The sequence below is a fragment of the Acinetobacter sp. Ver3 genome (genome assembly GCF_000632455.1).
Classification (GTDB): domain Bacteria; phylum Pseudomonadota; class Gammaproteobacteria; order Pseudomonadales; family Moraxellaceae; genus Acinetobacter.
Genome location: NZ_JFYL01000009.1, coordinates 1 through 57,671, shown reverse-complemented (window position 1 = coordinate 57,671; position 57,671 = coordinate 1). Strand labels below are relative to the sequence as shown.

Below are 57,671 nucleotides of genomic sequence, written 5' to 3'. Positions count from 1 at the left end.
CAAATGTGAAGTTTGGGCTTTTTTTATCATGCGAATAAATTAAGATAAATGGAATCACTGAGAGCGTTATTATGACCCGTCATATTCAAATTGATATTTCAAAAATTTCTTCTTTTTTTCAAGTTCCTGAAAATCTCACACGCACAGAAGAAATTAGTCTTAGAAAAAACATGATTTACCAATATCGCAACAGCTTACTAGGAAGTAAATTAAACAGAACAATAAAAAATGAGGATATTGACCAAACGAAAGATGGAAAACCTTTTTTGAAAAAAATCTCAAACTTTGAGTTTAACCATAGTCATAGTCAACATTATTATGCTTTAGTTACATCACATCATATTCGAGATTTGGGTGTGGATATTGAGGAGCTGAATCGATCAATTCGATTCGAAGCTTTAGCCAAACATGCATTTCATCCACTGGAATATGCGATATGGGCAGAATTGGATTTTGATTCTCGCTATTGGTTTAAAGTCTGGACCATTAAGGAAGCAATTTTGAAGGCACATGGGATGGGAATCCGTATGAGCTTAAATGAGTTGAATACCAATGCCCATACCACACACATGGGTGGGGTTTGTGAGCATCCAGTCTTAGGGGTATTTGCTTATCAGAATTTTGAAATCATGGATTGTATGCTGACAGTCGCATGGCGAAGTGAATACTCTTGCCGTGGTTTTGCAATTCCTCAAATTCAAATCACTCAACATTAAAAAAGCCCATCATTTGATGGGCTTTTTGTATTGAATGTTTATTGAGGAATTTCTTCTTCCTCTTCAAATTCAGGTTTTACTTGAACAATAAAGTCTTGGCGGTTCAGACCACGCCACAATGCAAATGCAGTACCGATATAAATCGAAGAATATGTTCCGACAAAAACACCGACAAACATTGCAATCGAGAACCATTTCAAACCATCGCCGCCCATGATCATCATAGCAACGACCACAAGCAATAGCGTCATCGAAGTGTGGATGGTACGACGTAAGGTTTCAGTCAATGCAATATTGATGATCTCAAGAGGTTCTGCCCCACGAATTTTACGGAAGTTCTCACGAATACGATCCGAGACAACAATATTATCGTTTAATGAGAAACCAATAATCGCTAGAAGAGCAGCTAAAACGGTTAGGTCAAATGGCCACTGCATCAATGCAAAAATACCAAGAGTCACGATAATATCGTGAAATAGCGATAGAACTGCACCCATTGCCAACTTGAATTCGAAGCGAATCGTCACATAAATCAGCATGATAATCAGAGCCAAAGCCACAGCACCTGCTGATTTAATGTAAAGTTCGTTTCCGACTTGACCACCAACAACATCTACCTTAGGTACAGTCACGGTATTATTGTCTAATTGAACTGCGGTGGTAATTGATTTGGTTAGATCTTCCGCTTCAATATCTTCTTGTACGGGCATACGAACCATTAAATCTCGTTCAGAACCTAAGGTTTGAACAACCGCATCATTAAAACCCGCATCACTTAATGCTTGCGTCACTTCAGAGGGTTTTACAGGATTGGCATAATTCAGTTCAGCTGCAACACCGCCAGTAAAGTCTAATCCTAAATTCAGACCTTTAGTCGCGATAAAGAAGATACTTGCAATAGTCAGGATGATTGAAAGCCAAGCTGCTGGCTTTGCAATCTTCATGAAAGGAATTACGCGTTCGTTGTCTGAACGGCCGTATTGTTTTGATTCGAGTTGAGTATTTTCAGTCATGATAGATCTCCTAAATGCTCAACTTTTTCAAGTTACGTTTTTTACCGTAAATGATCTGTACAATTGCACGGGTTACTGTAATCGCAGTAAACATCGAGCAAACAATACCAATCATGAGTGTCACGGCAAATCCTTTGATCGGACCAGTACCAATGGCAAAGAGGATAAATGCAACAAGGAATGTAGTTAAGTTCGAGTCAAAGATGGTGTTATAAGCTCGATCATAACCTGCAACAATCGCCTGTTTAGGCGATGCTCCCCATTTGATTTCCTCGCGTATTCGCTCGCAAATTAGAACGTTTGCATCCACCGCCATACCGATGGTAATAACGATACCTGCAATACCTGGCAGCGTTAATGAAGCACCGATCCAAGACATAACCGTCAAGATCATTGCTAAGTTGAATACTAGAGCGAAGTTCGCAATGACACCGAATAAGCGGAAGAATACCACCATCCAAATTGCGACCAAGATGAATCCAATTTGAGTGGATAGTACACCCTTATCGATGTTTTCTTGACCTAAGCTTGGACCGATAACACGCTCTTCAACAAAGTACATTGGCGCAGCGAGCGCACCTGCACGAAGCATTAAAGCTAGCTCAGCTGCTTCTTGGGGTGAATCTAAACCAGTAATACGGAACTGTGAACCCAGTACTGCTTGAATATTTGCTGCATTAATGACGACAGATTCAGTATATGGTGTGCGTACTTCAGTTTGTGCACCTGTTTCAGGATCTTCAACGTAACTGATACGTTGTTTATTCTCAATGAACAGTACCGCCATACGCTTACCAACAGCGCTACGAGTCGCATCTGACATTAACTTACCACCTGCATTATCAAGGGTAATGTTAACTTCTGCTGTACCACTATCTTGTCCAAAGCCTGAAGAAGCATTTTGTACACGCTCACCCGTCAGAATACGATTACGGTTAAGTAAAAGTTCACGACCACTGTCTAAAGATTCATAGGCGAATACTTCTGTCCCTGGAGGTAAGGGTTGACCATTATATTTCCCTGAATAAGGATCAATATATTGATCATTTAGATCAGACACCAAACGGAATTCTAAGTTTGCTGTACGACCTAAGATACGTTTTGCTTCAGCTGTGTCTTGGACACCTGGTAATTCAACCACAATACGGTTGCTACCTTGGGTTTGAACCAATGCTTCTGCAACACCAAGTTCATTAATACGATTACGAAGTGTTGTTAAGTTTTGATCTAACGCATACGACTGAATTTCTTGCTTTGTGGTATCTGTATAGGTTAAACGAAGACTGGCACCATTTTCAGTTGCAAGTGCTTGTTGAGTATATTTATTGCCGTTACGACGAAGTTGATCCATCGCTGCTGCACGATCTTCATTGTTAGCAAATTGAACAGTGATCGCATTGTTATTCAATGAAAGACTATTGAATTTGATCTTGTTCTCACGGAATTCGCGTCGCAAATCAGCAGCCGATGTTTCCATGCGCTGCGCAATCGCTTTGTCCATATCCACCTCAAGGAGGAAGTGGACACCACCACGCAAATCAAGACCAAGTTTCATTGGTCGTGCACCGATTTTCTGTAACCATTCAGGTGTTGTTGGCGCGAGGTTTAATGCAACAACATAGTTTTCACCCAGACCTTCACGTAGGATATCTTTTGCTTTTAATTGGGCTTCAGAACTGTCTAAACGTAGAAGGGCAGCATTTTGAGTAAAGCTGTTATTGTGGGATTGGATATTGTTGCTTTTTAATAGTTGCTCTGCTTTTTGAATCACTGTGTCATCAATGACAGAACCAGCTTTTGCACCAGAAATTTGGACAGCTGGTTCATCAGGATACAAACTTGGCAGGGCATATAATGTACTCACGACTAGTACAACTAGAATGAGTAAATATTTCCATGCTGGGTAACGCATTCGCTTTCTTCTTAAAATGAAAAAAGTCGTGCAGCTGCACGACTATTTTATAATTAAAGGTTATTTAGAGTGCCTTCAGGTAATACTGAAATCACACTTGCACGCTGAATTTTAACTTCGTTGCCACGGTTTAATTCAACCACAGCGAAATCACCTTCGAGTTTAGTAATACGGCCCATTAAACCGCCTGCAAAAACGATTTCGCTGCCAACGCCTAAGCTCTCAACCAAAGTGCGATGTTCTTTCGCACGTTTTGCTTGAGGGCGCCAAATTAAGAAGTAGAAAATTGCAATGAATACTGCAATCATCAATAAGTTAGCAACTAAGCTTGGTTGTTGTGCAGCTTCACCAGCTGCGTGTGCAGTCGAAATAAAAAGGCTCATTTCATTTTCCTAAACTAAAAATATCAAAAAAGATGATAAAAAATCGGCTTGTTCAGCAATTTACATTGTCTTTTTGCTCAGCGCAAATACTGATGTATTAATCTTGCGGACAAGGAGGTACTTCAAGCCCACGGCGTGCATAAAAATCGTGAACAAAATCATCAAATGTTCCGTTATCTAATGCATCACGCATCATTTCTGCTAAACGCAAGTAATAACGAAGGTTATGGATTGTGCCAAGCATTGATGCAAGCATCTCACCACATTTTTCTAAATGGTATAGATACGAACGGGTAAAGTTGGTACAGGTGTAACAATCGCAATGCGGATCAAGTGGGCTTTGATCATGGCGGTATTTCGCATTTCGTATACGCACTAAACCGTCCGTAACAAAATAATGTCCATTACGTGCGTTACGAGTTGGCATTACACAATCAAACATGTCTACACCACGACGAACAGCTTCAACGATGTCTTCTGGTTTGCCAACACCCATTAAATAACGTGGTTTATCCGCAGGCATTTGCTCTGGAAGATAATCAAGGACCTTGATCATCTCTTCTTTTGGCTCGCCTACAGAAAGACCGCCAATCGCATAACCATCAAAACCGATTTCTTTTAATCCATTTAGTGATTCTTGGCGGAGGTCTTCATACATGCCGCCTTGAATAATACCAAACAGAGCATTGCGGTTTTTTAACACATCATGATGTTGAGTCTTACAACGCTTTGCCCAACGCAATGAAAGTTGTAGAGATTTCTGAGCTTCTTCGTGAGTCGCTGGATAGGGTGTACATTCATCAAAAATCATCACGATATCTGAATTCAATGTATGTTGAATATCCATCGAAATTTCAGGAGAAAGAAAGACTTTAGAGCCATCAATTGGAGAGCGGAATGTTACGCCGTCTTCTTTGATACTACGCATTGCGCCTAAGCTAAATACTTGGAAGCCACCAGAGTCAGTCAAAATTGGTTTATTCCATTTCATAAAACCATGTAGACCACCGTGCTCACGAATGACATCTAGGCCAGGGCGTAGATATAAATGAAAGGTATTCCCTAAAATGACCTGTGATTTAATTTCTTCAATATCACGTGGGAGCATGCCTTTAACAGTGCCGTAAGTTCCGACAGGCATAAACATCGGTGTTTCAACGACACCATGTTCCAAGGTTAAGCGTCCGCGTCGAGCGCGACCAGACTGACCTAATTTTTCAAACTTCATAAATTGTCCAAATCGAGGCGAAAAAACAGTTCGCTGATTGATAGCGATAAAGCGCTCTATTTTCCTAGATTCGCGCAGTTTATGCTAGAAAAATTACATTATTCTTAACGACTTGGATTTTTGTATATGAAAAATTACAAGAGATTCATGATCTTGCTAAACAATGAAGAAACCTGCTTATTCTTTGCTCAGATGTACAGTTTTTAGCGTATCTTAATATGAATAAATCGTAATGGATAAACAACGTGATTCTCTAAGCTATTGCCACTTTTTAAGGTGGAATCCTTATTTGAAATTAGGGCGATAATCAAAATTTTGTTGAGCTTGATGATCGGTAAATGGGCGAATAGGTTTCTTTGCGAGGCTGATACTGTTGATTAAGTTATTCGGAAAAACTTGAATCAAGTTATTAAACTCTTCGACATTTCGATTGAATATTGAAATTGCAGCACTGACATTTTCATTTTGCTCTTGAATGTCATGCATCATTTGGTTGTAAAGCTGATCAGCTTTGAGATCTGGATAATTTTCAACAACCACATTTAAACTTTTCATTAACGATTGACTTAGCGCTTCAATATGCTGAAGCTGAGCTATATCAGATGATTGTGTATTGAGATTTAGGATTTGTTGCCGTAAGGCTGTGATATTTTCTAATGTTGATTTTTCAAACTCAGTGTATTGAGATAAATTTTGTTCAAGATGATCTAATGTTTTAATTTTCTGACGTTCAAAATTTGTGACATCTGACCAAGCACGCTGAGAAGCATTCAAATATCGAATGATATTATTTCGAACCCATATTCCCCAGACAATAATCAAAACAAAGATGGAAAGAAAAATGAATAAGCCCACGCGCATTACCTAATATGATCGTTATTATGCGACTAAGTTTAGCATGCTCTGTTTGAGTTGTTGATAATTTGGCATGGTTAATGTTCTTAAGTAACCGCGCAAAGCGGATATATTTTTGATCTCTTTGATTTCAAGTTTGTGTGTGACGTCAAATAAATCGCGATCTCCCAAATAACACATGATTTGGTCATGAGGGTGGAAAATTAAGTCGCCCTGGTGAATTCGATAAAATTTAATCAGTTTGAGTGTGGTTGATGGCGTCATGATCTTTGCGAGTTGTAAACGATCTGTACCGTAAATCTGAACTTTTTTACGTAGCTCTAAATCACTGCTCTCCCAGCGCTCTGTATATGGTGTGGTGAACCCTTTCTTTCTACTGGTCGTCGCTAATCCTAGTGGTGATATATCAAATACAAATACGCCCCAACGATGACGTTCAATTTTTTTTAATTTTTGTGGTGTTTTGTTTTGCTCAGGCAGATTGACTTCATCAATAAATCGGTAATGAAAAAGCATAACAGGGAAATCTTGGTTTTGAGCGTTTTTCCACGTGGTAGAGGCAAATTTTAAAATGTCATTGGCATGGTTGCCTTGATTAAACAAAGGAAATTTTTGCCTTAGCTGACTTATGATCAAGGTGTTATGTCTATTTGTTCCAAGGTGTGATGGCGTTGAATAAGCTTCTATACCGAATTTAAAACCAATCATTCGCTCTTCAAGAAATGCAATCACTTCATGAATAGGTTTATTTGGTTCATAAATTATATATGCAATCAGGATAAGTATCGCCGCTGAGCTATATGCCATCCATTTTAATGTGTCAAAAATAGGAAAGAGCGAAAAAACAATGAATATGATGGCAAGCGTAACTAAAAATTTAGGTATGCCATTGTGAAAAAAGAGTTGGGTATTCGAACCCCATGGATGTAATCCTTGCAGGATGTCATCAGAATGTTGAGCAGAACGTCCAAGAGCCCAAAGCCGATCAACACTGGCCATAATTTGCTTGTTCTTTCGGGTGCGAAGGTGAAGCAGTTGCTGAACAGAATCAATCGGCATAGATCAGATCCTAATCTTTTGCTTGGTCAATCAACATTGCGTCACCATAACTAAAGAAACGATAGCGTTCTTTTACAGCATGTTGATACGCATTCAAAATATAATCACGATTGGACAGGGCTGAAACAAGCATTAATAATGTTGATTCTGGAAGGTGGAAGTTAGTAATCAAACGATCTACTACTTTAAATTCATAACCAGGATAAATAAAAATCTGAGTATCACCAGTCCAGCCCTTCAGTTCGCCACCATTGGCTTGAGCCGCGCTTTCTGTTGCGCGTGTTGCAGTCGTTCCGACGGCAATCACTTTATTACCTCGATCTTTAGTGGCTTTAATCAACGCCATAGCTTCATCGCTGACTTGGCACCATTCACTGTGCATGATGTGATTTTCGATATCGGTTGTACGTACTGGTAAAAATGTACCTGCACCTACATGTAAAGTGACAAATGTCTTGTTTACACCTTTATCTTCTAAGTTTTTTTAATAGTTGTTCATCGAAATGCAGAGATGCCGTTGGAGCAGCAACGCTGGCAATTTTTGTAGGATCATTAAATACGGTTTGATAACGTACAGTATCAATATCTTCTGCTTCTCGGTTGAAGTAAGGTGGAATAGGCAATGCACCATACTGATCCAATACATCTAAGATTGGTTTGGAAAATTCCACCACATAGAGATTTTCATGGCGCCCTTGAACCGTAACTTTAACCTCATCTGATCCGACAAAAAGCTCAGCACCTGGTTTTGGTGAGTTACTTGCTTTGATATGGCAATGAGCAATAAATTGATCAAGCATTCTTTCAACCAGAACCTCAATCGCACCACCCGAAGCACGCTTACCTTTCAAGCGAGCTTTCATTACCTTGGTATCATTGAGAACTAATAAATCACCTTCATTAAACAGGTCTAAAATATCGGTAAATTGGTGATCATCATACTGACCATCCGCCTTAAGATGAAGCAGGCGAGAAGCACTTCGTTCTTCAAGAGGGTAACGGGCAATAAGTTCGTCTGGGAGTTCAAAGCTAAAATCAGATAGTTGCATAAGAATATAAAAATGGAATCAGCAAAAATTTTGGCATTAGTATATGCTTTTTTTGCCCAGTTCGAGCTGAGTTTGGTGGTTAAAAAAGCATAATGCATACTATTGATTTAAAAATAGGCGCTTGAGTCAGGTTATGCATTGACAAAGAAAAGAAAAACGATATTATACCGAACACAACCTTTCCCGAGGTGGTGAAATTGGTAGACGCGGCGGACTCAAAATCCGCTGTCAGAGATGACGTGTCGGTTCGAGTCCGACCCTCGGGACCAAATACTTAAAGGCCTTCAAGCATATTCAGACTTGAGGGCCTTTTTATTTGTTTTAAATAAATAAAGGAATTTTAAAATTTCAAATGAAGATTTGATGAATAATATAAGATAAGGATTGAGTAAATTTTATTTTAATAATAAATAGTTATGGTTTATTCAATCGATCTTCACTAGACGCTTACGTTTTATAAAGTACGACTCATGCTTTAGCTAGATATTCAGCCCTCAAAAATGCACTTTCTTAATATTTGAGAATGTATTAGTCTTGATGAAATAAGGTTTCATTTCTTTACTGTGAAATGAAAAAATAAAATGTAATCGATCATTATTCCCCTTTACTCCATGGCAGGATGTAGACATGAAAATAGAATTTATAGATGTCGATCAAGCTGATCAGCTCAGTGCCTGCAAAATGTCTCTTTTACTCGGAGTATCAACGCCAAAAAATCAACTTGAGAGTTTTTTAAGATTTGCGCGTGGCATTTTAAATGCGGAGTCAGCAATCTTAGCTTTTCATGATGAACCATATGTGTGGCATTCTTCTCCAAATGGATTTAAAGCTTTTAATGCCAATAAAAAAGCAAAATTATTACCATATTTCGCGGGTCAAACTTCGATCAGTCGTGATCATCCTAATTATTCATCTTTTTCAGCACATATTCATCAACTCGGAGTTGATCACGAGCGAATTATAGCCATTGATTTAAAAGTGAATGATGATTTTTCAATTGGTCAAGTGATTTTATTTGATAATCAGCACCAACCTTTTGATGATCAAAATTTAGAACTGGTTTATGATTTCTCAATGAGCTTAATTCGTATATTAGAGCTTCATTCGGATTATGCGGAACTCAAAGAATTATATGAACAACAATCGGCGCTTAATTTCAGTAAAACAAAATTCTTTCAAATCATTGCACACGATTTACGCGCACCATTTCATGGCTTATTAGGTTTTTCTGATGTATTGGCCAATGAGCGTGAAAGTTTGGATGAGGACAGTGTACAGAATATCGCTGAGTATCTACATGATACCGCTCAATCGACTTATAACTTATTGGAAAGCCTATTAAATTGGGCAATGGCTGAAGGTGGGAGATTTGTCTATCACCCTATTCAGTTTGAGCTTAAACAGGTGACAAAAATCGTTTTTGATGTTTTAAACACGTTGGCTGTGAAAAAAAATATTCAATTAATTGAAAGTGTGCCGCAAGAGTTAAAAGTCTTTGCCGACATTAATATGATCACATCAGTGATTCAAAACTTGGTATCCAATGCTTTGAAGTTTACTCATGTGGATGGAACTGGAAAAGTTTATATCGAAGCATCAAAATGCGATCAAGGTGTCGAAATTGCCATTCGAGATACAGGTTTAGGTATGACACCACAGCAAATTGAGAAGCTTTTTCAACCGGATTTGAAGGTATCTATTCGTGGTACATCTGGTGAAAAAGGTGCTGGTTTAGGTTTGGTGTTATGTAAAAGATTTGTTGATTTGAATCATGGTGAAATTTGTGTCAGTTCTCAACAAGGTCAAGGTACGACTTTTAAAGTCATATTACCTGAAGCAGACACTCATGCAGCGTTACCTGCCACCCCAAATACGAGTAATCAAACATCTTTGGAAAAAGTGAACTAAATAGTCCACAAATTGCGTAAGGACTGATATAAAAGAGTTTTAGATTTATTCAGGCTTTTTTTCAAATGAATGCTGATCAGTTGCAAAAAACTCTTAGAGCCAGTCAATACGCGGAACAAGTTTATAATTTACATCAAACATTATTAGAACAAGATTATTCATCTGATCAATTTAATAAATTTTTAAGTACTGAACAAATCTATCAAATTGTACAAAAAGAACTTGATGACATTCAGGATGAAAAAGAATGGATGCAAAAAATTCGAATTTTGCGAGCACGTTTAATGTTTCGGTGGATTTGGCAGGATGCGAACCGCCTCATTTCAGTTATTACATTGACTCGTGAGCTTTCAGACTTTGCCGATGCCAGTATTGATGCAGCCAAAAGCTTCGCTTATCGTCCATTGCAAGCCAAACATGGAGAGCCGATCGGCTATAACGGTAAGCTTCAAGACCTTATCGTGATTGCAATGGGTAAATTGGGGGCTCAGGAACTTAATTTATCCAGTGATATTGATCTTATATTTGCCTTCGATGAGCAAGGTGAAACCAATGGTCGTAAATGTATTGATGTTCAGCAATTTTGCATCCTTTGGGGGCAAAAAATTATTTATTTGTTGGAACATATCACCTCAGATGGATTTGTATTCCGAGTGGATATGCGATTGCGACCATGGGGTGATGGTTCAGCACTAGCAATCAGTCATGCGGCACTTGAAAAGTATCTCAGTCAACATGGGCGTGAGTGGGAGCGTTATGCATGGATAAAGGCGCGTATTGTTACAGGAGGAAAGGAAGGGGATGAGCTTCTGGAAATGACTCGACCTTTTGTATTCCGCCGTTATGTGGACTACACTGCTTTTGCAGCGATGCGTGAAATGAAAGCGATGATTGAGCGTGAAGTTCAACGTAGAAATATTGAAGATGATATTAAACTTGGTGCAGGTGGTATTCGTGAAGTCGAGTTTATCGTTCAAGTTTTCCAGTTGATTTATGGTGGTTCAAAACTTGAGCTACAAGACCGTCAATGTTTAGTGAGTCTACATCATTTGGGGGTTGTTGGATTACTTGAACCTGAAGTGGTGGATGAGCTTGAAAATGCTTATTTATTCTTGCGTCGTGTGGAACATGCCATTCAAGCGTTGAACGACCAACAAACTCAATCACTGCCTACAGAACCTGACCAAAGAAATCGCATCGTAGAGACACTTGGATTTGAGAGTTGGGATGCTTTCTTAAATGTTCTCAATGATAAGCGCGCTATAGTAACTTATCAGTTTGAGCATTTAATTAAAGAAAAAGAAGTAGATCCATTGGCTGAAAGCTTTAGCCAAATAGAGCAGCAATTGAATGAAGTTTTAGATGAGTCTGCTAAAAATTTGGTTCGTGAGTTTTGGTATGGACATGCCATCAAAAAATTACCCGCTAAAGCAGTTAATCGTTTAAAAGAGTTTTGGCCTCATCTGATTCAAGCTGTTCTCGAATCGGATAATCCACAAGTCGCTTTGGTAAGACTCATGCCACTGGTTGAATCTGTGATGCGGCGAACAGTCTATCTAGTGATGTTGATTGAAAGCAAAGGAGCATTACAGCGACTCGTTAAAATGGCGACTGTAAGCCCATGGATTTGTGAAGAGCTAACCCATTATCCAGTTTTACTCGATGAGTTTTTATCAATGGATTTTGAGCTACCTAAACGCCAAGATTTGGAGGATTCACTCAGACAGCAGCTGCTGCGTATTGAAATTGATCAAGTGGAAGATCAAATGCGCGTATTGCGCTTATTCAAAAAATCGAATGTTTTGACTGTAGCAGCAAGTGATGTATTGGCTGAAAGTCCACTGATGCGTGTGTCTGATGCGCTCACCGATATTGCTGAGGTTTCAGTTCAAGCAACTTTGAATTTAGCATATCAAATTACAGCAAAAAAACATGGTTACCCAGTAGATGCAGATGGTCAACGTTGTTCAAAAAATCATATGGCATTCAGTGTCATTGGGTATGGGAAATTAGGCGGTATTGAACTTGGGTATGGTTCAGACCTTGATTTAGTCTTTATCCACTATATGGATGAGCAGGCAGATACAGATGGCTTGAAACCAATTAGTGGTTTTGAATTTGCGATGCGTGTTGGGCAAAAGCTCATGTCGCTGATGACAACCCAAACTTTAGATGGTCGTGTGTATGAGATTGATACACGATTGCGTCCTTCAGGAGAAGCTGGGCTTCTCGTCACAAGCCTTAAGGCTTTTGAGCAATACCAACTTAAAAATGCATGGCTTTGGGAGCATCAAGCGATTGTTCGTGCGCGTAGTATAGCGGGTGAGCAAAGCTTAAGAGAAAAGTTTGAGGAATTACGCTGTCGTATTTTAACTTTGCCTCGAAATGAAGAAACGGTGAGAGCAGAAGTGCTAAAAATGCGTCAAAAAATGAAAGACCATTTAGGCTCATCAAATGAGCAAAAAAAAGATGGAATTTTTCATTTAAAACAGGATGCAGGTGGTATCGTTGATATCGAATTTATGGCACAGTATGCAGTATTAGCATGGAGTGGGACGAATCCTGATCTCGCCCATTACTCCGACAATGTACGAATCCTTGAGGATGCCGCAAAAACTGGCTGCTTATCCAGCGCCGATGCGACAGCATTGATTCAAGCTTATCTCCGTGAACGTGCCGAGAGTCATCGTTTAGCCCTTGCAAATCAATCCATGCAAGTGAGTGCTGCGAATTGGCTCGATACCCGTAAGGTCGTTTGCAAGCTATGGCAAAGATTAATAGATCCAACTGCATCAGTAGTTGGATAGAAATGACTGTGTATAAAAATTTGGAGTTTAGGTCATGAATTTGGCTGATCGTGATGGTTTTATTTGGCAAGATGGACAATTAGTTGATTGGCGTGAAGCAAAAACTCACGTCTTAACACACACTTTACACTACAGTATGGGTGTATTTGAGGGTGTCCGTGCCTACGAAACTCCGAATGGAACGGCAATTTTCCGTTTAAAAGAACACACTAAACGTCTTTTAAACTCTGCCAAAATTTATCAAATGAAAGTTCCGTTTGATCAGGCGGCATTAGAACAAGCTCAAATTGATGTGGTGCGTGAAAATAAATTAGCTTCTTGCTATTTACGTCCAATTATCTTTATTGGTTCGGAAAAGCTAGGTATTGCAGCGACGGATAATACAATTCATGCAGTGGTTGCTGCGTGGAGCTGGGGCGCTTACCTTGGTGAAGAAGCAATGGCGAAGGGTATTCGTGTAAAAACTTCTTCTTTTACACACCATCACCCTAACGTGACGATGTGTAAGGCGAAAGCATCAGGAAACTATACGCTGTCTATTTTGGCACACCAAGAAGTTGCGCACTCAGGTTATGACGAAGCAATGTTACTTGATCCACAAGGTTATGTGTGTCAAGGTTCAGGTGAAAACGTATTCTTAGTGCGTGATGGCGTGATTCATACCCCTGATATCGCTGGTGGTGCTCTTGATGGTATTACTCGTCAAACCATTATTACGATTGCGAAAGACCTTGGATATGACGTTGTAGAGCGCCGTATCACACGTGATGAATTCTATATCGCTGATGAGGCATTTTTTACAGGTACAGCGGCAGAAGTAACGCCAATCCGTGAATATGATGATCGTCAAATCGGTGAAGGTGTTCGTGGTCCAATCACAACACAAATCCAAAAAGCATACTTCGATGCCGTACAAGGTAAAGACCCTAAATATGCTCACTGGTTAACATATGTGAAGTAATTAATGCTTTGAAAAAAGGACTCAATTGAGTCCTTTTTTAATCATCTTTACCAAAAATATCTCTGGTATACACTTTATCTGCAACATCATTTAGTTTATCGCAATGACGATTACTAATAATTAAATCTGCTCTTTTTTTAAATTCTTCCAGTGTTTTGATGATTTTTGAGTTTTGAAATTTTTTCTCTGAAAGTGTGGGTTCGTAAATAATGATCTTGATTCCTTGTGCTTTGAGACGACGCATAACACCTTGTATTGCTGACGATCGAAAATTGTCTGAACCACTTTTCATGACCAAACGATATATCCCAACAACGCTAGGGCATCTCTCCAAAATAGACTGTGCAATAAAATCTTTGCGAGTAATATTCGCGTCTACAATGGCTTGAATTAAATTGCTTGGAACTTGGTCGTAGTTGGCGAGTAATTGTTTAGTATCTTTAGGAAGACAATATCCGCCGTATCCGAATGATGGATTGTTATAAAATTTACCAATTCGAGGATCTAAACAAACACCCTCGATCATTTGGCGAGTGTCCAATCGGTATATTTGAGCGTAAGTATCTAGTTCATTGAAGAATGCAACGCGCATAGCTAAATAGGTGTTTGCAAAAAGTTTGATTGCTTCTGCCTCGGTGGAGTCAGTGAACAAGACTGGACAATCTTTTTTATAAGCACCCTCTATGAGCATGTTTGCAAATTGATGTGCTCGTTCAGAATTTTCACCCATTATAATTCTTGAAGGATATAAGTTATCCAGCAATGCTTTTCCTTCTCTGAGAAACTCAGGTGAAAATATAATATTCTGTGTTTCAAATTTACTTTTTAGTTGTTGGGTGTAACCTACAGGAACTGTCGATTTGATAATGATCGTCGCTAATGGATTGATACTTAAAATCTCAGTGATCACGGATTCAACACTTGAAGTGTCAAAATAATTGGTTGTAGGGTCATAATCAGTTGGTGTCGCAATAAGAATATAGTCTGCCTGAAAATATGCATCCACAGCATTAGTTGTTGCTTTAAAGTTTAATGGTTTATTACTTAGAAAATCAGAGATTTCTGTGTCTTGTATAGGTGAGATTTTCTTGTTCAATAAATTTACTTTATTTTGATCAATGTCTAAGGCGGTGACTTCATGATGTTGCGCTAAAATCATCGCATTTGAGAGACCGACGTACCCAGTGCCGACAATAGTAATTTTCATTATTTTAGTTCAAGCCAGATTAAATTTAATTTGACAAAATAGGGTTTCTAAGACGTGACAATTTAATGAAGATTTGATTTCAATTTTGACGAGTTTGAATTCTTATCGTTCAAGAATATTTTAACTCTGTGGTATGATGCAGCTATTGATTAGGTGGAATAAAACGGCATGTCAATACATGAAAACAATGTCTTATTAGAAGAAGAGATTGCACAAGAACAGAACATTGTTTTGTGTATGAAGTGGGGAACCAAATATGGTTCTGAGTATGTGAATCGTCTTTACAATATGGTGAAACGACACACGACTGTTGATTTCCAGATGGTTTGTCTCACTGACCGTACAGAAGGAATTGATCCAAATGTTAAATGCTTTCCTATTCCACCGTTAGCATTGCCTGAAGGCGCGCCTGAGCGTGGTTGGAACAAACTTTCAACTTTTGAGCCTGACTTATATGGCTTAAAGGGAAACGCGCTATTTTTAGATTTGGATGTTGTTATCGTTGATAACATGGATGATTTTTTCACTTATCCAGGTGATTTTTTAATTATTCACGACTGGAAACGACCATGGCGAATCACAGGTAATAGCTCAGTATATCGTTTTAAATTGGGCGCTTTCCCTGGATTATTACCATATTTTCGTGAGAACTTTGATGAGATCCGAAAAAAATTCCGTAATGAACAAGCCTATTTGTCATGGTATGTAGATAAACATGCGAAGCAAACCTATTGGCCAGATAGCTGGTGTAAAAGTTATAAATATCACTGTTTACAAAAAATCCCAATGGCGTTTTTTAAGCCACCAGTAAAACCTGAAGGTGCTAAAATTATTATTTTCCATGGTGAGATTAATCCACCTGATGCTGTGAATGGTGGCGGTGGTAAATGGTACCGCTATGTGTTGCCAAGTCAATGGATTAAGGATGCTTGGCAGTAACATTGTTGATGAGTACTGATTTAAATATGCAGCAAAGCTTAGATATTGTCATTGCATGGGTTGATGGTCAGGATGTTGAGCTTCAGCAAAAACGTCAATCTTATCTTCGGGATACCGATGTTAAAATTGAGAATACTCGCTATGCTAGTAATAATGAAATTTATTATAATATTGCCTCGATTTTAAAGTATGTACCTTATGCTAGGCATATTTACATTGTTACAGATCAGCAGAAACCTCAGTGGATAGATGAGTTTGAGCAACAAGGTTTAGTTATAAAAGATCAGATTAGAATCATTGATCATCAAGTTTTGTTTGCAGGTTATCAGAATTATTTACCAACATTTAACTCCCTATCCATTGAAATGATGCTATGGAATATTCCTGATATTTCACCGTATTTTTTGTATTTGAATGATGATTTTTTCTTTAACTCACCTTCTGCTTTAGAAGATTTCATTGTAAATGATCAAATAAAAATATATGGTCATTGGAGTTCAAGCACAGCTTTAAAAATAAAGTTTAAATGGCGCGATTGGCTCAATAAGACGTTAAATAAAACACCTAAAGCTAAATATACAATGGCACAAATGCTGAGTGCTGATGTAGTAGGTCTCAATCGTTATTTTGAGATTCACCATCGCCCACATGTATTAGTACAATCACGACTTGCTGCATTTTTTAAAGCACATCCACAACTTTTAATTGAACAGATTTCGCCAAGATTCCGAAGTTTTTATCAGTTACTGCCAGTAGGACTCAGTAATCATCTATGTATTCAAAATCATAAAGCAATTTTATTACCAGATGTTGATATTGCGTATCTGAAAAATGCAGATGGTATTGATAATTTTAATCAAGCACTACAGCAAACAGATATTCCTTATGGGTGCGTTCAGAGTTTAGATCAATTTACAGCTGATCAAAGACAGCAAGTAATTGATGCCCTAAATGCCAAATTTAAGAACTACTTACCACAGTCTCTTCTAGACCAAGAGTAAATTATGAAAGTTGTAACTTATTTAATTAATCTAGATGGTAGTGATCAACGTCTAGAACAGGCATCAAAACAGTTAAATTCAGTGAATTGGCCATTTGAAAAATTTTCTGCATTTGATGGACGTGGTAAAGCGTTGACAGAATTCAGTCAATATGATGACCTTGGTGCACAAGATCTTTTAGGGCGTCGCTTGATGAGTTCAGAGTTAGGGTGCTATTTAAGTCATTATGGCTGTGCACAAAAATTCTTAACAACCGATGCTGACTACTTGGTTGTACTCGAAGATGATATGAAAATAAATGCTAATTTTCATCAGCAATTACAAGCTATATTGCATTATTTAGATACGCACGAAAATTTAGATTGGTATTTAGTAAATATTGCTGCAAAAAAGAAAAAGTTCGCAAAAGATATTATCAGTTTGAACTCAGTGAGTTTATGGCATGCCTATTATTTTCCAATTCGTGGTTTGGGTTTAATTTGGTCACGTGAAGGAGCAAAAGCATTTTTGCAAGCAGGTCAAATTATTAATATGCCTGTGGATATTTTCTTTCAGACATGGTTGAGTAAAAATGGAAAGGGATTAGGTGTTTGGCCACCCCTAGTTAAACCAGCTGGCATCGATAGTGATATTCTAGGAACTGTCCAGAGCCAAGGAATTTTACGTAAAGAAAAAGAAAATAGATCTGCATCATATGGGTTTAAAAAACAAAAACGCATGTGGCGTGATCGTTATTATGCCTTAAAACACAAATACTTAAACTAAAAATAGATTTAACGGAAATTTTTGCTGGAATTGATATGAAAATATTCAAAAAACTATTTTATAAATATTTGTTTTTATTAAAATTTCATCAAAAAAAACAAAATTATCAATCTGACATTGAAAATTATGCAGATCTTATAGTTTTAAACCCTAATCTTCAGCTAATTAATAAAACAATACCTAAGATTATTTGGTTGTATTGGGAAGGTGTAACACCACCTTTAGTAGAGAAGTGTATTGCACAAATACAAAAATTGCACTTAGATTATGAAGTAAATATTCTAGGTCCTGATAATATCGGAGAATATTGTTCATTCGATTTAAATAATGATGTTGTAAAAAAGGCAACTGCTCAACAACGTGCAGATTTAATTCGCTTTAACTTAATTTATCAGTACGGCGGTATTTGGTTGGATGCAAGTATTATTACATACGAAAAATTAGATTGGATTAATGATTTAGTTCAACAACAGAGAGTCGAAGGATTTTCTTATTATCGTGCTAAAAATACTATACAAATTGAATTTCCAGTACTTGAAAATTGGTTATTAGCTAGTACTGCTAAAAATAAATTTTTTCAACACTGGTTTAATGAATTGTATTTTGCTATTGAAATTGGGCCAAAAAATTATATCCAGCAAATTCGTAAAATGGAAAATAGTCGGGATATTTTTCAAGAAATTGGGCGTTTAGAATATCTCGTAGCATATGTGGCATGCCAAAGAATAATGAGATTATATCCTGTAAGTATGGTACTGATTAATTGTGATAAAAATGCTCTTATATACCAAGTAACAAATCAATGGATTAAAGAAAAAGTTTTAATTGACCTAGCAATTAATTTTGCACCTAATGAGAAGCCTAAAGTGATAAAACTGGCAGGTAAAGAGCGTGTTATTTTAAATGATTATCTGATTAGAAAAAAATATTTAAAAAATACACTAATTGATTTCTAAAAGTTTTTTTTATTACGGGATTGAGAGGATTATAAATGAGTAAAGTTAGACCAATTATTATGGCTGGAGGGAGTGGAACTAGATTGTGGCCACTTTCAAGAAATCAATTTCCTAAGCAGTTTTTAAAACTTGGTCAGAATAAATTTTCATTATTGCAAAGTACAATACTAAGATTAGAGGGGCTCAATTTCGAAGAACCAATCATCGTTTGTAATGAAGAGCACCGTTTTTTAGTCGCTGAACAAATGAGAGAAATTGGGATTAAGCCCATTATAATATTGGAGCCTGCAGCTAGAAATACTGCACCAGCAATTACACTTGCAGCAATGTATCTAAATAAAATAAAAGAAAAAAGTGTTATGTTGGTTTTGGCGGCAGATCATATCATTGAAAAAGTGGCTGAGTTCCACATCAAAATTAACAATGCTATTGATTTAGCAGTACAAAATAAACTAGTAACCTTTGGTGTTGTGCCAACACATCCAGAAACAGGTTATGGATATATAGAAATAGGTCATAAATACCTAAGTGGATACAACGTAGATAATTTTATTGAAAAACCAACATTAGAAGTTGCTAAAGGTTTCTTTAAAAATAAGAAACACCTATGGAATAGTGGCATGTTTGTTTTTTCAAATGATCAATTTTTAAAGGAATTGCACGAATTTTCGTCTGACATATATAATGTTTGTTTAGAATCTATTAAAGCTATTAAATTTGGTGACGATTTTATTCGGATTGACAAAAAAATATTTGAAAAGTGCCGATCTGAATCTATTGATTATGCAGTTATGGAAAATACGAACAATGCTGTTGTTGTCTCTTTAGATGTAGGCTGGAGTGATGTGGGATCTTGGTCAGCATTATGGGAAATATCTCCGAAAGATAAAAATAATAATGTATGTGTTGGAGATATTTTAATAGACAGTAGTAATAATAATTATTGTTATAGTGAAACTCAATTAGTTTCACTATTAGGCGTAGATAATTTAATTGTCGTAAATACTAAGGATGCTTTATTGATAGCAAATAAAAATAATGTTCAAGAAATAAAGAAAATTGTAGGTTACTTAAAGGAAAATAATAGAAATGAGGTTGAAAATCATAGAGTGGTGCATAGACCTTGGGGAGTATATGACTGTATAGATCAATCAGATAGATATAAAGTAAAGCGTATTACTGTAGAGCCAGGCCACAAACTATCTATGCAGTTACACTATCATCGTTCAGAGCACTGGATTGTCGTGAAAGGTACAGCTAAAGTATATAAAAATGGTGAAACATTCCTGCTAAGTGAAAATCAATCTATATATGTTCCATTAGGTGAAAAGCATTCTTTAGAAAATCCAGGTAAAGTACCATTGGAATTGATAGAAGTACAATCAGGAAGTTATTTGGGGGAAGATGATATTGTGCGTTTTGATGATCTATATGGACGAAATTAGATAGTGGCTATTCCTAAAATTATTCATCAAACTTATCGTACAAAAGTACTACCTTCTGATATTGAAAAGATCATTTCAGATTTAAAACAATTGAATCCAGACTGGGAGTATCGCTTTTATACAGATGATGATATTTTAAATTATATTAAGTTGAATTATGAACCAAGAATACTAAATTCTTACTTGGCAATTAATCCTATATATGGTGCGGCTAAAGCAGATTTTTTTAGATATCTACTCCTATATAGGGAAGGTGGAGTGTATCTAGATATTAAGAGCACTTGCATATATCCTTTAAATACAGTTATTCATGATGATGATAAATTCATTATTACTCAATGGCAAAATGAAAAAGGTCAGATTAATGAAGGTGCTGGTTTATTTGATTATTTAATAAATGACTTAGGTGTGGATAATGGTGAATATCAGCAGTGGTTTATTATTTCTGAGCCTAAGTCTCCTTTTTTGAAACAAGTAATAAGTCATGTTGTAAATAATATTGATAATTATAAACCTTGGAAATATAAGTTAAATAGTTATGGTAAAAAAGGAGTTTTGTTTGTAACAGGTCCTGTAGCGTACACTAAAGCTATTCAAGAGGTAATTGAAGATTTTCCACATAGATTTGAACGATATGATAAAAATTTAGGTTTTATTTACAATGCTCTAAATAATAAATCTCATACAAAAGTTCTATCTAAACATTACGCTAATTTTAAAGAACCAATTGTTAGGAAAGGTGTTATATTGAACTTTATATTTTCTTTTTATATATCAGTGTTGAGAATTCTCAAAAATTTCAAAATATAAATTATATTTTAAATTTTGGTATACAGTTGTTGAGTGAGCATTAAATGATTTGGATTAACTTGTCGAATATTTTAAAGGTTTCTAAATTTAGTGGAATTGCACGTACTGAGTATGAACTAACAGTCTATGCATATAAATTAAAAAAATTAGGATTGGAAATTAGATTTAGTACATACGATCCAACAATTGGATTTGTTGAAGTAAATGATATTGTTATCGAAAAAATTATATATGATTTGAAAAATAATCACGTTAATTTAAATTCAAAACTTTCTTTCTATCCTAAGCTAAAAAGAAGTTTTTTAAAAAGATTAATTCAATGTAAACTTTTTTTTAAATCGGTCACTTATCCATATAGTAACAATGATATTGTAATTATTGTCGGTCAGGATATGATTTCTGGTGAAATGCTAGCTTTTTCTCATATAAAATCAAAAATAAAATTAGAATTAAAGTTGCTTTGCCATGACCTGATTCCCATTAATTTCCCTCAATTTTTTCCAGATCAAAACGTAAAATTATTTACTAAATATATGAAGCAAGTTACAGATTCGGTTGATAAATTTTATTGTAATTCAGAATATACGAAGAATGAACTTATTAGTTTTTATAAAAAAAATAATTATGATATTAGACCAATGAAAACTGTAACACTGGGTTGTGATTTATTTAGTAAAGAAAATTTTCTTGAACCTGGCTCATTAGTTAATAATATTTTTAGTGAAAAATATTTATTATTTGTTTCAACAATTGAAGTAAGAAAAAATCATGAACTAATTTATAATATGTATTTAGAATTGATTAATAATGGTGTTAAAAATCTACCAAAAGTCTACTTCGTAGGTCGTCGGGGGTGGAAAGTTGAAAGCTTTTTAAATAAATTTGATCTAGACTCGAGAGTGAAAGATAAAATAATAATTCTTGAAGGTATTTCTGATAGTGATTTAATAAATTTATATAAAAACTGTTGGTTTACACTATATCCTTCATTCATAGAAGGTTATGGTTTACCTGTAGCGGAAAGCCTTTCATTTGGAAAATATTGTCTTTGTTCAAGCGCAGGTTCGTTGCCAGAAGCTGGAGGAGATTATATTGATTATTTGAGTCCCTATGAATTAAATGAGTGGGTCAGCAAATTTAAATTTTTAATTGAAACGCCAGAGTACATAATGCAAAAAGAAGAACTAATAAAACAAAATTATAAACCAACATCTTGGCAAACATTCGCTCAGCAAATTTTGGAATTAGATGATTTCAAAAACATAGATAGGTGAGTATGCTGTGATTTAAGTTTGTCGATTAACTAGCCAGAAAGTTTAATTACTTATCTGCATTTCCTTTAATCACCATATAAATAAGTGCGGCGATTGAACCAAATGCGGCAATAAAACTACTCGTACTAAAGAACACGATACGCTGATAAGTGGTGAGGTTAAATAATTGTTCATTCAAGATATAACGCATAAATGCCCATTGCACGATGCAAAATACAATAATAATGATTGTATGACGACGAACATCAGGACGCATAGCCATATGAATGAACTCTTAAATATTTTCTGAGATTATGCCATTTTTGAGCGTTTATCTCAATGAAATAAAAACCCTGCAGTTGCAGGGTTTTTATTTAGATCAACAAACGTTATTCTTGTGATTCAGCTTTTGGTTTTTCACGTAAGCGAATACCAAGATCACGAAGTTGAGTTGATTCAACTGGTGCAGGAGCTTGTGTTAAAGGACATTCCGCAGTTTTCGTTTTCGGGAATGCAATCACATCACGAATAGAAGAACCACCTGTCATTAACATCACAAGACGATCTAAACCGAATGCTAAACCACCGTGTGGAGGTGCACCATAACGTAAAGCGTTCAATAAGAAGCTGAATTTCTCTTCTGCCTCTTCTTCACCAATACCTAATGCTTCAAAAATTGCTTTTTGCATTTCTAAGTTATGAATACGAAGCGAACCACCACCGATTTCAGTACCGTTAAGTACCATATCGTAAGCAACAGACAATGCAGCACCTGGGTTATTCTTCACTTCTTCAACGCTAGATTTTGGTAATGTGAATGGGTGGTGAACAGAGGTCCATTTACCATCATCAGTTTCTTCAAACATTGGGAAATCAACAACCCAAAGTGGTGCCCACTCGCAAGTTGCCATCTTCATGTCATGACCGACTTTGATACGTAAAGCACCCATTGCATCGTTTACAACTTTCGCTTTATCTGCACCGAAGAATACGATATCGCCATTTTCAGCACCCACACGTTTTAATAGATCAAGCACGATTGGCTCGATGAATTTCACGATAGGAGATTGTAAGCCTTCGATACCTTTTTCAAGTTCGTTAACTTTGATATACGCCAAACCTTTTGCACCGTAGATACCTACAAACTTAGTGTACTCGTCGATTTGGCTACGTGGAAGAGAGCCTGCACCCGGTACGCGAAGCGCAACAATACGACCTTTAGGGTCTTTAGCAGGACCTGCGAATACTTTGAACTCTACGTCTTGCATTAAATCTGCAACGTCAACGAGTTTAAGTGGAATACGTAAGTCAGGCTTGTCAGACGCATAGTCGCGCATTGCATCTGCATAGGTCATACGTGGGAACTTATCAAATTGAACATTAAGAAGTTCTTTAAACATCTTAACTGTTAAACGTTCCATTAAATCCATGATGTCATCGTCGCTCATGAACGATGTTTCAACGTCGATTTGTGTGAATTCAGGCTGACGATCAGCACGTAAGTCTTCGTCACGGAAACATTTAGCAATTTGGTAATAACGATCAATACCACCCACCATTAACAATTGTTTAAACAACTGTGGTGATTGCGGAAGAGCGTAGAAACTACCATTTGATACACGGCTTGGAACTAAATAGTCACGCGCACCCTCAGGAGTCGCACGTGTCAAAATAGGTGTTTCAACGTCTAAAAATCCATTTTCTTCGAAATAGTTACGAATAAGGTTTGTTAATTTAGAGCGGAAACGTAAACGCTCTAACATTTCTGGACGACGAATGTCCAAGAAACGATACTTCAAACGAATTTCTTCTGAAATATTAGTATTATCATCATTTAATGGAAATGGTGGAGTTTCAGACGCTGCTAGAACTTCAATTTCTTTACCTAATACTTCGATTTGACCACTCACCATGTTGGCATTTTCAGTACCAGCATAACGACGGCGAACACGACCAGTAATTTTTAATACAAATTCAGAACGAGCTTTATCAGCTGTTTCGAAAGCTTCTGGTGTATCAGGATCAATAACCACTTGAACTAGACCATCACGGTCACGCATATCAAGGAAAATTACACCACCATGGTCACGGCGACGGTGTACCCATCCGCAAAGTGTAACGGTTTGATCAATTTGAGCTTCGGTTAATGAACCGCAGTAATGAGTTCGCATCATAGCGTTAAAAATCCAACTATATGGGTTAATGAAAGCGTATACGTAAACAGCGTAACGCCTTTATACAAAGGGTGAATTATGCCTCTTTGAGACTACAGTCACAAGGAGAAGATTATGAAAGCACTATTATTTAATGCAAATTTAAAATTAAGACGATCCTTCGAATAATTCCAATTGATCTAGGATTTGAAAAACAAGCGCACAAATCGCAAACGTCAATAGAAAGCCTCTAAAGAAATAATTAATTGAGAAGCCAATGTAACCATATAGGTCATTTAAAATGGCTGTATTGTAATTAGAGTTGAAATGAATAAATCCAAATAATCCACCTAATATTGCAATTAGCACGGATACCACAGCAAAAATAGTGATAGAACGAGTTACTCTGAATGGTTGACGGTAAGTACAAAAATACTGTTTTGCAAACCATAAAATAAAGGGTAAAACGATAATAGAGGTACCGACCTGTAAAATTCGATGGAGGGAGTAGTGTTGTCCGAAAAGATTGATTTGCTTAGCTAATAGATCATGAAAAGCAAAGGTTCTGTAATCAACATGAGTTAAACCATCCCAAAGGATATGACTGCTGATACCCAAGATTAATGAAATATTGATCAGCACCAAGAATTGAAAGACAGATCTAAAGTTCGAGAGTTTTAAGGGATTGTAAATACCAATCCATCTAAAAAAAGTAGGTCGTAATAGTGCATACCACAATAGACAGAATGCCATTCCCACCAATAAATTGGGATATAGCAATGCGCTCCATTGATGTGAGATTTGGATATGTTCGTCTGTAAAAAGACGAAATAAGTCAGGGACCATGCAACCAATTGCTAGAGCAGAAATAGGAAGTGTTCCTTTCGATGCTTTATGCAAAATTGGTGCGAGTACAGCATGTGAAATTGTAAAGGGCATTGCAGAAATATATCAAAAAAATGCTATCCGAATTTTATAGATTAACATTGATATGTAACCCATTGGTTTAATTATATGAAGGTAATTAATTTGGAGTAAATGAATGAAATATGATTGAAGTTTGGTTGAAATGTTATATTATAACAACAATTGTAAATTCTCGAATTTTGAGCTTGTCGTATGAACTTTCATAAAAATATCATTACTGCCTCCGTCTTGGCAGTGATAGCATCCGCAGCACATGCTGATCAAAAACAAAAAAATGTTCAATTAGATACAATTTCTTCTACCGCACATCCATTGGTTCAAACAGCTGCTGACTTCGCTGTAGCAGATCATGTGATTGATCAAAAAAAATTATCTGAAAGACCAACAACCATAGGTGATGCGTTAGCCGATGAGTTGGGTGTTTATTCTAATCAGTATGGAACAGGTGCAAGTCGTCCTGTGATTCGTGGCCAAGATGGACCGCGTGTAAAAGTTTTACAGCATGCTTCTGAAACTGCTGATGTATCAACACTTTCTCCTGACCATGCCGTAACGGTTGATCCTATTTTGGCGAAGCAAGTGGAAGTTATCCGAGGACCTTCAACATTACTGTACGCAGCTGGAACTGTGGGTGGTTTAGTCAACGTGACTGATCAAAAAATACCGACACAAATGCCAGCTAATGGTCTAGAGGGGCAAGTGGGCGTCCGCTACAACTCTGGGAGTGATGAAAAACTTGCGAGTGCAGGTGTAACAGCAGCTATAGGTGAAAATTTTGCACTTCGTGTTGAAGGCACGAAGCATAAAGCCAATGATTATATCCCTTTCAAAGGTTACTTCACTGAACATCATCATGAGGGTGAGACAGAGTCTCATCGTGAAAGTGCAAAACGTGTAGAAAATACCTTCTCAGAAGGTCAAACAGTTAATGTCGGCGGCTCATGGATCCATGATCGAGGTTTTGTGGGGCTGTCATATAGTAATCGACAAGATAAATATGGATTACCAGGTCATAGTCATGAATATCATGGATGTGAATTGCATGGAGATCATTTCCATTGTCCACCACCTAATTCAGCGCACGACCATGAACACGAAAATGCTGCAGGTCCATGGGTTGACTTAAAATCTGAGCGTTATGATCTACGAACTGAATTAAATGATCCATTAAAAGGGTTTGAAAAGCTGCGAGCTCATTTAAGTTTTACAGATTATGAGCATGATGAACTAGAAGAAAATGAAGTTATTAGTAACTTTAAAAGTAAGGGCTATGATGGTCGTTTAGAGTTGGTTCATATCCCGTTGTTAGGTTGGGAGGGTGTTGTAGGTGTACAAGCATCTCAGCAAAAAATAAAACTTAATGCGCCTGAGGGACATGACCATGATGAAGTTGATCATGGTGACCATGATCATAGTGATCACGATCATGAACATCATGGTCATAGTCATGATGTTCTGATGGCGGATACAAAAACCAATAAGTACAGTTTATTTGCACTAGAACATAAACAGCTTGGTCCTGTGCATGTCGAATTGGGCGCTCGTGTAGACCATCAAAAAATTGATGTCGATTCCAATCAAAAGAACTACTCAGGGACTGCTGTTTCAGGATCAGCTGCAGCTAATTGGGAGTTCGCGCCAAATTATAAGTTGTCTCTAGTGGGGTCTCATCAACAACGTTTACCGCTAGCTCAAGAGTTATATGCAGATGGTCTTCATTTTGCAACAAACACATATGAGCTAGGTAATCCAGATATTGATAAGGAAACATCAAATAATCTAGAGTTAGGTCTCCATTATGAAGGTGATCAGCTCGATTATCATGTTCATGTTTATCACAATTGGTTTGATGACTATATTTATGGTGCAACTTTAGCTCAACAAGGCAATTTACGTGGTCTTAAATATACGCAGGATAAGGCACGTTTTTATGGAACTGAGGCTCAGCTAGGCTATCAAATTAATGATACTTACAAGGTGAGTGTGTTTGGTGATTATGTAAGAGGCAAGATAGAGGGGGAAAATGCTCCACGTGTTCCTGCTGGACGACTTGGTACAAAGGTGGAAACCAATTTTGCTGATGGTTGGTCTGGTTTAGCTGAGTATTATCATGTATTCAAGCAAGATAAATTTGCTGACTTTGAAAAAGAAACCCAAGGTTATAACATGGTCAATGTTGGTGTGTCTTATGCTGGGCAGTTAAACAATCGCAACGATTATCGGGTTTATTTAAAAGCAAATAACTTGTTGGATGATCAGGTTTATTCGCACAATTCATTTTTATCGAATATTCCACAAATTGGACGTAATTTCACCGTTGGTGTTGAATACGGATTCTAATTTACTCCAAAGTGTTAAAAACAGTTTAATGCTTGAAAAAAGGTAAATTAAAACCTAGTCTGAAAGTATCGGACTAGGTTTTTTGTTATGCGTCTATTTAAACGAATTCACCAAAAATTAAATTGGTCAAACCGACGTTATGTTGGTCTGATTCTTGGTATGCTGACCATTGGCTATTTAGCTTCAGCGCTTTATCATATTTATAAACCATTACCAGAAGGGCTTAATTACTCCGGTAAATTACGGCATGCAAATGTGAAATTCCTAGCAGACCAAACTTATATAGACACGGCTGGTCAGCGACAGCAGCATCAGATTTTTGATGAAATTCTCAATCTTATTGAGCAAGCGCAAACCACAATTGTGTTAGATATGTTTCTGTTCAATCCTGAAACTGGTCAGTCTCAAAATCAACATCGCGCATTAACACGAGAACTGACTCAAGCACTTATTAAAAAAAAGCGTCTAACACCGAATATTGAAATTAAATTAATCACTGATCCTATAAATTCAGTTTATGGTGGAATAATCCCAGAGCACTATCGACAACTCAGACAAGCAGGAATTGATGTCATAGAAACTGATTTATCACCATTACGCGCATCGAATCCACTGTGGTCGGGCATTTGGTATTTTTGTTGTCAGAGTTTAGGAAATAATGCTGAGAAAGGTTGGTTAAGTAATCCTTTCGGGGAAGAAAAAATTACCATTCGAAGTTATTTAAATCTTTTTAATTTTAAAGCGAACCATCGTAAAACCATCATAGTGGATACATCCGAGGGATGGAAAACACTAGTGACTTCGATGAATCCGCATGATGGAAGCTCACGTCATTCTAATGTAGCACTTGTGGTCGAAGGGCATACAGCTGTCGATATTTTAAAAACTGAACAATCAGTGGCTTTATTTTCTAAAGCAAATATTCCAATGGTTATTGTGGGAGATGTACCAGAAGATAAACAGTTGCAGCAAGTTCAAGTACTGACAGAAAAGGCAATATATGATGAACTGCTGAAACTGATTGAATCTGCTCAAGGTGCTGATGCAAAAATAGATTTGGCAATGTTCTATTTATCAGAGCGAAAAATTATTGAAGCCTTAATTGAAGCTCACCAACGCGGTGTTGAAGTTCGTGTATTACTAGACCCGAACAAAGATGCATTTGGACGTACTAAAAATGGTATTCCAAATCGTCCTGTCGCGACAGAGCTCTATAAAGCTGGAATAGACGTACGCTGGTGTAATACACAAGGTGAGCAGTGCCATTCAAAAATGATTATTAAGCGTAGTTCAGATCAGGTTGAACTGATTTTGGGGTCGGCTAATTTTACTGCTCGTAATTTGAAAAATTATAATTTAGAAACTGATTTACGTGTTATTGGCTCTTCAAATCAGCAAGTTTTTAAAGATGCAGTACAGTATTTTGATACTGCTTGGATGAATTTAGAGGGTAAGCAAATGAGTGTTGATTACTCAGAATATGCAGAAGATTCAAAAATGAAATATGCCATTTATCGATTCATGGAATGGAGTGGTCTCTCAACCTTCTAAAAAAAATCCCTCTAAAGAGGGATTTTTTCATTTATGGATTCGGTGGAACTAATTTATCGAGTTCCTTATCATCAATCTGATCGAGCTCTTTAATGTCAGTTTTAATTTTCCACTTAGACTCATCCTCAACAGGTTGAGGTAAACGTGCTTCTAACCAATCACAAACCACATCTGGCGTAAAATCAGGATGATTACACTGAATCACCCAAGATAAGAATTGTTTCGCCTCACCATTCATATAGGGTGGAGGAGACACAGGTAAAAACTGAGTGGGTAGGCGTTCATTTTTAGAAATGTAATTCAATACATGACCAAGTTCTTGAACCGTTTGCCAAGCTAAGGCATGGTCGATATTGATTTGAAATTTAAACCACCATGCATGTTCACCATCAGTGCCATAAGAATCGATAAAGTTTTCTTGGACACTCGGAACTTTACAAAAAAATTGGTGCAGGCGATCAAAACTCATTTCAGGCACGGTGGATAATCTCGCAAAGTTAAAAATGGTTAGTCTAGCAGATTTACAAACAGACTCATGCAGATAAATAAAAGGTCTAAAGTATTAAATTTAAAATTTTAAATAATGTTCAAGATTTCTACATGATTGATCTATATTTAAGCTTTAGAATGAATTTTTAAAATAAAAGTAATCTTAAATTTGGAATGAGGTAATAGAGATGAACAATACATTATTGGTTAAGACTCTATTGGGTTCAGTGGTTCTTTTAATAACGAGTCATACTTTTGCAGATAGTTGGGCTAATTACCAAGGTTCTAAGGTTAGACCTGTAAAACCAACACAGATTCCAATATATACTGGTAATGCAGATCGTCTAAGTAAGCCAGTCCCATTGCAACAACCACGTTTTGCTCAGAATAGACCTCAATTACAGCGACCATATCCTCCTTATCCAGCGTATCCGCAACAGAATGGGATTACAGTGATCTACCAACAGTCTTTACCGACCACGGCGACATATTCTAGCAAGCAGTCAAGCTTCGTAAATGGGCAGGGTGGTACTATTGAAATGAGTCAGTATATGCCGATTTCAGATTGGCGTCGTTATGGTCTTCCTGCACCACAAGTTGGAATGCATTGGATATACCAAAATGGTCGATATATCCAGATGCCAAATGATCGTTAGATGCTTGATCCAATTTGTCTAAGCCATTTTTATCTAAGCCAACTCATCATCTTCAGGGCGTGGTGTTTTTCCAAGTGGTAAAGGTTTATCTTGGTGTTTATCTCGGATCACTGATGGAAAATTCCAAGAAGCAAAACGCACGACCAATATAGCGAATGCTAGGATTAAAATTGATCCTGTAATAATGACTAAATCAATATCAGCTTTATGGTCATGTTGAATATCAGAAATTAACAGACGTGTCAGGGCAGTGATGGCGATATAGATCAGAAATCTGACGGGCATATGATTGGTCTTAAAATAAATACCTACCATCGCACCTAGTTCTAAATAGATAAATAACAACAGAATGTCATCAATCGTTGCATATTGTTTTACCGTAAGAATATCAATCACGGTATGTCCTGCAGACCAAATTACCATGCAGCCAATAATAAAGAGCGCAATATAGTGGAAGCTCTCAACTGCTAGATTTCCAAAACGATCTAATAAGGATTCGATTTTTTCTACGCTAATATCTTTTTTACTCATGACATCTCCTCCTTTGAAAAAACCTGATGGTTTCATTGGAGTGATGCAAAATTCATGCTCATCTTATGCCTAAGCAGGGAAGACTATTATGAGTTGCTTTGAAAATAAGCAAATTCAGGTAAAAAAAGCCTGAAGAATCAGGCTTTTTTAAGATAAAACTTATGATTGATTTGTGAAGTAATCCTCGCTAAATCCCATCACGATTTCAGAGCTAGCTTTGATGCGAGCTAAACGTGTATTTAATTCAGGTAAAACGCGTTGGATGTAGTAGTTCACCAAAGATAATTTGTTCTCATAGAACTCACCTGATTTTTCACTCGCAGCTTTAGCAATTTTAGCAAACATATAGGTAAAGCTGAGTAAGCCTACCGCATGTAAATAATCAACCGCAGCAGCATTCGCATAATCAGGATTTTCCGCAGCACGTTCAAGAACAACTTGAGTAATCAATTCAAGTTCAGTTGCAGCATCAAGAGTGGCATCTTTGATGTAATTTAAGTCCGCATCTAATGCATTTGCAAAGTCACGAATTTCTTCGATATATTCTGCGATGAATTGACCATTACATTTAATCGTTTTACGACCAATCAAATCTTGTGATTGAACGCCGTTCGTGCCTTCGTAAATTTGTGAGATACGAAGATCACGGATACATTGTTCCATGCCCCATTCACGAATATAGCCGTGACCACCAAAGACCATTTGGGCATCTAGAGTCGCATTGAAAGCAGTGTCTGTTAAATATGCTTTTGCGATTGGTGTGAGCAAAGCAACACGATTATTTGCTTTTGCAACTGCTTCTGGATCTGTCGAGAACTTTGTAATGTCAAGTTGTTGACCTACGTATACTGCAAATGCACGTGAAGCTTCATTGTTCGCACGAGCATTTAAGAGCATACGACGTACATCACCGTGTACAAGAATACTATCAGCAGGTTTATTCGGAGATTTCACACCTGTTGCACTACGACCTTGTAAACGATCAGTTGCGTATTGCGCAGCATTTTGATAAGCAAATTCAGAAGCGCCTAAACCTTGGATACCCATGGACAAACGTTCATAGTTCATCATCACGAACATTGCAGCAAGACCTTCGTTTTCTTTACCGACTAAATAGCCTTTTGCACCGTCAAAGTTCATCACACATGTTGCAGAGGCTTTGATCCCCATTTTGTGTTCAATAGAACCAGGGCCTACAGGGTTACGATCACCCAAGGTACCATCTTCATTCACTAAGAATTTAGGTACAATGAACAGAGAAATACCGCGTGAACCAGCAGGAGCATCAGGCGTTTTTGCTAATACAAGGTGAATAATATTTTCAGCTAAGTCATGGTCACCACCAGTAATAAAGATTTTCGTACCCGTGATGTTGTAAGTACCATCTTCATTACGTTCAGCCTTAGTTTTAATAATGCCTAAATCAGTACCTGCGTGAGGCTCTGTGAGACACATCGTACCTGACCATTCACCTGAATAGATTTTAGGAAGATAGGTTTCTTTTTGTTCTTGAGAAGCATAACTATTTAATGCCATACCCGCACCCACAGAAAGAAGTGGGTAAAGCATAAATGATGGGTTGGTTGCAAAAAGCATTTCATCTGCAAGCACAGTCAGCATTTTTGGCATGCCTTGACCGCCCCATTCTTCGTCAGCACCTAAGCCAATCCAACCACCTTCTGCATATTGTTGGAACGCTTCTTTAAAGCCCGCTGGTGTGGTAACAGATCCATTATTATAAGTTGCGCCTTCTTCATCACCTGTGCGATTTAGGGGAAGGGTTACGTTTTGAGCGAATTTAGCCATCTCTTCTAAAATAGCTTCAGCTGTCGCAGCATCAATATGAGCTAAATTCTCATTTGATTGCCAAAATTGTTCAGCTTGAAATACATCATTCAAAATGAACTTCATATCTGTAAGAGGCGCATTATAGATTGGCATTTTCGTTCACCTTTTTTTGTTTAAATATCTTTAGTTCTTAGCAGTCTATCGAAGCATATTAGGACTTGTTAGACGACTAAAGGTTAATATCTCGAATTATTTATAAAGAAAAAGGACGGCCAAATCTATGACTGTCCATTTTTCTTTTTACACATATTTAATGTGGATCATTAGAATGCAAAATGTTCAGCATCTAAAGTCATTAATGGCTCTAATCCACCTGCAATTACGTCAACATGTGAGCGAACGCGTGGAAGGATCTTCTTGAAGTAGAAGCGAGCTGTCGTGATTTTCGCATTGTAGAAGTCAACTTCAGTTGAACCTGCTGCAAGTTGTTGTTGAGCAACTTGAGCCATGCGAGCCCATAAGAATGCTAGCGTTACATAACCAGAGAAGTATAGGTAATCTACTGCAGCAGCACCGACTTCATCAGGGTTTTGCATCGCGCGCATACCGATCTGCATAGTTAAATCGCCCCATTCTTTGTTGAGTGCAGCCAAAGGTTCAACAAACTCTTTCAAGTCTGCATTATCTTTGTTTGCTTCAGCGAATTTGTGAATGATTTTGGTGAAATCTTTCAACATCGCACCTTGAGTTTGCAGTACTTTACGACCTAACAAATCAAGTGCTTGAATTTCAGTGGTACCTTCATATAAGCAAGCAATACGTGTATCACGAACAATTTGCTCCATACCATGCTCTGAAATGAAGCCGTGACCACCAAATACTTGTACGCCTTTGTTTGCAGCTTCATAACCAACTTCAGTTAAGAATGCTTTAGCAATTGGCGTTAATAATGACAGAATATTATCTGCAAATTTACGTTCTTCTTCAGTCGCGCCTTTCTCAACGATATCAGCATAGTGAGCAAGGTAGTACACTAGAGCTCGACCACCTTCAGCAAATGCTTTTTGCGTTAAGATTAAGTTGCGAACTGCTGGATGCACAATAATTGGATCTGCTTCTTTTTCAGGTGCTTTAGGACCAGAAAGTGAACGCATTGCTAAACGATCTTTCGCATATGCCAAAGCACCTTGGAAAGATGATTCAGCAGCAGACAAACCTTGTACAGCTGTACCAATACGTGCAGTGTTCATGAAGGTGAACATTGCATTCAGACCGCGGTTTTCAGGGCCAATCAAGTAACCTGTTGCACGATCAAAATTGATCACACATGTGGCGTTACCATGGATACCCATTTTATGTTCAATCGAACCACAACGAACAGCGTTGCGCTCGCCAACTTCACCATCAGCAGTTAATTTAAACTTAGGTACGATGAATAATGAGATCCCTTTTGTTCCCTTAGGAGCACCTGGTAAACGCGCAAGAACGATGTGAACAATGTTGTCCGCCATGTCATGCTCACCAGCGGAAATAAAGATTTTCTCACCTGAAATTGCAAAACTACCATCTGCATTAGGTTCAGCTTTTGTGCGGATAATACCAAGGTCAGAACCCGCATGAGATTCTGTTAAACACATGGTACCTGTCCACTCACCTGAAATCAGTTTTGGTAAGTAAGTATTTTTTTGCTCTTCCGTACCATGGTGCTCAATTGTACGAACTGCACCATGAGATAGACCTGGGTACATACCCCATGCCCAGTTCGAAGAGCCGATCATTTCAGAAATGATAATGCCTAAAGAGTTTGGTAAACCTTGACCACCATATTGTTCTTCAGCAGCTAAAGATGGGAATCCTAATTCTACATATTTTTTATATGCTTCTTTGAAGCCTGTTGGAGTAGTAACTACACCATCATTCCAAGTACAACCTTCGCGGTCACCTACTTGGTTGAGTGGAGATAATTCGTTTTCACAGAAATCTGCAGCAGCTTCTAAATATTGATCAACCAACTCACGGCTTACGTTTTCTTGGAATGCAGGGAGTTTTGAAAAGTGTTCTTCAGCATTTAATAATTCATGCAAAACGAATTGCATATCACGTAAGGGCGCTTTGTATTGTGGCATATCGGGTTCCTCAATACTGGTTAAACCAGATTTATAATCCTAATAAAAAATGTCGTGTCATCTACGACACCTATTTTGTTCTATTACATCGTGCAATAAGTTATTGCTTGGTACAAGTTTTATAGCCATATTCTGTGTGACTGTAAAGTCAAAGAAAAAATATTAATTTTGGCTAAGTGTTTAGAGTATAAAGTTTTTTCGTGAATTATATGTGAACAGAATAGTCAAAAACGTAATAAGTTATGACATAAAAAAAGGCGCAACATGCGCCTTTTTAATATTCAATCACTTAGTAGTGAGTTGAATTGAATTATGCGGATTTTTTTAAGTCTGGTTTAACGAGTGGTTGATTTGGTTTGAAATAAACTTTACATACACCGTTGATAGTCTGTTCACCCACTTTGATTTGAACTTTTTTACCGTCAGTTTGTCCATTGCATGCTTGAAGTTTTGCATTTTGACTAACTTGCTGTTGCATCAAACGTTGATCAAATTTTTGAACAAGCTCAGCACGTTTGGCATCTGTGAGCGGTTCACCTTTTTGTGAATGGTTAGCTTGGGCCGAAGTTGGCTTTTCAGCTTTAAATTGGGCACGTGCTTGCTCATGCATTTTTTTCATATCAGCACGATCCGCTATGAAACGGATATGACAAGTACCATCAATATTTTGTTTATCAGTTTTGATTTGAACAGTTTGACCTACAGCTTTGCCGTCGCATGCTTGACGAATTTGCTGCATCATCGCTTTACGGTCAGCACGCGCTTGTTTGAATAGCTCGCGTTGTTCAGGTGTTAAACGTTCTTTATGATGATGTTTTTTATCATAGTGACCCTTTTTAACTTCTTGAGGTGCTTGAGTTGTTGTTTGACATGCTGTAAGTGCGCCCATACTGATTAAGCCAGTGGTCACCAATACAATTTTGTTCATCGCTTTCATTATGTTTATCCCCAAAGTTGTTTGGACTCGGTATAGGTAAAGATTAAATAATAAAGATGAAGAAACAATGGAGAGTTTTTTGAATCAGTGTTAGATACAATACTGAAAAACGAAGAAATAATGTGAGTTCAATTTGAATATACGTCGCGTACCAATCGCACTACGCTTATTTTTTACAGTACTGTTAACGACATTGCTCATTACGACGGTTAGCTTAAGTGTGCTGCATTGGACGATGCAAAAAAACTTCACCAAATATGTAGCTGATGTAGAAATGCAAAAGCTTGATCATCTGATCGATAATTTAGCGGGCGTATTCTCTGTTTATCAAGATTGGGGCAATGCCGTTCAAGCTCAGATTTTACAAATTGAAGGTGAAGCTGCACCCGATGATTATGATCGACTATCACGTTGGTGGTTACGTCGCCAATATGATATTGCATTGCAACAGCGTTATTTCAAAGAACATACATTAATTAGCGAAATTGAGTCACAAAGAACGCAAACTATTAGTCCTGAAGAGCTGAAAGTCTTAGAAGAAAATTTACCTTCTGCATTTCAGCCATTTGAAGGATTGCGTTTCCCATTAAGTTCAAATCAGAATCAGACAAGAACCACGAACAGTTCTGATAAATCACATGAAAATAAGCTTTCTAGTTTGAGAACTTCTGAATACCAGCAGGGCAAGAAACTATTTATATCTATGTCTGATCACTTGGGTTTAAGTTCTAGACTTTCCTTATATGATGCAAAACAACAGTTTATCTTGGGTGAACCATCAGAGAATATGGTGTCGTATCGACCGATCACAGTTGATGGCAATATTGTGGGGTATCTCGGGCTAAGACCTGTTTTAGATCAAGATGATGCTTTAAGTATTAATTTCTTTAGCAATCAAAAGCGTTATTTATTTTTAATATATATTCTGACATTTATTTCGAGTTTGGTTGCTGCCTTATTATTAGCAACTTATTTTAGAAAGCCAATTCAACGCTTATTAAATGCAACACGAGAATTAACCAAAGGGAATTTTCAGCATCAGGTGAAAGTAAATCGTAACGATGAGCTTGGCGATCTTTCGACTGAAATTAATCAGTTAGCTGTGATTCTAGATCAGCATGAAAATTCTAGAAAGCAGTGGGTTGCAGACACTTCGCATGAGTTAAAAACGCCGCTGGCTGTTTTGCAAGCACAAATTGAAGCAATGCAAGATGGAATACGTAAACCAACGCCTGAACATTTTGCTTCAATGTTGGCACAAGTTTCGAGTCTGAAAAAATTAACACAAGATTTGGCTGCGTTAGCACAAGCTGAAGCACAACAACTCAATTTTGATTTCAATGAAATTGACCCTTGGAGTGTCGTGTTAAATGAGATTGAAAATTTCAAACCTAAATTTGAACAAGCCGATCTCACGATTAGCGCAGAGGGGCATGGAACGAAATTACAATTAGATGTAGATCGTTTTAAACAAATTATGGTCAACTTACTCGGCAATACTATTCGCTATACGGAAGCCGGTGGAAGAATTCATGTGCATACGATCGAAAACGATAAGACTTGGTCGGTGATTGTTGACGATAGCCCATTAGGTCTTACTGATGAGCAATTGGCTCATTTAGGTGAGCGTTTCTATCGAGCGGATGATTCTAGAACACGTAGTACTGGCGGAACTGGATTAGGATTAGCATTATCGTGCAAAATTGCACAAGGCATGAAGGGCTCCTTGAAGTTTGACCACTCACCATTGGGTGGATTGCGCTGCATCCTTACATTTCCAAAGAAATCGTTTTAAATTGAAGAATGGTGACATATGAAACATGTGATGCTGGTTGAAGATGAAGTAGAACTTGCTCAATTGGTGCGAGATTATCTTGAAGCAGCTGGCTTTGAAGTCAGTATGTTTCACGATGGTCAAGAGGCTTATGATAGCTTTTTACAATGTAAACCAAGTCTAATGGTTTTAGATTTGATGGTACCTCGTATGGATGGTCTCACGATCACCCGTAAAGTCCGTGAGCAGTCTGATTTGCCTATTATCATGGTGACAGCACGTACGGAAGAGATTGATCGTGTACTTGGTTTGAATATGGGGGCGGATGATTATGTGTGTAAACCATTTAGCCCTAAAGAGTTAGTTGCTCGTGTTCAAGCAGTTTTGCGACGTTTAGATCGTAAAGCAGAACCTGAAGAAAATAATTTATTCCGTATGGATAAAGGTCAACAACGAATTTGGTATCAAAATAAATCTTTAAATTTGACACCTACAGAATTTCGACTTCTTGAATTATTTTTAGAACACGTAGGTCAGGTGTACTCTCGTGCGCAATTATTGGATCATATCAACCCAGACAGTTTTGAAGTGGCAGATCGTGTGATTGATAGCCATATTAAAAACTTGCGCCGTAAAATCTCGGATGCCGCGGAAACAGGTAATCGCCATGAATGGGTTCAAGCTGTTTATGGGGTGGGATATCGTTTCGAATATCCTGAAGATTGATTCTTTGTGATAAAAAAAAGCGAATCTAGAAGTTCACTTTTTTTTGGTGCGTTGGTTTTGGTTAGGGTCTCTACAATTGGCCATTTCATATGCAACTTTCATGTAACTTTGTTAGGATATGAGCTTATTAGAGGTGGCTATCGTATTTTTATTTAAAGTAAGCTTCGACTCTAGCTTTTACTATAGGATCAACATCATCAACCATATAAAAACAATATCTATATTTTTCGATCAAAACACTAATATATTTTTTTTTATCCATTGGAGCGTAAAACCTCGGGGTTTAGCCCGAGGATATAAGCGACTGGCGCAAGCCACTAATGCGGTGTTTGTTGTTGTTGTTGAATGTATTGTTTAATAATTCCAATTGGCGCACCGCCACATGATGCAGCGAAGTAACTAGGCGACCACAAAGCATTTCCCCATAGTTTGTTTTTAATTTCAGGGTGTTTAGTGCGTAGAATACGGCTAGAAGCACCTTTTAAGCTATTTACTAAGCTAGAGATTGCTATTTTTGGTGGATAGTTTACAAGTAAGTGGACATGATCATGTTCACCATCAAATTCTACTAACTCAGCCTCAAAGTCCAAACAGACACGTTCAAACACTTCATGCATTGTTTCAAGCATTGGTTTTGTAAAAACATCTCTACGATATTTAGCTACAAAGACCAAATGAACGTGCATATTAAAAACACAGTGACGACCTGTTCTAATCTCTTGACTATCACTCATAGACCAAATATATTCTAATGATGAAAACACTTAAATTACGCATAAAAGACAAACATTGCAAGGTGTTAGACCAACTAGCATCTGAGGTGAACTTTGTCTGGAACTATGTCAATGATTTGGGTTTTAAACATCTAAAAAGAAAAGGTGAGTTTCTCTCAGCCTATGATATTTCCAAGTACACAAAAGGTACATCAAAAGAATGCAATCTGCATAGTCAGACGGTGCAAGCCATTACGGAAGAATTAGTCACCCGAAGAAAGCAATTTAAAAAAGCAAAGTTAAATTGGCGTGTTACTAATAAAAAATCTGCTAGACGTTCTCTCGGCTGGATTCCATTTAAAAAAGTTGCTGTGAAATATGCTGATGGGTATATCCAATACGGCAAGCATCAATTCAAACTATGGGATAGCTATGGACTATCAAAATACAATATCAAAACAGGCTCGTTTGTCGAAGATAGTCGAGGACGTTGGTATGCATGCCTAGTTGTGGACTCCCCTAAGCAAGAAAAACAAACAGCAACCAAAGCAATCGGTATTGATCTGGGCTTAAAAGATATTGCTACCTGTTCTGATGGTACAATCATTTCGAATCCTAAGTTCTATCGGAAATACGAGCAGAAATTAGGGGTAGCTCAACGTGCAAAGAATAAAAAAAGAGTACGTGCATTACACGCTAAGATTGCGAATTGTCGTAAAGATTATTTGCATAAAGTAAGCTCAAAGCTTGTAAAAGAAAATGCACTCATCATTGTAGGTGACTTGAGTGCCAAGAAGCTTGTCAAAACTAAAATGGCTAAATCTGTTTTAGATACAGGATTCTCAGCACTCAAAACAATGCTCAAGTATAAATGCGAGAACGCAGGGGTATTGTTTGAGGAAGTCAATGAAGCCTATACCACCCAAACTTGTTCGTGCTGTGGCTCACGCTTCAGTAGTCCGAAAGGTAGAACAGGTCTTGGAATAAGAGAATGGCAGTGCATGGAGTGCGGTACACTCCATGATCGTGATATAAATTCCGCACTAAACATTCTTGCGCTCGGACATGAGCGTCTCGCAGGAGGAATCCCCGTCCTTTAGGTCGGGGAGGGTGTCAAAAACATCACATCCCTCACCAAACGGTTGACTGACAGTGACTTCAGGAAGTTTTAAAGCTTGTGATGCTGCCAATTGATGCAAATGCATAGTAAAAACGAATGGGTATTGTGGATAATGATTAAATTATCCACAGAATGAGTGAGGTTTGTGAATAACTTATGATGAACAACTGACTTGAATTTCAGGGATATCACTAGCTAAAGGGCCTAAGTCTTCTGGTTGTTCAAGATGTTCTTGTTTGGTGTATGGTGTTTGAAGAAGTTTGAACAAGCGATCAACTTCAGAGAAATCATCACGTTCAGCAAGTTCAATTGCTTTCTGTGCCATATGGTTTCGTAGAACGTAGTGTGGATTGGCTGTTAACATCCCTTGATCGAGATCGTCAGTGTCTTGATTTTCTCGTATAGAGAGATATTGGTGAAGAAACCGTTCAAATGCGATACGATCAAGGCAATCATCTTTGATTTGTTCATACGCTTTATTCTGTAAACGAATAAAACTTTGGGTGTAATCAAGTTGTTCTGTTTGTAAAATATGTAGGAAAGCCATAGCACAATCAAAGCTATCTTTATGAAAATTTGGTAATCCCATTTTTTGACTTAAACCAAGTTTATAGTGCTCCAGGAACGTCGGTTCATAGTGTTCTAAACACGAAGACAAGTCTTGTTTCCATTGCTCTCGATCATAATTTTCTGGACAGAGATGAATGAGGCTATTTAACCAAGTCCATAAATTCCAGTGCCCGATACTCGGTTGGTTCTGATACGTATAGCGTCCTTGGTAATCAGAATGATTGTTGATCCAATTAGGACGGAAACGCTCCATAAAACCATAAGGTCCGAAATCTAAAGTTGAACCGGTAATATTCAGGTTGTCAGTGTTCATAACCCCATGGGCAAAACCAATCAGTTGCCACTTGGCGATCATGATCGCAGTACGTTGAATGACTTGAGTTGCAAAAGAAAGAACAGGTTGTTCTGTCTCCAAACATTCAGGGTAGTGCCATTCAATGCACTTTTGTGTAAATTCTTGCAGTAGATCTGGCTGAAATTGATTAATCCACTCAAAGTGACCTAAGCGAATATGTGTATCACACGTACGCAACATCATCGCGCCACGTTCAAGTTTTTCTCGTTGTATACCTTGATCTGATGATACAAAACCAATCGCATTACTAGATTGAACACCCAGAGCATTGAGGGCGTGTCCAGCCAAATATTCACGAATAACCGAACGTAACACTGCACGACCATCACCTCGGCGAGAATAGGGAGTACAGCCAGCACCTTTAAGGTGTAAATCGACCGTATTGTTATTTTGATCTAGAATTTGAGCAATGAGTAAACCGCGACCGTCACCAAGCTGTCCAGCCCATTGTCCAAATTGGTGACCCGCGTATACCATCGCCAAAGGTTCAAACTCGGCAAAAGTTTTTTGCCCGCTACAGATTTCTACCCAGTTCATTTTATCTTCTTGAGTCCACAGTAACTCATCTGCAAGTACTTCATTAAAATGACCAGGTTTAGCCCCTTTTAGAGGAAGAGGTTGTTGATGATGATACAGTCGAACGGGTAGTGTGTTATAGCGAGAATTGAACTGCATATAATTTTTCAAAATGTGATGAACAACTTTGACTATAGCAAAATTCGATACATAAAACTGTGACTGCTACATTGGAAATGGTACCGAAAAAATAAAAAAAGCCCCGATCAACGGAGCTTTGGAGTAACTGAAGAGTCTCTTGAATGAGTTATTCAGATACTGGTGATTTCTTTAAATTACGAACCAATAAGTTCAATGTCTCTCTATGATGAGATAAACGTTGTTCAACCAATTGGAATTCAACTTTCAGTTTGCTATCCATTAGGTGAATTTTTTCAGCAACAGCTGCTTTTTTGGCATTAATTTCTTGCTCTTTAAGCTTCGCCCAATCATTTAGAGTTTGCGTAAATGCTTCATATTCTTGAGCAATTTTTGTTTTAACTGTCACGATATCATCATTCACGTTATGGCCGTAAACAGCGAGATCTTGTTGCGCATATTTAAACTTCATTGCAAGCTCAGCTTTTTTAATATTAAAGCTTGGAATACGTCGTAAGTTTTTTGCTAGCCCTAGTTTTGAACACGTCCAGATCAACCATTTAGTTGGGTCGTATTGCCACCATTTTACGCCATTGCGATAGTCGTATTGGAAGATATGATGGTAGTTATGATAACCCTCACCCCAAGTCGCAATAGCAAGAACAAAGTTGTCACGTGCAGTATTTTCATCTGTGTACGGACGTTTGCCCCACATATGGCATAGCGAGTTGATAAAGAAAGTCACATGATGGCTTAAAATTAAGCGCATTAAACCACCCAACAATAATACTCCCCAGACATCACCAACTGCCCATCCAATAGGAAGAAGAATAGCGGCATGAACGACAATCACGAGAGGGATGTAATATTTATCTTGGAACATGACAATTTTGTCAGCCAATAAATCAGGGGCGTTTTTGTAATTTGCTTCAGCTGCTGGATAGTTGCGTAGCATCCAACCGATGTGCGCGTACCAGAAGCCATTGTTAATTGAGTAGGGATCTTTTTCTACATCATCAACATGACGATGATGGGTACGGTGACCTGAGGCCCAATACAAAATGCTGTTTTGTACAGCAAAGGTTCCCATAATCATTAAAATGATTTTGAGTGGTACAGTCGCTTCATAAGCACGATGTGCCCATAAGCGGTGATAACCTGCGGTAATACCAAGACTGCTCAGACCCAACAGCGCAAACATGCTGATCCACGCAGCGAGCGAGAAATCATGATGATAAGCATAAAGTGGAATCGCAATAACGGCGACAATAGGTAAAAACACCAATGCAAATACTGCAATCCAGTTGATTGGGGCTTTGGGTAGGGGAGCATTCATCTCCAACAGCACTCCTAGAACCTTTAATAGGTTAAAACTAAATCCACTCACAAATTTGTGAGGTTAGACTCGTTAATACTAACATGGGCGAACATGTGTTCACTAGCATTATTGTACAGTTGTATTGTTTAAACCGTAACAGAATACATCATTGTATAAATTCGACTTTGGACGAATTTCAAAAAATAAATTAGAAAAAATAATCAAATAAAGTTATGAATTTAAATAGATTATAGGTGAGACATCATTAACTTGGGATAATCAGTAATTAAGCCTTGAACTCCTAAATCTTTAAGCTGTTTCGCACGATCTATATGATTGACTGTCCAAATACTAATATTTAAATTTGCGGAAAGTGTGGATGCAATGATCTCATTTGTAGCAAGTTCGTTCATCCAACCAATTTGACAACATTCAAATTTCAAAGCTTGATCAATGGCTGCATGCTTTATATCGGTTTCAACCAGTAATCCACGCTTAAACCTTGATTTTTGCTGTTGAAGGGCTTGATGAATTTTAGGATCGAAACTGGTGATAATGGCGGAATCTTCAAAGCCTATTAATTGTTGATCTAAGGCTTCGACAATCTTTTCTGCGGCCTTCATCGATTCAACAGCTTTGACCTCAACTTCAATATGATTAAAATTATGAATAATTTTGAGGGTTTGATCGAGTAGCGGTGTAGCTTCGACTTTATTCCATTCAGACCACGTTACGGCATGATTATACTGCGCTAAATCTTGCTCATCACATTCGTATAAATGTTTAGCTTGGCCCGTAGTACGAACAAAGTCATCATCATGCATCACGATCAGCGCATTATCTTTGAGTTGACGAACGTCAAATTCTACAGCGCGGATACCAATATCTTGAATATATTGAAATCCACCGAGGGTGTTTTCAGGTGCTTCCCCACGCGCACCACGATGACCAATTATTTTCATAAAACACCCTGAAATTTCAGGGTGATTTTAGTGCTAAATCATGAATGAAATATGACGATTTTTAATCAAAATTTTGATTAAAAAAGCATTTTAAGTGGATGGGGCAATCAACATGCAGACCTTTTTACACTTTTAAGGTCAGGCCTCAATCGTCTCATTGATATTCTTTTGCCAAAGCACTTCTGAGCCACCTTCAGCACGTTGTAAGGTACGAGATGCGACGAATAACCAATCAGATAAGCGGTTCAAAAGTTGCAATGATGTGGCTTGGATATTTTGATCACGTTGATGAACAGACATCACGCTACGTTCAGCTCTACGGCAGACAGCACGTGCTTGATGAGCAAAACTGCAGACTAATGTACCAGCTGGCAAAATAAAGTCTTTTAGCATGGGTAATGCTTCGTTCATACGATCAATATCATTTTCTAAAAATTCAATACATACTGGTTGAACCAAGTTAAATCCAGGAATGCAGACTTCGCCGCCTAAATCAAATAACCAATGTTGAATCAGACTGAGTGATTTATCCCATTGAGCTTTGTCTTCAATGCTACTTAAAGCAATGTGCGAACGTAATACACCAATGGTCGCATTGAGTTCATCGACATCACCTAACGCATCGATACGTAAATCATCTTTAGGTACACGTGAACCATCGCCTAGTCCGGTAGTGCCCGTATCTCCCGTGCGGGTATAAATTTTACTTAAACGGTGACCCATGAGGTTTCCTTTAAATTTTTTTAAGTGCTAGATATGAAAAGAATCATGCCATAGGCATGACATGATTCTCAAAAGTATTTATGAGTCAAAGAATGCTTAGTATCTGAATGTCACACCAGCAGAAGCTAAACGTCCACCATTGACATAATATTGCTCACCAGCACTGTGAACAGTTTTATAGTTCACATCACCAACGTTTTCAATATTGGTAAACAGTTTTACATGCGGGTTAAGGTTCCAGAATGCATTTAAGTCTACTCGAGCATATCCTGGAATATCTTGGCTAAAATCCTTTGCTTTTGATTTGGCAACGAGCGAAGCACTTAAACCATAATTTGCATTTTGTAAACCTGCTGAAACAGTAACTGATTGACGAGGACGACGTAATAACTCAGTATTTTTTTCAGTATCTTCAGTTTTGATATATGTATAGCCTGCATTGATAAAGTACTGATCATTTGTCCACTGTGCTGTCAATTCACCGCCTGTCATTTGTGCTTTATCAACGTTTTGGTTTTGGTAAGTTGGGAACGTATTCACCCAATCGCCATCACAAGTACTGACGCAGATTGAATTAATTAGATTATCAACTTTGGTATAGAAAGCAGAAGCACCCAATGAAATATTAAGTGGGAGTTTTTGATCAATACCAATTTCATAAGAAATGCTTTCTTCTGGCTTAAGTTGTTCATTACCACCATAGGCATATAGATCATTTAATGTAGGTGCTTTAAATGCAGTGCCAACATTGGTGTAAATACTTGTTGTAGGAAGCAATTGGTATCTGAGTGCACCCTGCATGACTGTGTGTGAACCAAACTTTTCATTGTCTTCTAAGCGGATGCCAGCTTGCGTACTCAAGCCATCGGCTTGATATTGATGCTGAATATAGTAACCTGTTGAATTAATATCTTCGTTTAATGCATCGGTTTTAGCTTCAATATTACGTTGGGTCACACCAACTAGAATATTTTGGGCTGGTACATAATTCCATTTGCTATAAAGCTCAGCCTCTTGAGTTGTACTGTGTACAAAACTATTAGAAGTTACTTGCTCCAAATCATCTTTAAATTGGGATAAACGTGCATGAACTTCAAGCTGATCAGTTGGGTTAATGCGTCCCTTTGCATTTATGATTTCATTTTCAAAATCTTGACTTGAGAATGTACCCCAGTTGTTGTATTCCCCATTTCCTGAGTTCTGACTGAAATCTAAAGATGCAGCATAACGTTTTTGATCTATACCAAACTTGGCACTATAACCTTTTTGATCAAAGCTATAGTTACGTTTATCATTCATATTAAATACTGGCGTACCGTCAGTTTCTAATATTTGACCTCGAACTTGTGCATAGATGCCATTTTCAGCTAAATCTGCGCCAACAATCGATTTATAGGTGTTATTTTCACCAATTTCACCTGTAATAAAAGCTGTAGTTTTTTCTGGTGTGCGCGTGACAAATTGAACCACCCCTCCAATTGCATCAGTTCCATAAAGTACAGATGCTGGACCTTTTAGAACTTCAATTTGTTTAAGATCAGTGGTGTCTAAAAATGGAATAGAGGCAGCACCAGTTGTCGCTGTATTTAAGCGGACGCCGTCACGTAGCACTAGAGTTTGATTTGAATTCGTGCCTCGTAAAAAAATTGAAGTTTGTTGACCGTAACCGCCAGATTGAACCACGTTAATGCTAGGATCTGTTTTAAGTAGGTCTGGCAGAGCTTTAATTGGTGACTGTTCGAGAATCTGTGGCTGGATAATTGAAATACGTGCAGGTACGTTTTCAAGCTTTTCTTCTGAGCGAGTAGCTGTGATTACAATAGTTTCTAAAGTTGCATTAGAAGTTGTTTGTTCTTGAGCAAAAACTGATGTAGTAAAACCCATCGCAATAGCGATTGCACCAACCAAAGCTGTTGGTTGACATTGAATAGACATAACGTGCTCCATACATTCACTTCCCCGTGAATGATTGAGTGGAAGAACACAACAAGCAGGTATCCGGACTCAAATGTAGTAACTGGATTACTTACATTTCCACCTTCCCACATATGACATGCAGTGGTGTAAATCTCTAAAAATCAGAAATCTATTGAGAAATGTTTTTCATTTTTTACCGTTGCGGGGGCAGTGTTGGATTTTCACCAACTTCCCTAAAGCGATTGCTTTGACTTGTTGCAATTTGAGCGCAGTATAAAGAGCGCTTCTCATTTAAACAATCTTCACACCGAATATTCTGAGTGAACTTTACGCAAGATGAAAAAATTGCTTTACAATGAAGCGCCCAAAAATGATAGATCGGCTATGATGAGGGTGGATTAGAGCTAGAATAGATGCGAACTCGTGCAAAAATATGCGGAATTACCCGATTAGAAGATGTCCAAGCTGTTGTGCAAGCTGGTGCGGATGCTATAGGATTTGTGTTTTTTCCACCAAGTCCAAGACACGTAGATGTTGAGCAAGCATCACTGTTGGTTCAAGCGATTCCTGCTTATGTGCAATCAGTTGGATTATTTGTTAATAGTTCAGCCGAAGAGATCCAAAACATACTTAAAAAAGTCCCTTTAGATATTTTGCAGTTTCATGGCGATGAAAGTCCAGAACAGTGCAAACAAATTGCTCAGGCAGTGGGTCGCCGCTGGTATAAAGCAATTCAAGTAAAACCAGAACTAGATATCGTTGAAGAAATCAATAAATATCAAAAGTTTGGTGCGAGTGCTGTGTTGTTGGATGCATGGCATCCAGATTTAAAGGGCGGAACAGGCCACAGCTTTGATTGGACAACATTTCCAAAATTAAATATTCCATTGATCTTGGCAGGAGGACTAAACCCTGACAATATCGAGCAAGCAATTCTTACAACACAAGCATATGCTGTGGATGTGAGCGGCGGTGTAGAGTCCGCAAAAGGTATAAAAGACCAACAACTCGTAGAACGCTTTATGCAAGGAGTCCATCGTGGATCAGCAAACCGTTAATCAACAAGATCAAGTGATTGACTATACCCAATACCCTGATGCAAAAGGGCATTTCGGTATCCATGGCGGACGTTTTGTGTCAGAAACTCTAATGGCTGCACTAGAAGATCTAGAGCAACTGTATTTCCGAATGAAAAATGACGAACAGTTTTTGGCAGAATTCGACCGTGACCTCGCTTTTTATGTAGGTCGTCCAAGTCCGCTTTATTATGCTGAGCGATGGTCAAAGGAGTTGGGTGGTGCACAAATCTATCTAAAACGAGAAGACTTGAACCATACTGGCTCCCATAAAGTAAATAACACGATTGGTCAGGCTTTGCTGGCAAAGTTATCAGGCAAAAAACGTATTATTGCTGAGACTGGTGCAGGTCAACATGGTGTGGCAACAGCGACCATCGCAGCGCGTTTAGGGCTTGAATGTGTTGTATACATGGGTGCAGATGATGTGAAACGCCAAGCGATGAATGTATATCGTATGCGTTTATTGGGCGCGACTGTTGTTCCTGTCGAAAGTGGTTCTAAAACATTAAAAGATGCCATGAATGAAGCCATGCGTGATTGGGTAACAAATGTCGATTCTACCTATTACGTGATTGGTACAGTTGCAGGTCCACATCCATATCCTCAATTGGTACGTGATTTCCAATCGATCATTGGTCGTGAAGCACGCCGTCAAATTCAAGAGCAAGCAGGTCGTCTACCAGATGCACTGGTTGCTTGTGTCGGCGGTGGTTCAAATGCGATGGGCTTGTTCTATCCATTCCTGAATGATCAAGATGTGAAAATGTACGGTGTCGAAGCTGCTGGTTACGGTATTGAAACTGGTAAACACTCTGCTCCATTAAATGCTGGTCATGTTGGTGTGCTGCATGGTAACCGCACTTATCTTATGTCGGATGCACAAGGTCAGATTATTGAAACACACTCAATTTCAGCAGGTTTGGATTATCCTGGTGTAGGCCCAGAGCATAGCTTCTTAAAAGATATGAAGCGTGTTGAGTATGTTCCAATTAATGACAATGAAGCATTACAAGGCTTCCGCGACTTAACTAAGATTGAAGGTATTATTCCTGCACTTGAAAGTTCGCATGCGATGGCATATGTGACTAAGTTGGCTCCAACGATGTCTAAAGATCAAATTATTATTGCAACGGTTTCAGGTCGTGGTGATAAAGACTTAATGACAGTTGCACGCATTGATGGCGTGGAAATGGTAGAAATGTAATTCATCCTTTAAGCCTCTCCCTTTGGAATGAGAAGCACTGCTTCGTAAGGGGAGAGGTGCTATTTAGAAAATCGCATTTAAGCCATTGGATGCGATTTTTTTATGCGCTCTAGAAAAGCTAAAATATTTTCCTAAAATTTGATTTTTGGATCGGTGACATGGATGTCGTCTGTATTTCTGTGATACAGGCAAGTATCATCAGAAATACAAAATGATTTTGTTACTTTTACCGAAAAAAAGTAAGGCAGTTTGGAGTGTGAATCTATTTGAGATTCAGATTTGAAGAGCTATTTCATGGACTTACTTTTACGTTACTTTGGAAAAGCCCAAAGTAACCGAAGGCTTTCTGTTGAGCAGATATTACATTCTTGTAATACTGCTCAACGGGGGACATCCATGTCGCCACCACGTATCCATTATCGTTGAATTGGTCAGGTTAATCTTTAAACCCTGTATAAAAATCAGTAACACAGCCAATCCATTCTTTTCAGTAGTGGCAAATCCAAATTCAGGTATGATTAATGGTCTTGTCAAAGCCAAAGGAAATCAACCATGCCAAGCCTATTTCTTGTAATGCTCGGTGGTCGTCATGCACGTGCCAATACTGAAGTGCATGATGTGGTTTTGGCTGTTGGGGATTCACTAGAAGAAGTCTATCCTCAACTCAAAAATGCTTGGTTTGGTGAGCAGAAAGGCTTACATATTGATGCTTGGGCGAAGGTAAATGGAGTGGAATATAATGAGCAGCAATTCCAAATCCATTTTACAGATGCAGCTCCTAATGAAAACGAAATGAAACTCTGGCTGATTAATTTAGGTGGGTACCACGTTAAAGAGTTCGGAGAGCTACATCGTTATGTATTAGTACCCGCTTTAAATAGTGCATCGGCTAAAGAACGTGGTAAATCATTCTTTGGAAAAGATTGGCAAAAACAGCACACAGATCGAGTTTTGGATGTAGATGATTGTATTGCCATTGATCAAGTTCATGGTCGTTATGTGCAATTGATTGAGGGTCAATTTAAAGAAGGGTACTGGGAAAATACATACATCACGATCGGATAATTTTTAATAAAGAACAAATTTACAATCTATATGAATTTATGTGCTAAGAATAGTTAAATAAAATCTTTATGTGGAATAAGTACTGGAATCCAGAGTTTGTCTATATATCAGTGATTCGAGTGATTACATATCAATAAAACCGCTATTAAATATGTAAAAAACGCATTTTATTGATAGATGAATAAAAGCTATGCTGTGCTTCGTTAAAATTAAACTACTAGCTGTACGCCATGTATTTATATACTGATTTCGATCAGCAACTGATCAATGAACGTGTTGCACAATTCCGTGATCAAACGGAACGTTATTTAGCTGGAAAGCTTACTGAAGATGAATATCGTCCATTACGTTTACAAAATGGATTATATGTTCAGCGTTATGCGCCGATGCTTCGCGTCGCTGTACCTTATGGTTTGATGAACTCTAAACAGCTTCGTAAAATTGCTGAACTCGCTAAAGCGTATGACCGTGGTTATGCACACGTTTCTACTCGTCAAAACTTTCAATTTAACTGGCCAGCATTAGAAAATGTGCCAGACATGTTGCAAGAGTTGGCATCAGTTCAAATGCATGCGATTCAAACATCTGGTAACTGTATTCGTAATACAACAACAGACCAATATGCAGGTGTCGTTGCTGGTGAAATTGAAGATCCAAGACCGACATGCGAATTGATTCGTCAGTGGTCAACTTTCCATCCAGAATTTGCATTCTTGCCACGTAAGTTCAAGATCGCAGTTTCTGCACTTGCTGAAATCGACCGTGCTGCAACAGCATTTCATGATATCGGAGTGTATATCGTTCGCAATGAAGCGGGTGAAATGGGCTATAAAATCATGGTTGGCGGTGGTTTAGGTCGTACACCGATCATTGGTGCTGTGATCAAAGAGTGGTTACCACGTGAAGACCTTATTGCTTACTTAGAAGCAGTACTTCGTGTGTATAACTTACATGGTCGTCGTGATAACAAATATAAAGCTCGTATCAAAATCTTGGTAAAAGCTTTAACACCTGAAGTTTTTGCTGAAAAAGTTGAAGCTGAATTTGCGCATACAATTAAAACTTTAAAAGTTGATGTAGATACTCTGGCGAAAATGGACCAGAACTTTACACCATTTGCGTACCAAGATTATGCAGATGAAGACTTCTCAGAACTGTTTGCTACACATCCGAAATTCAAACAATGGTTTAACATCAATACCAATGCACACAAAGTGAAAGGTTACCGCATCGTAACAATTTCATTGAAACGTGCAGGCGTTGCACCGGGTGACGTGACCACTGAAGAAATGAACTTGATTGCTGATCTTGCAGATAAGTACACTTTTGGTGAATTGCGTACCACGCATGAGCAAAATATTGCCCTTGTTGATGTACCGCAAAAAGATTTATTTGAGCTTTGGACGATTCTTGAAAAGAATAACTTGGCTCGCGCGCACATTGGTTTCTTAACCGATATTATCTGCTGTCCAGGTGGTGATTTCTGTTCATTGGCAAATGCGAAATCCATTCCGATTTCTGAAGCGATTTCACGCCGTTTTGATGATCTAGATACAATTTACAACTTAGGTAAATTGGACTTGAACATTTCAGGTTGTATGAATGCCTGTGGTCATCACCATGTGGGTAATATTGGTATTTTAGGTGTCGATAAGAAAGGCGCAGAATTCTACCAAATTACATTGGGTGGTAATGCAGACCATGATGCATCGATTGGTGACATCTTAGGACCATCATTTGCTGCTGAAAAAGTACCAGATGTGGTGGAAGAAATTTTGAACACTTATCTTGATTTACGTCAAGAAGGTGAAGAGTTCATTGATACTTACCGTCGTGTAGGAATTCAACCATTTAAGGAGCGTGCATATGCTTAATACCGCACTACAAGTGCTCTCTAAGAATGGCACGATTGCAGACAATACTTATCAACTGATTGGTGAAGATGGCGTATTGCCACAAGGTGATGTGGTTTTAACGGTGGAGCAGTTAGACCAGCTTGCCAATGTTTCAGGTAAAAAAGCACTTTACCTAACCGTAGATGCCTCACCTGAAAATAATGAATTCCCACTTGATCAGCTTGATGCAATTTTTATTGAGTTTGCAGGTTTTAATGATGGTCGTGGGTATTCATTTGCCGCATTGTTACGTCGCCAAGGCTTCCAAGGCGAACTTCGTGCAACAGGTGATGTATTCAAAGACGTGTTGAACTACATGAAGCGTGCTGGTTTCGATACTTTCGTGATTAAAGAAGGTAAAGACATTGCAGAAGCAGCGGCAGGTTTAAACGACTTTACTCAACCTTATCAAGCGTCGACTGCTGTACCAAAACCAAATTATCAAACGGGTGCTTAATTTTATTAAGTGATAAAAAAGCTGAACTTAGGTTCAGCTTTTTTTATTTAATGGAAACAAGATTTAGGTATTCATAGTTCAGCCTAAGCGCTATTCAAAATGACACATAGAAGGTCAAAGTTTAATCATATGTCTATTTAGAGCAGAATTTTTTAATTCATTCAGAAATATATAGCGACAAAGCCTTTAGTGCAGCGGTTTTTTATATGATTCAATTGATCGATTAAAACTGATTTAAATGATAAATTTGCTCCAAAAAAGTGCAGTTTATTGTAGTATGTTAGTATTCATTTGATCATTTTTGGTGCGGGTTTTTCTCCATTCAATCAGACTGTTTTGCGGTATATGTTTAGTACTCAGTCTAGTGATCTTGCCATCATTTAAATAGTGAAGCAGTTGTTATGCAAAATTTGATTCGTATTGGTATTGTCGGTTATGGCAACCTCGGTCGTGGCGTTGAAACGTCAATTCACAAGAACCCAGATTTAGAGCTTGTGGGAATTTTTACACGCCGTGCACCTGAATCAGTGTCTCCTTGCTTTAGTGACACGAAAGTTTTTCATATGGATGACTTAAATGACCGTCAGGACAAAATTGATGTGTTGATCTTATGTGGTGGATCTAAAGATGATCTTCCAAAACAAACACCTGAATTGGCAAGTAAATTCAACACAGTAGATAGTTTTGATACGCATGCACGTATTCCTGAGTTTTTTGAAGCAGTGAATGAGCGTGCACTTACTAACAAAAAAACGGCAATGATTTCGATTGGTTGGGATCCAGGCATGTTCTCAATTAATCGTTTATTTGGTGAGGCATTACTACCAGATGGTGAAACCTATACTTTCTGGGGTAAAGGTTTGAGCCAAGGTCACTCAGATGCGATTCGCCGTGTGGCAGGTGTTAAAGCAGGTGTCCAATATACAATTCCATCACAAGATGCGATTGATAAAGTTCGTAGTGGTTCACGTCCTATATTAACCACTAAAGAAAAACATACTCGTGAATGTTATGTTGTGCTTGAAAATGGTGCTGACGCTGAAGCCGTAAAGCAGGCGATTGTGACCATGCCAGACTATTTTGCAGAGTACAACACGACTGTGAACTTCATTGATGAAGAAACGCTTCGTAACGAGCATAATCGTATGCCCCACGGTGGATTTGTCATTCGCAGTGGTCATAGTAGTGCAGAGCAGACTCAAGTAATGGAGTTTTCGTTGAAATTAGATAGCAATCCTGAGTTTACTGCAAGTGTACTTGTGGCTTATGCACGTGCATGCTACCGCATGAATCAAATGGGTCAATATGGCGCGAAAACTGTATTTGACGTTGCACCAGGCTTATTGTCAATGAAATCTCCAGAGCAACTTCGTAAAGAAATTCTTTAAGTCTAATAATTCAAAGTTATGCTTTGAATTGAGATTATAAAAAAGCCTCTAGCTAAGTAGAGGCTTTTTGATTTCCCCTCCTTTAGTCAAGGAGGGGTTAGGGGGGGGATGATTTAAATCTCCCCCAAGCCCCTCTTTGAAAAAGAGGGGCTTTAAAAGCTTTAGATTAACTCAATCGCTACTGCAGTTGCTTCGCCACCACCGATACAAAGCGCAGCAATACCACGTTTACCACCTGTGCGTTTAAGTGCATGGATTAACGTTAAAATAATCCGTGAACCTGTAGATCCTACTGGATGTCCTAAAGCACATGCTCCGCCGTTGATATTTACTTTTTCAGGGTCAAGTTTGAACTCATCAATAGGACACATCGTGACCATTGCAAAAGCTTCATTGATTTCCCAAAGGTCGACCTCTGCGACATTCCAACCTGTTTTATCGAGAACCTTTTGGATTGCACCCACTGGTGCAATCGTAAATTCAGATGGATGTTGTGAATTAGACGCATATGCCACAATTTTGGCTAAAGGATTTAAACCCTTTGCATGTGCTTGCTCAGATGAGCTGATAACCAAGGCTGAAGCACCATCAGAGATCGAGCTGGCATTGGCAGCAGTGATCGTACCATCTTTAGCAAAAGCTGGGCGAAGTGTTGGGATTTTATCGATGTTTGCGTTAAAAGGTTGCTCATCTTTATCTACAACGACATCTCCTTTACGAGTTGACACAGTAACAGGGACGATTTCATCCTTGAAGTAGCCTTCAGTAATCGCAGTTTGAGCACGCTTTAATGAACGTATTGCAAAGTCATCCATTTGCTCACGGGTATAGCCTTTAGTATTGGCCATATCTTGAGCAAATGAGCCCATCAAACGACCCGTTTCAGCATCTTCTAAACCATCGAAGAACATATGATCTTTGATTTCACCATGACCCATGCGGTAACCACCACGTGCTTTAGGTAAGATGTAAGGAGCGTTGGTCATAGACTCCATACCGCCTGCAACCACAAAATTTGCTGAACCAGCTTTAATCATATCAGCTGCTTGCATCACAGCTTTCATGCCTGACCCACATAATTTATTGATTGTCACTGCACCTGTCGAGTCAGGTAGTCCAGCTTTGCGCATGGCTTGGCGAGCAGGGCCTTGTTTTAAACCTGCAGGCAAAACGCAACCCATAATGACTTCTTCAATGTCTGCTGGCTGCAAACCCGAGCGTGAGATAGCCTCTTTAATGGTCACTGCACCCAGTTCTGGTGCAGTCACACTTGATAAACTTCCCTGAAAGCCGCCCATTGCTGTACGTGCACCATTAAGGATGACGATATCAGTCATTATTCTCTCCAATTTATTTAGCTTTGTTTTACAGCTTGAGTATATGTAATATCAGTACAATTAATATTGACTATAACGTGATAAATGTGACTGATAAGTTGTCATTCACATGTTTTAGCTTCTTCAAGACGAGTCTGTCCCATCATTGAAAGTCTAACGATTAGATTTGATTTATTTGAATGTGCACAGTATTTGAAATGTCCCATTGATCCACGTGGTAAACCAGAGTCTGGTTGGAAGGTGATCGTATTCTTGCTGGTAACTCCACCTTTCCAACTGAAATCACCATATTGGTAATCTGTCGAAGTTGCTTGAATAAGCTTTTCGTGAGGATCGAATTCTTGATTGTGATTCTGATCTAGAAAGATGATAAACCCTTTATGCCATTGACTGTTCGTACACGATTTTAAATCTTGAGAAGCACAGATAATCACAGGGCTTCGGTAACTTACAGCATTGGCTTTAGCTTGGCTGATAGCCTGCCGTACCGTGCTAAGAATTTGCGCCCTTTCTTGATTTTCACGAAATTCATGATAATGAGGGAGTGCTATCATCACAAGAATACTAATAATGACGATCGTGAAAATGAGTTCTAAAAGGGTAAAAGCAAGAGATTTACAATAGGAATACATTTTAAAGCTTCTAGTATTTGTTAATTATTTGAATTTATAGATAATCTTGGTGAAGTTATATTATAAGCTGAAGTGCTAAAAAATGATTACTATCACCTTTGAATGCTGTTAATATACCAAAAATGAAAAGATAAGTTATTCATGCTGATAAATTGAGTAAAAAATTACCGAATTACAACGGAAATTGTAAGTAATTTTGTCAATAATTTACTTGATTAAAGTAATCAAACACTTGGAATTCACTTTAAGTGTTTGTATGATTCAACATGAGTAGCTTAAAAAAAATACTGGGGTATAAAAAAGCCTATCTCAGGAAGCCATAATTATTTTAGGCTGAGCTTGAAAAACAATTGTTATCTCTGGAGGATATCCATGAAATTGAGTCGTATCGCACTTGCTATGCTTGTTGCTGCTCCATTCGCTGCTGCTAATGCTGGTGTAACTGTTACTCCACTATTAGTGGGTTACACATTCCAAGACACTCAACACAACAACGGTGCTGCTGATCACTTATCTGACAGCATTATCGAATTACAAGACGATTTATTCGTTGGTGCTGCGTTAGGTATTGAACTTACTCCATGGTTGGGTTTTGAAGCTGAATATAACCAAGTAAAAGGTGATATCGAAGGCACAATTACTGGTAATGATGTTGGCGAGTACAAGCAAACTCAAATCAATGGTAACTTCTATGTTACTTCTGATTTAATCACTAAGAACTATGACAGCAAAATTAAGCCATACGTTCTTTTGGGTGCTGGTCACTACAAATATGAATACGATGGTGTAAATCTTAAAGATGACGAAGGTACTTTAGGTAATGCAGGTGTAGGTGCTTTCTGGCGCTTAAATGATGCTCTATCTCTTCGTACAGAAGCTCGTGCAACTTATAACATCGACGAAGATTTCTGGAACTACACAGCACTTGCTGGTCTTAACGTAGTTTTAGGCGGTCACTTGAAGCCTGCTGCTGAAGTAGTAGAAGTTGCTCCAGTTCAACCAGCTCCAGCTCCAGTTCAACCAGCTCCACAAGAGTTGACTGAAGATCTTAACATGGAACTTCGCGTATTCTTCGATACGAACAAGTCTAACATCAAAGATCAGTACAAGCCTGAAATTGCTAAAGTAGCTGAAAAATTAAACGAATATCCAAATGCAACTGCTCGTATTGAAGGTCACACTGATAATACTGGTCCACGTGCGTTGAACGAACGTTTATCTTTAGCTCGTGCTAACTCTGTGAAATCTGCTCTTGTAAGCGAATACAATATTGATGCTTCTCGTTTAGCGACTCAAGGTTTCGCTTGGGATCAACCAATTGCTGACAACGCAACTAAAGAAGGTCGTGCGATGAACCGTCGTGTATTCGCTACGATTTCTGGTAGCCGCACAGTAGTTGCTCAACCTGAAGCAGCAGCTCAATAATCTTTAATAGATTGTAAAAAACAGCTCTTAGGAGCTGTTTTTTTTACCCCTTTTTTGTAAATGTGATATATTTCACAAAATATAATCAACTACACAATGAGAATAAAGATGAAATATAGTTTAATAGCAAGCTTATGCATTGCTTTAACTTTGGCAGCTTGTACAACGACAAAGATGCAATCAACTAATGGTGTACAAGACTTGGATCAAAAGATACTAATTGAATTAAAACAAGGTCTACCGCTGTATTTTAATCACAATTCCCGTCAAATAGATGTCCGATATGAACCTTATTTAACAGCAGCTTCAAAAATTCTGGCGCAGAATAAAAGTTTTATACTTCAAGTAGATGGGCATACAGATAATCGAGGGTCTATAGCAGCGAATCAAAAAGTATCACTTGAGCGAGCAAATGCTGTCCGTAATGAATTGGTGATGCAATATAATGTTGATCCTAAACAAATTTCGACTCAAGGTTATGGCCCAAATCAGCCAATCGCTGATAACACGACAGAAGAGGGTCGAGCATTGAATCGTCGAGTGAATTTAACCTTAAAAATACAATAAGATCAGAATCTAATAATAAAAAAAA

Annotated in this window: 48 protein-coding genes, 1 tRNA gene, 1 pseudogene and 1 riboswitch; of the genes and pseudogenes, 26 read left to right on the top strand and 24 right to left on the bottom strand. The window is 38.0% G+C overall.

What is annotated here, in order from left to right; genetic code table 11:
- Positions 1–71 precede the first annotated feature (71 nt).
- Positions 72–716 carry a 4'-phosphopantetheinyl transferase family protein gene (locus CL42_RS04505; protein WP_035265602.1) on the top strand — a complete coding sequence of 215 codons (645 nt, stop codon included), beginning with the start codon at positions 72–74 and terminating at the stop codon, positions 714–716.
- A gap of 38 nt (positions 717–754) precedes the next feature.
- Here the strand turns inward: CL42_RS04505 and secF are convergent, their stop codons facing one another.
- The 7 genes and pseudogenes from secF to queA all read right to left on the bottom strand — a co-directional run bounded on the left by secF (position 755) and on the right by queA (position 8,215).
- The gene (secF, locus tag CL42_RS04500) at positions 755–1,732 is read right to left on the bottom strand and encodes a protein translocase subunit SecF (protein WP_171076750.1); all 978 of its coding nucleotides are present in this window, start codon (positions 1,730–1,732) and stop codon (positions 755–757) included.
- 7 nt (positions 1,733–1,739) lie between these two features.
- Entirely contained in the window at positions 1,740–3,641 is a 1,902-nt protein-coding gene (gene secD / locus CL42_RS04495) for a protein translocase subunit SecD (protein ID WP_035265600.1), read from the bottom strand.
- A 53-nt stretch (positions 3,642–3,694) separates the two neighbouring features.
- Positions 3,695–4,024: a preprotein translocase subunit YajC gene (yajC, locus tag CL42_RS04490; RefSeq protein ID WP_035265599.1), complete on the bottom strand. Its 330-nt coding sequence runs from the start codon at positions 4,022–4,024 to the stop codon at positions 3,695–3,697.
- Between the two features lie 97 nt (positions 4,025–4,121).
- Positions 4,122–5,252 (bottom strand): tRNA guanosine(34) transglycosylase Tgt, encoded by a 1,131-nt coding sequence (gene tgt, locus CL42_RS04485; RefSeq protein WP_035265598.1) that lies wholly within the window; start codon positions 5,250–5,252, stop codon positions 4,122–4,124.
- 285 nt (positions 5,253–5,537) lie between these two features.
- Positions 5,538–6,107, bottom strand: a complete 570-nt coding sequence (locus tag CL42_RS04480; protein ID WP_228133228.1) for a LemA family protein — start codon at positions 6,105–6,107, stop codon at positions 5,538–5,540.
- A 24-nt stretch (positions 6,108–6,131) separates the two neighbouring features.
- Complete coding sequence (locus CL42_RS04475; RefSeq protein WP_035265594.1) at positions 6,132–7,166, bottom strand: hypothetical protein; 1,035 nt, start codon at positions 7,164–7,166, stop codon at positions 6,132–6,134.
- 10 nt (positions 7,167–7,176) lie between these two features.
- Positions 7,177–8,215: pseudogene (gene queA, locus CL42_RS04470) on the bottom strand (tRNA preQ1(34) S-adenosylmethionine ribosyltransferase-isomerase QueA).
- A 182-nt stretch (positions 8,216–8,397) separates the two neighbouring features.
- Here queA and CL42_RS04465 point away from each other — a divergent pair.
- The 4 genes from CL42_RS04465 to CL42_RS04450 all read left to right on the top strand — a co-directional run bounded on the left by CL42_RS04465 (position 8,398) and on the right by CL42_RS04450 (position 13,891).
- Positions 8,398–8,484, top strand: a tRNA-Leu gene (locus CL42_RS04465).
- A 358-nt stretch (positions 8,485–8,842) separates the two neighbouring features.
- The gene (locus tag CL42_RS04460; RefSeq protein ID WP_035265593.1) at positions 8,843–10,123 is read left to right on the top strand and encodes a sensor histidine kinase; all 1,281 of its coding nucleotides are present in this window, start codon (positions 8,843–8,845) and stop codon (positions 10,121–10,123) included.
- A 65-nt stretch (positions 10,124–10,188) separates the two neighbouring features.
- On the top strand, positions 10,189–12,930 hold the full coding sequence (gene glnE, locus CL42_RS04455) for a bifunctional [glutamate--ammonia ligase]-adenylyl-L-tyrosine phosphorylase/[glutamate--ammonia-ligase] adenylyltransferase (RefSeq protein ID WP_035265591.1): 2,742 nt from the start codon (positions 10,189–10,191) through the stop codon (positions 12,928–12,930).
- A gap of 34 nt (positions 12,931–12,964) precedes the next feature.
- Entirely contained in the window at positions 12,965–13,891 is a 927-nt protein-coding gene (locus CL42_RS04450) for a branched-chain amino acid transaminase (RefSeq protein WP_035265589.1), read from the top strand.
- A gap of 37 nt (positions 13,892–13,928) precedes the next feature.
- On the opposite strand, the gene CL42_RS04445 is transcribed toward CL42_RS04450, so the two are convergent.
- Positions 13,929–15,098 carry a nucleotide sugar dehydrogenase gene (locus CL42_RS04445; RefSeq protein ID WP_035265588.1) on the bottom strand — a complete coding sequence of 390 codons (1,170 nt, stop codon included), beginning with the start codon at positions 15,096–15,098 and terminating at the stop codon, positions 13,929–13,931.
- A 168-nt stretch (positions 15,099–15,266) separates the two neighbouring features.
- Between CL42_RS04445 and CL42_RS04440 the strand changes: the two genes are divergently transcribed.
- From CL42_RS04440 to CL42_RS04410, 7 genes are read left to right on the top strand one after another with little or no spacing between them, the layout of a single operon-like run.
- Positions 15,267–16,037, top strand: a complete 771-nt coding sequence (locus CL42_RS04440; RefSeq protein WP_035265587.1) for a hypothetical protein — start codon at positions 15,267–15,269, stop codon at positions 16,035–16,037.
- A 26-nt stretch (positions 16,038–16,063) separates the two neighbouring features.
- Positions 16,064–17,038, top strand: coding sequence for a capsular polysaccharide biosynthesis protein (locus CL42_RS04435; RefSeq protein WP_035265639.1), 975 nt, complete (start codon positions 16,064–16,066; stop codon positions 17,036–17,038).
- 3 nt (positions 17,039–17,041) lie between these two features.
- Positions 17,042–17,803, top strand: a complete 762-nt coding sequence (locus CL42_RS04430) for a glycosyltransferase family 25 protein (protein ID WP_035265586.1) — start codon at positions 17,042–17,044, stop codon at positions 17,801–17,803.
- A gap of 35 nt (positions 17,804–17,838) precedes the next feature.
- Positions 17,839–18,759, top strand: coding sequence for a glycosyltransferase family 32 protein (locus tag CL42_RS04425; RefSeq protein WP_035265585.1), 921 nt, complete (start codon positions 17,839–17,841; stop codon positions 18,757–18,759).
- Positions 18,760–18,794: 35 nt separating this feature from the next.
- The gene (locus CL42_RS04420; RefSeq protein ID WP_035265584.1) at positions 18,795–20,204 is read left to right on the top strand and encodes a mannose-1-phosphate guanylyltransferase/mannose-6-phosphate isomerase; all 1,410 of its coding nucleotides are present in this window, start codon (positions 18,795–18,797) and stop codon (positions 20,202–20,204) included.
- A gap of 3 nt (positions 20,205–20,207) precedes the next feature.
- Positions 20,208–21,014 (top strand): glycosyltransferase family 32 protein, encoded by an 807-nt coding sequence (locus CL42_RS04415; RefSeq protein ID WP_051586520.1) that lies wholly within the window; start codon positions 20,208–20,210, stop codon positions 21,012–21,014.
- Positions 21,015–21,058: 44 nt separating this feature from the next.
- Positions 21,059–22,288, top strand: coding sequence for a glycosyltransferase family 4 protein (locus tag CL42_RS04410; protein WP_035265582.1), 1,230 nt, complete (start codon positions 21,059–21,061; stop codon positions 22,286–22,288).
- A 46-nt stretch (positions 22,289–22,334) separates the two neighbouring features.
- Here CL42_RS04410 and CL42_RS04405 read toward each other — a convergent pair whose 3' ends face one another.
- The 3 genes from CL42_RS04405 to CL42_RS04395 all read right to left on the bottom strand — a co-directional run bounded on the left by CL42_RS04405 (position 22,335) and on the right by CL42_RS04395 (position 25,359).
- Positions 22,335–22,550, bottom strand: a complete 216-nt coding sequence (locus tag CL42_RS04405) for a hypothetical protein (RefSeq protein WP_035265580.1) — start codon at positions 22,548–22,550, stop codon at positions 22,335–22,337.
- A gap of 106 nt (positions 22,551–22,656) precedes the next feature.
- On the bottom strand, positions 22,657–24,441 hold the full coding sequence (gene aspS, locus CL42_RS04400) for an aspartate--tRNA ligase (RefSeq protein WP_035265578.1): 1,785 nt from the start codon (positions 24,439–24,441) through the stop codon (positions 22,657–22,659).
- 147 nt (positions 24,442–24,588) lie between these two features.
- Positions 24,589–25,359 carry a DUF4184 family protein gene (locus tag CL42_RS04395; protein WP_035265576.1) on the bottom strand — a complete coding sequence of 257 codons (771 nt, stop codon included), beginning with the start codon at positions 25,357–25,359 and terminating at the stop codon, positions 24,589–24,591.
- 180 nt (positions 25,360–25,539) lie between these two features.
- On the opposite strand from CL42_RS04395, the gene znuD reads away from it, so the two are divergent.
- On the top strand, positions 25,540–27,687 hold the full coding sequence (znuD, locus tag CL42_RS04390) for a zinc piracy TonB-dependent receptor ZnuD (protein ID WP_035265574.1): 2,148 nt from the start codon (positions 25,540–25,542) through the stop codon (positions 27,685–27,687).
- 87 nt (positions 27,688–27,774) lie between these two features.
- The gene (locus CL42_RS04385) at positions 27,775–29,238 is read left to right on the top strand and encodes a phospholipase D family protein (RefSeq protein WP_035265572.1); all 1,464 of its coding nucleotides are present in this window, start codon (positions 27,775–27,777) and stop codon (positions 29,236–29,238) included.
- Between the two features lie 31 nt (positions 29,239–29,269).
- Here the strand turns inward: CL42_RS04385 and CL42_RS04380 are convergent, their stop codons facing one another.
- On the bottom strand, positions 29,270–29,716 hold the full coding sequence (locus CL42_RS04380; protein WP_035265570.1) for a hypothetical protein: 447 nt from the start codon (positions 29,714–29,716) through the stop codon (positions 29,270–29,272).
- 199 nt (positions 29,717–29,915) lie between these two features.
- Here CL42_RS04380 and CL42_RS04375 point away from each other — a divergent pair, with 199 nt between their 5' ends.
- The gene (locus CL42_RS04375; RefSeq protein WP_035265568.1) at positions 29,916–30,383 is read left to right on the top strand and encodes an RcnB family protein; all 468 of its coding nucleotides are present in this window, start codon (positions 29,916–29,918) and stop codon (positions 30,381–30,383) included.
- 33 nt (positions 30,384–30,416) lie between these two features.
- Here CL42_RS04375 and CL42_RS04370 read toward each other — a convergent pair whose 3' ends face one another.
- The 4 genes from CL42_RS04370 to CL42_RS04355 all read right to left on the bottom strand — a co-directional run bounded on the left by CL42_RS04370 (position 30,417) and on the right by CL42_RS04355 (position 35,765).
- On the bottom strand, positions 30,417–30,914 hold the full coding sequence (locus CL42_RS04370) for a phosphate-starvation-inducible protein PsiE (protein WP_035265636.1): 498 nt from the start codon (positions 30,912–30,914) through the stop codon (positions 30,417–30,419).
- A 159-nt stretch (positions 30,915–31,073) separates the two neighbouring features.
- On the bottom strand, positions 31,074–32,855 hold the full coding sequence (locus CL42_RS04365) for an acyl-CoA dehydrogenase C-terminal domain-containing protein (RefSeq protein ID WP_035265567.1): 1,782 nt from the start codon (positions 32,853–32,855) through the stop codon (positions 31,074–31,076).
- 170 nt (positions 32,856–33,025) lie between these two features.
- The gene (locus CL42_RS04360) at positions 33,026–34,828 is read right to left on the bottom strand and encodes an acyl-CoA dehydrogenase C-terminal domain-containing protein (protein ID WP_035265566.1); all 1,803 of its coding nucleotides are present in this window, start codon (positions 34,826–34,828) and stop codon (positions 33,026–33,028) included.
- A gap of 310 nt (positions 34,829–35,138) precedes the next feature.
- A complete protein-coding gene (locus CL42_RS04355; protein WP_035265565.1) occupies positions 35,139–35,765 on the bottom strand; it encodes a hypothetical protein in 627 nt (208 codons plus the stop codon).
- A 133-nt stretch (positions 35,766–35,898) separates the two neighbouring features.
- Between CL42_RS04355 and baeS the strand changes: the two genes are divergently transcribed.
- Both baeS and CL42_RS04345 read left to right on the top strand, forming a co-directional pair.
- Entirely contained in the window at positions 35,899–37,560 is a 1,662-nt protein-coding gene (gene baeS, locus CL42_RS04350; RefSeq protein WP_035265564.1) for a sensor histidine kinase efflux regulator BaeS, read from the top strand.
- A gap of 18 nt (positions 37,561–37,578) precedes the next feature.
- Entirely contained in the window at positions 37,579–38,265 is a 687-nt protein-coding gene (locus CL42_RS04345) for a response regulator (RefSeq protein WP_035265562.1), read from the top strand.
- A 317-nt stretch (positions 38,266–38,582) separates the two neighbouring features.
- On the opposite strand, the gene tnpA is transcribed toward CL42_RS04345, so the two are convergent.
- On the bottom strand, positions 38,583–38,999 hold the full coding sequence (tnpA, locus tag CL42_RS04340) for an IS200/IS605 family transposase (protein ID WP_035265634.1): 417 nt from the start codon (positions 38,997–38,999) through the stop codon (positions 38,583–38,585).
- 20 nt (positions 39,000–39,019) lie between these two features.
- Between tnpA and CL42_RS04335 the strand changes: the two genes are divergently transcribed.
- Positions 39,020–40,078 (top strand): RNA-guided endonuclease InsQ/TnpB family protein, encoded by a 1,059-nt coding sequence (locus tag CL42_RS04335; RefSeq protein ID WP_035265560.1) that lies wholly within the window; start codon positions 39,020–39,022, stop codon positions 40,076–40,078.
- A gap of 174 nt (positions 40,079–40,252) precedes the next feature.
- Here CL42_RS04335 and CL42_RS04330 read toward each other — a convergent pair whose 3' ends face one another.
- From CL42_RS04330 to CL42_RS04310, 5 genes are all read right to left on the bottom strand, one after another.
- On the bottom strand, positions 40,253–41,698 hold the full coding sequence (locus CL42_RS04330) for a protein adenylyltransferase SelO (RefSeq protein WP_035265558.1): 1,446 nt from the start codon (positions 41,696–41,698) through the stop codon (positions 40,253–40,255).
- 148 nt (positions 41,699–41,846) lie between these two features.
- Positions 41,847–43,013 carry an acyl-CoA desaturase gene (locus CL42_RS04325; RefSeq protein ID WP_035265557.1) on the bottom strand — a complete coding sequence of 389 codons (1,167 nt, stop codon included), beginning with the start codon at positions 43,011–43,013 and terminating at the stop codon, positions 41,847–41,849.
- Between the two features lie 230 nt (positions 43,014–43,243).
- A complete protein-coding gene (locus tag CL42_RS04320) occupies positions 43,244–43,957 on the bottom strand; it encodes a glycerophosphodiester phosphodiesterase (protein ID WP_035265555.1) in 714 nt (237 codons plus the stop codon).
- 138 nt (positions 43,958–44,095) lie between these two features.
- Positions 44,096–44,680, bottom strand: coding sequence for a cob(I)yrinic acid a,c-diamide adenosyltransferase (locus tag CL42_RS04315; RefSeq protein WP_035265549.1), 585 nt, complete (start codon positions 44,678–44,680; stop codon positions 44,096–44,098).
- 96 nt (positions 44,681–44,776) lie between these two features.
- Positions 44,777–46,615 (bottom strand): TonB-dependent receptor plug domain-containing protein, encoded by a 1,839-nt coding sequence (locus tag CL42_RS04310; RefSeq protein WP_035265548.1) that lies wholly within the window; start codon positions 46,613–46,615, stop codon positions 44,777–44,779.
- 36 nt (positions 46,616–46,651) lie between these two features.
- A riboswitch (cobalamin riboswitch) is annotated at positions 46,652–46,868 on the bottom strand.
- Positions 46,869–47,010: 142 nt separating this feature from the next.
- Here CL42_RS04310 and CL42_RS04305 point away from each other — a divergent pair.
- The 6 genes from CL42_RS04305 (at position 47,011) to CL42_RS04280 (ending at position 53,685) form a co-directional block, all read left to right on the top strand.
- On the top strand, positions 47,011–47,655 hold the full coding sequence (locus tag CL42_RS04305; protein ID WP_035265546.1) for a phosphoribosylanthranilate isomerase: 645 nt from the start codon (positions 47,011–47,013) through the stop codon (positions 47,653–47,655).
- A complete protein-coding gene (gene trpB, locus CL42_RS04300) occupies positions 47,636–48,880 on the top strand; it encodes a tryptophan synthase subunit beta (protein WP_035265544.1) in 1,245 nt (414 codons plus the stop codon). The genes CL42_RS04305 and trpB overlap by 20 nt, the downstream gene beginning before the upstream one ends.
- A gap of 552 nt (positions 48,881–49,432) precedes the next feature.
- The gene (locus tag CL42_RS04295) at positions 49,433–49,945 is read left to right on the top strand and encodes a DUF1543 domain-containing protein (RefSeq protein WP_035265543.1); all 513 of its coding nucleotides are present in this window, start codon (positions 49,433–49,435) and stop codon (positions 49,943–49,945) included.
- Positions 49,946–50,175: 230 nt separating this feature from the next.
- A complete protein-coding gene (locus tag CL42_RS04290) occupies positions 50,176–51,819 on the top strand; it encodes a nitrite/sulfite reductase (RefSeq protein ID WP_035265542.1) in 1,644 nt (547 codons plus the stop codon).
- Positions 51,812–52,297: a DUF934 domain-containing protein gene (locus CL42_RS04285; protein ID WP_035265541.1), complete on the top strand. Its 486-nt coding sequence runs from the start codon at positions 51,812–51,814 to the stop codon at positions 52,295–52,297. Before CL42_RS04290 ends, CL42_RS04285 begins: the two co-directional genes overlap by 8 nt.
- Before the next feature lie 401 nt (positions 52,298–52,698).
- Positions 52,699–53,685 (top strand): diaminopimelate dehydrogenase, encoded by a 987-nt coding sequence (locus CL42_RS04280; protein WP_035265540.1) that lies wholly within the window; start codon positions 52,699–52,701, stop codon positions 53,683–53,685.
- A 161-nt stretch (positions 53,686–53,846) separates the two neighbouring features.
- Here CL42_RS04280 and CL42_RS04275 read toward each other — a convergent pair whose 3' ends face one another.
- Together CL42_RS04275 and CL42_RS04270 are read right to left on the bottom strand one after the other, a co-directional pair.
- A complete protein-coding gene (locus CL42_RS04275; RefSeq protein ID WP_035265538.1) occupies positions 53,847–55,022 on the bottom strand; it encodes a thiolase family protein in 1,176 nt (391 codons plus the stop codon).
- A 101-nt stretch (positions 55,023–55,123) separates the two neighbouring features.
- A complete protein-coding gene (locus CL42_RS04270; RefSeq protein WP_035265536.1) occupies positions 55,124–55,654 on the bottom strand; it encodes a GspH/FimT family pseudopilin in 531 nt (176 codons plus the stop codon).
- Between the two features lie 372 nt (positions 55,655–56,026).
- Between CL42_RS04270 and omp38 the strand changes: the two genes are divergently transcribed.
- Together omp38 and CL42_RS04260 are read left to right on the top strand one after the other, a co-directional pair.
- Positions 56,027–57,079 (top strand): outer membrane protein Omp38, encoded by a 1,053-nt coding sequence (omp38, locus tag CL42_RS04265; RefSeq protein WP_035265534.1) that lies wholly within the window; start codon positions 56,027–56,029, stop codon positions 57,077–57,079.
- Between the two features lie 108 nt (positions 57,080–57,187).
- A complete protein-coding gene (locus tag CL42_RS04260; protein ID WP_035265532.1) occupies positions 57,188–57,646 on the top strand; it encodes an OmpA family protein in 459 nt (152 codons plus the stop codon).
- Positions 57,647–57,671 lie beyond the last annotated feature (25 nt).

Excerpts from the sequence above, each read along its gene's own strand:
- CL42_RS04505 (WP_035265602.1), top strand. The coding sequence starts at position 72 with ATGACCCGTCATATTCAAATTGATATTTCAAAAATTTCTTCTTTTTTT.
- secD (WP_035265600.1), bottom strand. The coding sequence starts at position 3,641 with ATGCGTTACCCAGCATGGAAATATTTACTCATTCTAGTTGTACTAGTC.
- yajC (WP_035265599.1), bottom strand. The coding sequence starts at position 4,024 with ATGAGCCTTTTTATTTCGACTGCACACGCAGCTGGTGAAGCTGCACAA.
- tgt (WP_035265598.1), bottom strand. The coding sequence starts at position 5,252 with ATGAAGTTTGAAAAATTAGGTCAGTCTGGTCGCGCTCGACGCGGACGC.
- CL42_RS04475 (WP_035265594.1), bottom strand. The coding sequence starts at position 7,166 with ATGCCGATTGATTCTGTTCAGCAACTGCTTCACCTTCGCACCCGAAAG.
- CL42_RS04460 (WP_035265593.1), top strand. The coding sequence starts at position 8,843 with ATGAAAATAGAATTTATAGATGTCGATCAAGCTGATCAGCTCAGTGCC.
- glnE (WP_035265591.1), top strand. The coding sequence starts at position 10,189 with ATGAATGCTGATCAGTTGCAAAAAACTCTTAGAGCCAGTCAATACGCG.
- CL42_RS04450 (WP_035265589.1), top strand. The coding sequence starts at position 12,965 with ATGAATTTGGCTGATCGTGATGGTTTTATTTGGCAAGATGGACAATTA.
- CL42_RS04445 (WP_035265588.1), bottom strand. The coding sequence starts at position 15,098 with ATGAAAATTACTATTGTCGGCACTGGGTACGTCGGTCTCTCAAATGCG.
- CL42_RS04440 (WP_035265587.1), top strand. The coding sequence starts at position 15,267 with ATGTCAATACATGAAAACAATGTCTTATTAGAAGAAGAGATTGCACAA.
- CL42_RS04435 (WP_035265639.1), top strand. The coding sequence starts at position 16,064 with ATGCAGCAAAGCTTAGATATTGTCATTGCATGGGTTGATGGTCAGGAT.
- CL42_RS04430 (WP_035265586.1), top strand. The coding sequence starts at position 17,042 with ATGAAAGTTGTAACTTATTTAATTAATCTAGATGGTAGTGATCAACGT.
- CL42_RS04425 (WP_035265585.1), top strand. The coding sequence starts at position 17,839 with ATGAAAATATTCAAAAAACTATTTTATAAATATTTGTTTTTATTAAAA.
- CL42_RS04420 (WP_035265584.1), top strand. The coding sequence starts at position 18,795 with ATGAGTAAAGTTAGACCAATTATTATGGCTGGAGGGAGTGGAACTAGA.
- CL42_RS04410 (WP_035265582.1), top strand. The coding sequence starts at position 21,059 with ATGATTTGGATTAACTTGTCGAATATTTTAAAGGTTTCTAAATTTAGT.
- CL42_RS04405 (WP_035265580.1), bottom strand. The coding sequence starts at position 22,550 with ATGGCTATGCGTCCTGATGTTCGTCGTCATACAATCATTATTATTGTA.
- aspS (WP_035265578.1), bottom strand. The coding sequence starts at position 24,441 with ATGATGCGAACTCATTACTGCGGTTCATTAACCGAAGCTCAAATTGAT.
- CL42_RS04395 (WP_035265576.1), bottom strand. The coding sequence starts at position 25,359 with ATGCCCTTTACAATTTCACATGCTGTACTCGCACCAATTTTGCATAAA.
- znuD (WP_035265574.1), top strand. The coding sequence starts at position 25,540 with ATGAACTTTCATAAAAATATCATTACTGCCTCCGTCTTGGCAGTGATA.
- CL42_RS04385 (WP_035265572.1), top strand. The coding sequence starts at position 27,775 with ATGCGTCTATTTAAACGAATTCACCAAAAATTAAATTGGTCAAACCGA.
- CL42_RS04375 (WP_035265568.1), top strand. The coding sequence starts at position 29,916 with ATGAACAATACATTATTGGTTAAGACTCTATTGGGTTCAGTGGTTCTT.
- CL42_RS04370 (WP_035265636.1), bottom strand. The coding sequence starts at position 30,914 with ATGAGTAAAAAAGATATTAGCGTAGAAAAAATCGAATCCTTATTAGAT.
- CL42_RS04365 (WP_035265567.1), bottom strand. The coding sequence starts at position 32,855 with ATGCCAATCTATAATGCGCCTCTTACAGATATGAAGTTCATTTTGAAT.
- CL42_RS04360 (WP_035265566.1), bottom strand. The coding sequence starts at position 34,828 with ATGCCACAATACAAAGCGCCCTTACGTGATATGCAATTCGTTTTGCAT.
- CL42_RS04355 (WP_035265565.1), bottom strand. The coding sequence starts at position 35,765 with ATGAAAGCGATGAACAAAATTGTATTGGTGACCACTGGCTTAATCAGT.
- CL42_RS04345 (WP_035265562.1), top strand. The coding sequence starts at position 37,579 with ATGAAACATGTGATGCTGGTTGAAGATGAAGTAGAACTTGCTCAATTG.
- tnpA (WP_035265634.1), bottom strand. The coding sequence starts at position 38,999 with ATGAGTGATAGTCAAGAGATTAGAACAGGTCGTCACTGTGTTTTTAAT.
- CL42_RS04335 (WP_035265560.1), top strand. The coding sequence starts at position 39,020 with ATGAAAACACTTAAATTACGCATAAAAGACAAACATTGCAAGGTGTTA.
- CL42_RS04330 (WP_035265558.1), bottom strand. The coding sequence starts at position 41,698 with ATGCAGTTCAATTCTCGCTATAACACACTACCCGTTCGACTGTATCAT.
- CL42_RS04325 (WP_035265557.1), bottom strand. The coding sequence starts at position 43,013 with ATGAATGCTCCCCTACCCAAAGCCCCAATCAACTGGATTGCAGTATTT.
- CL42_RS04320 (WP_035265555.1), bottom strand. The coding sequence starts at position 43,957 with ATGAAAATAATTGGTCATCGTGGTGCGCGTGGGGAAGCACCTGAAAAC.
- CL42_RS04315 (WP_035265549.1), bottom strand. The coding sequence starts at position 44,680 with ATGGGTCACCGTTTAAGTAAAATTTATACCCGCACGGGAGATACGGGC.
- CL42_RS04310 (WP_035265548.1), bottom strand. The coding sequence starts at position 46,615 with ATGTCTATTCAATGTCAACCAACAGCTTTGGTTGGTGCAATCGCTATT.
- CL42_RS04305 (WP_035265546.1), top strand. The coding sequence starts at position 47,011 with ATGCGAACTCGTGCAAAAATATGCGGAATTACCCGATTAGAAGATGTC.
- CL42_RS04295 (WP_035265543.1), top strand. The coding sequence starts at position 49,433 with ATGCCAAGCCTATTTCTTGTAATGCTCGGTGGTCGTCATGCACGTGCC.
- CL42_RS04290 (WP_035265542.1), top strand. The coding sequence starts at position 50,176 with ATGTATTTATATACTGATTTCGATCAGCAACTGATCAATGAACGTGTT.
- CL42_RS04285 (WP_035265541.1), top strand. The coding sequence starts at position 51,812 with ATGCTTAATACCGCACTACAAGTGCTCTCTAAGAATGGCACGATTGCA.
- CL42_RS04280 (WP_035265540.1), top strand. The coding sequence starts at position 52,699 with ATGCAAAATTTGATTCGTATTGGTATTGTCGGTTATGGCAACCTCGGT.
- CL42_RS04275 (WP_035265538.1), bottom strand. The coding sequence starts at position 55,022 with ATGACTGATATCGTCATCCTTAATGGTGCACGTACAGCAATGGGCGGC.
- CL42_RS04270 (WP_035265536.1), bottom strand. The coding sequence starts at position 55,654 with ATGTATTCCTATTGTAAATCTCTTGCTTTTACCCTTTTAGAACTCATT.
- omp38 (WP_035265534.1), top strand. The coding sequence starts at position 56,027 with ATGAAATTGAGTCGTATCGCACTTGCTATGCTTGTTGCTGCTCCATTC.
- CL42_RS04260 (WP_035265532.1), top strand. The coding sequence starts at position 57,188 with ATGAAATATAGTTTAATAGCAAGCTTATGCATTGCTTTAACTTTGGCA.